Annotated in this window: 56 protein-coding genes and 2 tRNA genes (1 of these 58 only partly in view); 50 read left to right on the top strand and 8 right to left on the bottom strand. The window is 59.3% G+C overall.

Annotated features, from left to right (window positions below):
* From RY831_RS17835 to RY831_RS17740, 20 genes are all read left to right on the top strand, one after another.
* On the top strand, nt 1-297 hold the final stretch of the coding sequence (locus RY831_RS17835) for an NAD(P)H-quinone oxidoreductase (RefSeq protein ID WP_326507730.1). 684 nt of this gene lie to the left of the window's left edge; only the last 297 of its 981 coding nucleotides appear in the window; its start codon lies beyond the left edge, outside the window; it ends in the stop codon at nt 295-297.
* A 170-nt stretch (nt 298-467) separates the two neighbouring features.
* A complete protein-coding gene (gene tpiA, locus RY831_RS17830; RefSeq protein ID WP_326507729.1) occupies nt 468-1,214 on the top strand; it encodes a triose-phosphate isomerase in 747 nt (248 codons plus the stop codon).
* A 48-nt stretch (nt 1,215-1,262) separates the two neighbouring features.
* Nucleotides 1,263-1,652, top strand: coding sequence for a preprotein translocase subunit SecG (gene secG / locus RY831_RS17825; RefSeq protein WP_326507728.1), 390 nt, complete (start codon nt 1,263-1,265; stop codon nt 1,650-1,652).
* Between the two features lie 72 nt (nt 1,653-1,724).
* Nucleotides 1,725-1,809: transfer RNA gene (locus tag RY831_RS17820), tRNA-Leu, on the top strand.
* A gap of 100 nt (nt 1,810-1,909) precedes the next feature.
* Complete coding sequence (locus RY831_RS17815) at nt 1,910-2,269, top strand: NADH-quinone oxidoreductase subunit A (protein ID WP_326507727.1); 360 nt, start codon at nt 1,910-1,912, stop codon at nt 2,267-2,269.
* A gap of 3 nt (nt 2,270-2,272) precedes the next feature.
* The gene (locus RY831_RS17810; protein ID WP_326507726.1) at nt 2,273-2,749 is read left to right on the top strand and encodes a NuoB/complex I 20 kDa subunit family protein; all 477 of its coding nucleotides are present in this window, start codon (nt 2,273-2,275) and stop codon (nt 2,747-2,749) included.
* A gap of 19 nt (nt 2,750-2,768) precedes the next feature.
* Nucleotides 2,769-3,365 carry an NADH-quinone oxidoreductase subunit C gene (locus RY831_RS17805; RefSeq protein WP_326507725.1) on the top strand — a complete coding sequence of 199 codons (597 nt, stop codon included), beginning with the start codon at nt 2,769-2,771 and terminating at the stop codon, nt 3,363-3,365.
* Nucleotides 3,365-4,618, top strand: coding sequence for an NADH-quinone oxidoreductase subunit D (locus RY831_RS17800; protein ID WP_326507724.1), 1,254 nt, complete (start codon nt 3,365-3,367; stop codon nt 4,616-4,618). The genes RY831_RS17805 and RY831_RS17800 overlap by 1 nt, the downstream gene beginning before the upstream one ends.
* A 21-nt stretch (nt 4,619-4,639) precedes the next feature.
* Complete coding sequence (gene nuoE, locus RY831_RS17795; protein WP_326507723.1) at nt 4,640-5,131, top strand: NADH-quinone oxidoreductase subunit NuoE; 492 nt, start codon at nt 4,640-4,642, stop codon at nt 5,129-5,131.
* Nucleotides 5,128-6,423 carry an NADH-quinone oxidoreductase subunit NuoF gene (nuoF, locus tag RY831_RS17790; protein ID WP_326507722.1) on the top strand — a complete coding sequence of 432 codons (1,296 nt, stop codon included), beginning with the start codon at nt 5,128-5,130 and terminating at the stop codon, nt 6,421-6,423. Before nuoE ends, nuoF begins: the two co-directional genes overlap by 4 nt.
* A gap of 86 nt (nt 6,424-6,509) precedes the next feature.
* Entirely contained in the window at nt 6,510-8,846 is a 2,337-nt protein-coding gene (nuoG, locus tag RY831_RS17785) for an NADH-quinone oxidoreductase subunit NuoG (RefSeq protein WP_326507721.1), read from the top strand.
* Entirely contained in the window at nt 8,846-9,913 is a 1,068-nt protein-coding gene (nuoH, locus tag RY831_RS17780; RefSeq protein WP_326507720.1) for an NADH-quinone oxidoreductase subunit NuoH, read from the top strand. The genes nuoG and nuoH overlap by 1 nt, the downstream gene beginning before the upstream one ends.
* Nucleotides 9,914-9,931: 18 nt before the next feature.
* Nucleotides 9,932-10,420 (top strand): NADH-quinone oxidoreductase subunit NuoI, encoded by a 489-nt coding sequence (gene nuoI, locus RY831_RS17775; protein WP_194723534.1) that lies wholly within the window; start codon nt 9,932-9,934, stop codon nt 10,418-10,420.
* A 44-nt stretch (nt 10,421-10,464) separates the two neighbouring features.
* Complete coding sequence (locus RY831_RS17770) at nt 10,465-11,121, top strand: NADH-quinone oxidoreductase subunit J (protein WP_326507719.1); 657 nt, start codon at nt 10,465-10,467, stop codon at nt 11,119-11,121.
* Nucleotides 11,122-11,133: 12 nt separating this feature from the next.
* On the top strand, nt 11,134-11,442 hold the full coding sequence (gene nuoK, locus RY831_RS17765; protein WP_326507718.1) for an NADH-quinone oxidoreductase subunit NuoK: 309 nt from the start codon (nt 11,134-11,136) through the stop codon (nt 11,440-11,442).
* A 27-nt stretch (nt 11,443-11,469) separates the two neighbouring features.
* On the top strand, nt 11,470-13,545 hold the full coding sequence (gene nuoL / locus RY831_RS17760; protein WP_326507717.1) for an NADH-quinone oxidoreductase subunit L: 2,076 nt from the start codon (nt 11,470-11,472) through the stop codon (nt 13,543-13,545).
* 27 nt (nt 13,546-13,572) lie between these two features.
* Nucleotides 13,573-15,063: an NADH-quinone oxidoreductase subunit M gene (locus tag RY831_RS17755; protein WP_326507716.1), complete on the top strand. Its 1,491-nt coding sequence runs from the start codon at nt 13,573-13,575 to the stop codon at nt 15,061-15,063.
* Nucleotides 15,064-15,111: 48 nt separating this feature from the next.
* Nucleotides 15,112-16,593, top strand: a complete 1,482-nt coding sequence (gene nuoN / locus RY831_RS17750) for an NADH-quinone oxidoreductase subunit NuoN (RefSeq protein ID WP_326507715.1) — start codon at nt 15,112-15,114, stop codon at nt 16,591-16,593.
* Between the two features lie 14 nt (nt 16,594-16,607).
* A complete protein-coding gene (locus tag RY831_RS17745) occupies nt 16,608-16,913 on the top strand; it encodes a DUF2818 family protein (protein WP_326507714.1) in 306 nt (101 codons plus the stop codon).
* 67 nt (nt 16,914-16,980) lie between these two features.
* Complete coding sequence (locus tag RY831_RS17740) at nt 16,981-17,529, top strand: NUDIX domain-containing protein (RefSeq protein WP_326507713.1); 549 nt, start codon at nt 16,981-16,983, stop codon at nt 17,527-17,529.
* An 82-nt stretch (nt 17,530-17,611) separates the two neighbouring features.
* Here the strand turns inward: RY831_RS17740 and RY831_RS17735 are convergent, their stop codons facing one another.
* Nucleotides 17,612-19,288 (bottom strand): electron transfer flavoprotein-ubiquinone oxidoreductase, encoded by a 1,677-nt coding sequence (locus RY831_RS17735; RefSeq protein ID WP_326507712.1) that lies wholly within the window; start codon nt 19,286-19,288, stop codon nt 17,612-17,614.
* 160 nt (nt 19,289-19,448) lie between these two features.
* Between RY831_RS17735 and RY831_RS17730 the strand changes: the two genes are divergently transcribed.
* Both RY831_RS17730 and RY831_RS17725 read left to right on the top strand, forming a co-directional pair.
* Nucleotides 19,449-20,225, top strand: a complete 777-nt coding sequence (locus RY831_RS17730; RefSeq protein ID WP_326507711.1) for an SDR family oxidoreductase — start codon at nt 19,449-19,451, stop codon at nt 20,223-20,225.
* Between the two features lie 35 nt (nt 20,226-20,260).
* Nucleotides 20,261-20,674, top strand: coding sequence for an acyl-CoA thioesterase (locus tag RY831_RS17725; protein ID WP_326507710.1), 414 nt, complete (start codon nt 20,261-20,263; stop codon nt 20,672-20,674).
* 60 nt (nt 20,675-20,734) lie between these two features.
* On the opposite strand, the gene RY831_RS17720 is transcribed toward RY831_RS17725, so the two are convergent.
* The gene (locus tag RY831_RS17720; RefSeq protein ID WP_326507709.1) at nt 20,735-21,295 is read right to left on the bottom strand and encodes a LuxR C-terminal-related transcriptional regulator; all 561 of its coding nucleotides are present in this window, start codon (nt 21,293-21,295) and stop codon (nt 20,735-20,737) included.
* Between the two features lie 130 nt (nt 21,296-21,425).
* Between RY831_RS17720 and RY831_RS17715 the strand changes: the two genes are divergently transcribed.
* A complete protein-coding gene (locus tag RY831_RS17715) occupies nt 21,426-22,124 on the top strand; it encodes a CoA transferase subunit A (RefSeq protein WP_151634072.1) in 699 nt (232 codons plus the stop codon).
* A gap of 14 nt (nt 22,125-22,138) precedes the next feature.
* Nucleotides 22,139-22,792, top strand: coding sequence for a 3-oxoacid CoA-transferase subunit B (locus RY831_RS17710; RefSeq protein WP_326507708.1), 654 nt, complete (start codon nt 22,139-22,141; stop codon nt 22,790-22,792).
* 147 nt (nt 22,793-22,939) lie between these two features.
* On the opposite strand, the gene RY831_RS17705 is transcribed toward RY831_RS17710, so the two are convergent.
* Nucleotides 22,940-23,734, bottom strand: a complete 795-nt coding sequence (locus RY831_RS17705) for a 3-hydroxybutyrate dehydrogenase (RefSeq protein ID WP_326507707.1) — start codon at nt 23,732-23,734, stop codon at nt 22,940-22,942.
* A gap of 111 nt (nt 23,735-23,845) precedes the next feature.
* On the opposite strand from RY831_RS17705, the gene RY831_RS17700 reads away from it, so the two are divergent.
* From RY831_RS17700 to RY831_RS17690, 3 genes are read left to right on the top strand one after another with little or no spacing between them, the layout of a single operon-like run.
* A complete protein-coding gene (locus RY831_RS17700; protein ID WP_326507706.1) occupies nt 23,846-24,724 on the top strand; it encodes an alpha/beta fold hydrolase in 879 nt (292 codons plus the stop codon).
* 9 nt (nt 24,725-24,733) lie between these two features.
* Nucleotides 24,734-25,081 (top strand): RidA family protein, encoded by a 348-nt coding sequence (locus RY831_RS17695; protein ID WP_326507705.1) that lies wholly within the window; start codon nt 24,734-24,736, stop codon nt 25,079-25,081.
* Nucleotides 25,082-25,093: 12 nt separating this feature from the next.
* Nucleotides 25,094-27,355, top strand: a complete 2,262-nt coding sequence (locus RY831_RS17690; protein ID WP_326507704.1) for a RelA/SpoT family protein — start codon at nt 25,094-25,096, stop codon at nt 27,353-27,355.
* 56 nt (nt 27,356-27,411) lie between these two features.
* On the opposite strand, the gene RY831_RS17685 is transcribed toward RY831_RS17690, so the two are convergent.
* Nucleotides 27,412-28,362 (bottom strand): cation diffusion facilitator family transporter, encoded by a 951-nt coding sequence (locus tag RY831_RS17685; protein ID WP_326507703.1) that lies wholly within the window; start codon nt 28,360-28,362, stop codon nt 27,412-27,414.
* A gap of 157 nt (nt 28,363-28,519) precedes the next feature.
* Between RY831_RS17685 and RY831_RS17680 the strand changes: the two genes are divergently transcribed.
* The 17 genes from RY831_RS17680 to RY831_RS17600 all read left to right on the top strand — a co-directional run bounded on the left by RY831_RS17680 (nt 28,520) and on the right by RY831_RS17600 (nt 47,119).
* Nucleotides 28,520-28,596 (top strand) — tRNA-Val (locus RY831_RS17680).
* Between the two features lie 212 nt (nt 28,597-28,808).
* Nucleotides 28,809-30,716 carry a threonine--tRNA ligase gene (thrS, locus tag RY831_RS17675; RefSeq protein WP_326507702.1) on the top strand — a complete coding sequence of 636 codons (1,908 nt, stop codon included), beginning with the start codon at nt 28,809-28,811 and terminating at the stop codon, nt 30,714-30,716.
* A 59-nt stretch (nt 30,717-30,775) separates the two neighbouring features.
* Entirely contained in the window at nt 30,776-31,297 is a 522-nt protein-coding gene (infC, locus tag RY831_RS17670; protein WP_326507800.1) for a translation initiation factor IF-3, read from the top strand.
* A gap of 178 nt (nt 31,298-31,475) precedes the next feature.
* Entirely contained in the window at nt 31,476-31,673 is a 198-nt protein-coding gene (gene rpmI, locus RY831_RS17665) for a 50S ribosomal protein L35 (protein WP_119768735.1), read from the top strand.
* A gap of 22 nt (nt 31,674-31,695) precedes the next feature.
* Complete coding sequence (gene rplT, locus RY831_RS17660; RefSeq protein ID WP_119738834.1) at nt 31,696-32,055, top strand: 50S ribosomal protein L20; 360 nt, start codon at nt 31,696-31,698, stop codon at nt 32,053-32,055.
* Nucleotides 32,056-32,271: 216 nt separating this feature from the next.
* Nucleotides 32,272-33,288, top strand: a complete 1,017-nt coding sequence (gene pheS / locus RY831_RS17655) for a phenylalanine--tRNA ligase subunit alpha (protein ID WP_326507701.1) — start codon at nt 32,272-32,274, stop codon at nt 33,286-33,288.
* A 186-nt stretch (nt 33,289-33,474) separates the two neighbouring features.
* Nucleotides 33,475-35,901, top strand: coding sequence for a phenylalanine--tRNA ligase subunit beta (gene pheT / locus RY831_RS17650; protein ID WP_326507700.1), 2,427 nt, complete (start codon nt 33,475-33,477; stop codon nt 35,899-35,901).
* A 40-nt stretch (nt 35,902-35,941) separates the two neighbouring features.
* The gene (locus tag RY831_RS17645; RefSeq protein WP_326507699.1) at nt 35,942-36,355 is read left to right on the top strand and encodes an integration host factor subunit alpha; all 414 of its coding nucleotides are present in this window, start codon (nt 35,942-35,944) and stop codon (nt 36,353-36,355) included.
* Nucleotides 36,356-36,365: 10 nt separating this feature from the next.
* Nucleotides 36,366-36,818, top strand: coding sequence for a MerR family transcriptional regulator (locus RY831_RS17640; RefSeq protein WP_326507698.1), 453 nt, complete (start codon nt 36,366-36,368; stop codon nt 36,816-36,818).
* Between the two features lie 304 nt (nt 36,819-37,122).
* A complete protein-coding gene (locus RY831_RS17635) occupies nt 37,123-38,574 on the top strand; it encodes a sigma-54 interaction domain-containing protein (protein WP_326507697.1) in 1,452 nt (483 codons plus the stop codon).
* A gap of 266 nt (nt 38,575-38,840) precedes the next feature.
* A complete protein-coding gene (gene fabG, locus RY831_RS17630; protein ID WP_326507696.1) occupies nt 38,841-39,578 on the top strand; it encodes a 3-oxoacyl-ACP reductase FabG in 738 nt (245 codons plus the stop codon).
* Nucleotides 39,579-39,716: 138 nt separating this feature from the next.
* Nucleotides 39,717-41,846 (top strand): 3-hydroxybutyrate oligomer hydrolase family protein, encoded by a 2,130-nt coding sequence (locus RY831_RS17625; RefSeq protein ID WP_326507695.1) that lies wholly within the window; start codon nt 39,717-39,719, stop codon nt 41,844-41,846.
* A 232-nt stretch (nt 41,847-42,078) separates the two neighbouring features.
* Nucleotides 42,079-42,852: an ABC transporter ATP-binding protein gene (locus tag RY831_RS17620; RefSeq protein WP_326507694.1), complete on the top strand. Its 774-nt coding sequence runs from the start codon at nt 42,079-42,081 to the stop codon at nt 42,850-42,852.
* On the top strand, nt 42,852-43,562 hold the full coding sequence (locus tag RY831_RS17615; protein WP_326507693.1) for an ABC transporter ATP-binding protein: 711 nt from the start codon (nt 42,852-42,854) through the stop codon (nt 43,560-43,562). The genes RY831_RS17620 and RY831_RS17615 overlap by 1 nt, the downstream gene beginning before the upstream one ends.
* A 56-nt stretch (nt 43,563-43,618) precedes the next feature.
* Nucleotides 43,619-44,833 carry an ABC transporter substrate-binding protein gene (locus tag RY831_RS17610; RefSeq protein ID WP_326507692.1) on the top strand — a complete coding sequence of 405 codons (1,215 nt, stop codon included), beginning with the start codon at nt 43,619-43,621 and terminating at the stop codon, nt 44,831-44,833.
* A gap of 246 nt (nt 44,834-45,079) precedes the next feature.
* On the top strand, nt 45,080-45,964 hold the full coding sequence (locus RY831_RS17605; protein WP_326507799.1) for a branched-chain amino acid ABC transporter permease: 885 nt from the start codon (nt 45,080-45,082) through the stop codon (nt 45,962-45,964).
* A 141-nt stretch (nt 45,965-46,105) separates the two neighbouring features.
* On the top strand, nt 46,106-47,119 hold the full coding sequence (locus tag RY831_RS17600; protein WP_326507691.1) for a branched-chain amino acid ABC transporter permease: 1,014 nt from the start codon (nt 46,106-46,108) through the stop codon (nt 47,117-47,119).
* A 364-nt stretch (nt 47,120-47,483) separates the two neighbouring features.
* On the opposite strand, the gene RY831_RS17595 is transcribed toward RY831_RS17600, so the two are convergent.
* Nucleotides 47,484-48,866 (bottom strand): erythromycin esterase family protein, encoded by a 1,383-nt coding sequence (locus RY831_RS17595; protein ID WP_326507690.1) that lies wholly within the window; start codon nt 48,864-48,866, stop codon nt 47,484-47,486.
* 222 nt (nt 48,867-49,088) lie between these two features.
* On the opposite strand from RY831_RS17595, the gene RY831_RS17590 reads away from it, so the two are divergent.
* Nucleotides 49,089-49,526, top strand: a complete 438-nt coding sequence (locus tag RY831_RS17590; protein ID WP_326507689.1) for a CBS domain-containing protein — start codon at nt 49,089-49,091, stop codon at nt 49,524-49,526.
* A gap of 474 nt (nt 49,527-50,000) precedes the next feature.
* Complete coding sequence (locus RY831_RS17585; protein ID WP_326507688.1) at nt 50,001-52,268, top strand: putative bifunctional diguanylate cyclase/phosphodiesterase; 2,268 nt, start codon at nt 50,001-50,003, stop codon at nt 52,266-52,268.
* 52 nt (nt 52,269-52,320) lie between these two features.
* Here RY831_RS17585 and RY831_RS17580 read toward each other — a convergent pair whose 3' ends face one another.
* Nucleotides 52,321-52,995 carry an SOS response-associated peptidase gene (locus RY831_RS17580; RefSeq protein ID WP_326507687.1) on the bottom strand — a complete coding sequence of 225 codons (675 nt, stop codon included), beginning with the start codon at nt 52,993-52,995 and terminating at the stop codon, nt 52,321-52,323.
* 408 nt (nt 52,996-53,403) lie between these two features.
* Here RY831_RS17580 and RY831_RS17575 point away from each other — a divergent pair, with 408 nt between their 5' ends.
* The 3 genes from RY831_RS17575 (at nt 53,404) to RY831_RS17565 (ending at nt 54,883) form a co-directional block, all read left to right on the top strand.
* A complete protein-coding gene (locus tag RY831_RS17575) occupies nt 53,404-53,826 on the top strand; it encodes a T6SS effector amidase Tae4 family protein (RefSeq protein ID WP_326507686.1) in 423 nt (140 codons plus the stop codon).
* On the top strand, nt 53,823-54,044 hold the full coding sequence (locus tag RY831_RS17570; RefSeq protein ID WP_326507685.1) for a hypothetical protein: 222 nt from the start codon (nt 53,823-53,825) through the stop codon (nt 54,042-54,044). Before RY831_RS17575 ends, RY831_RS17570 begins: the two co-directional genes overlap by 4 nt.
* Before the next feature lie 368 nt (nt 54,045-54,412).
* Entirely contained in the window at nt 54,413-54,883 is a 471-nt protein-coding gene (locus RY831_RS17565) for a hypothetical protein (protein ID WP_326507684.1), read from the top strand.
* Between the two features lie 54 nt (nt 54,884-54,937).
* On the opposite strand, the gene RY831_RS17560 is transcribed toward RY831_RS17565, so the two are convergent.
* A complete protein-coding gene (locus RY831_RS17560) occupies nt 54,938-55,462 on the bottom strand; it encodes an ankyrin repeat domain-containing protein (RefSeq protein ID WP_326507683.1) in 525 nt (174 codons plus the stop codon).
* Nucleotides 55,463-55,479: 17 nt separating this feature from the next.
* Complete coding sequence (locus tag RY831_RS17555) at nt 55,480-55,947, bottom strand: hypothetical protein (protein WP_326507682.1); 468 nt, start codon at nt 55,945-55,947, stop codon at nt 55,480-55,482.
* Between the two features lie 239 nt (nt 55,948-56,186).
* On the opposite strand from RY831_RS17555, the gene RY831_RS17550 reads away from it, so the two are divergent.
* Complete coding sequence (locus RY831_RS17550; RefSeq protein WP_326507681.1) at nt 56,187-57,158, top strand: restriction endonuclease; 972 nt, start codon at nt 56,187-56,189, stop codon at nt 57,156-57,158.
* Nucleotides 57,159-57,255: the final 97 nt, after the last annotated feature.

The following is a 57,255-nucleotide window of genomic DNA, read 5'->3' as shown; positions in this document are numbered from 1 at the left end:
GCCGACGACGGCCGTATTGTCATCATTGCCCTGCTGGGCGGTGCCAAGGCGAATGTCGATCTGGCGCAGATACTGCGCCGTAGGCTCTCAATCACCGGTTCAACACTGCGTCCCCGCCCCATCGAATTCAAGGCCGCCATTGCAAACAAGCTTGTCGAGAATGTATGGCCGCTCATCGAGGCGGGCAAGATCAAGCCGGTAATTCATAGCGTCTTCCCACTTGATCAGGCCGCGCAAGCCCACACATTGATGGAAAGTAGTACCCATGTCGGCAAGATCGTTCTGAAAGTTGAATAATTGAACGGTTGATTCGTCGAGTAGGAGCAGGCTGGCGTAAAATTATTTATGCCAGCCGGGTACCCTTGAGGAACGTCAAGCGCTTGTCCATGGTCATAGATTGTTGCTTGGGTTTGACCGGGCATGTTGCGGCGCGCTAGAATCAAGGGTTATCGAATTTTTAGGCCCCTATGCGTCGCAAACTCATCGCCGGAAACTGGAAAATGAATGGCAGCCTCGCTGCCAATGCCGTCCTGCTCGACGGGATCAAAAGCGAACTTCCGCAAGCGTCATGTGACGTTGCGATATGCGCGCCGGCCCCGTATCTGGCGCAATGCAAATCGGTGCTTACGGGCACGCCTGTCAGCTGGGGTGCTCAGGATGTTTCCGAGCATGAGTCGGGCGCATACACCGGTGAAGTTGCCGCCGCAATGCTGACCGACTTCGGTTGTACCTATGTCATCGTTGGACATTCGGAGCGCCGTTCCTATCACGGCGAGACCAGCGAGCGGGTTGCAGCGAAGGCGGCGCGGGCCATCAAGTCGGGGCTGGTGCCGATCGTGTGCGTCGGCGAGTCTCTTGAGGAGCGGGAGGCAGGCAAGACGGATTCGGTCGTTGGCGCACAGCTGGATGCGGTATTGTCAGTGCTCGGCGCGGATGGCTGCGGCAAGATGGTGATCGCGTATGAGCCGGTATGGGCAATCGGTACCGGCAAGACCGCAACGCCGCAGATGGCGCAGGATGTCCACGCGGTATTGCGAGCGCGCGTCGCAGCACTGAATCCCGCTGCAGCGGAGACCGTTCAGATTCTGTACGGCGGCAGCATGAAGCCGGACAATGCAAGGGAACTGCTCGCAATGCAGGACATCGACGGCGGCCTGATCGGTGGTGCCGCCCTCAAGGCAGCCGACTTTCTGGCCATCATCCGGTCCGCATAAGCTCTGCGCAAGCAGAACAGGTTTTTATCAAGTATTGGAAAGCATGTAATGAACGTATTGTTCACATTGATTGTTGTGGTGCAAGTCATCTCCGCGCTGGTGATCATCGGCCTTGTGCTGGTGCAGCATGGAAAGGGCGCAGACATGGGGGCGGCTTTTGGTTCCGGCGCCTCCGGAAGCCTTTTCGGTGCAACCGGCTCCTCGAACTTCCTTTCGAAGTCGACAGGTGTTGCAGCTGTCATCTTTTTCTCTGCAACGCTTGCATTGGCCTTCATCGGCAGCAAGCGTGGCCCGGTAACGGGCGGCGTCATGGACAACCTGCCTGCTCCAGCTTCAAGCGTGCCGGCGCCGAATGCTCCTGCGGGTACCGTCAATCCTGCGCCAGCGGCGCCTGCCCCGGCAGGTAATGCAGGACAGGCAAACCAGATTCCGAAATAGTTTTATTGGGCTTGGTCGCCGGCAATTGTGCGTTGAACAAATGCGGTGAAACAGAGTAAAATAGCAGTCTCAGCCGACGTGGTGAAATTGGTAGACACGCTATCTTGAGGGGGTAGTGGCGAAAGCTGTGCGAGTTCGAGTCTCGCCGTCGGCACCAATAATCTAAAGCCAGCAAGGGGTATCCCGAGCTGGCTTTTTATCGAGGACATTTGGTTTGATTTGCCAATCATTCATTTAACCAACATCCACTTCCTATCGTGAACCTCGAAAATTATTTCCCCATACTTTTATTCATTCTTGTCGGCATTGGCGTCGGCGTAGTTCCACAGGTGCTGGGCCGAGTGCTGGCGCCGCACAAGCCGGACGCGGAAAAGCTGTCACCGTACGAGTGCGGCTTCGAGGCATTTGAAGATGCGCGCATGAAGTTCGATGTGCGCTACTACCTCGTCGCCATTCTTTTCATTTTGTTCGATCTGGAAACCGCATTTTTCTTCCCCTGGGGCGTCGCGATGCGCGACCTCGGATGGCAGGGCTTCCTGACGATGATGGTGTTCATCGCCGAATTCGTCGTGGGCTTCTGGTACATCTGGAAGAAGGGCGCACTGGATTGGGAGTAAGTCATGGCTATTGATGGTGTTTTGAACGAAGGTTTTGTTACGACGACGGCTGACAAGCTGATCAATTGGACGCGTACCGGTTCGCTGTGGCCGATGACGTTCGGTCTGGCCTGCTGTGCGGTCGAAATGATGCATGCCGGCGCCTCGCGCTACGATCTGGATCGCTTCGGCATCGTGTTCCGCCCGTCGCCGCGCCAGTCGGATGTGATGATTGTTGCAGGCACCCTGTGCAACAAAATGGCGCCCGCGCTGCGCAAGGTCTATGACCAGATGGCAGAGCCGCGCTGGGTCATCTCCATGGGCACCTGCGCCAACGGCGGCGGCTATTACCACTATTCGTATTCCGTCGTGCGCGGCTGCGATCGCATCGTGCCAGTGGATGTGTACGTGCCGGGCTGTCCGCCGACCGCCGAAGCACTCCTCTACGGCATTCTTCAGCTGCAGAACAAGATCAAGCGCACCAATACGATTGCGCGCTAACAGGTCGCGCTAAAGAGATATGACGACAAAAATTGAAACCCTTGAAGCTGCGGTGCGCAATGCGCTCGGCGGTCAGATCCAGGATCTCAAGGTGGCATTGGGAGAGGTGACGATCGTTGTCCCCGCCTCCGATTATCTATCCGCGATGCGCGTACTGCGCGATCATGCCGACCTGCGTTTCGAAGAGCTGATCGATCTGTGCGGCGTCGATTACTCAACATATGGCGACGGTGCATGGGACGGTCCGCGTTTCGCGGTGGTCTCGCACCTGCTTTCGGTCACCCATAACTGGCGCATTCGCGTCCGCGTGTTCGCGCCCGACGATGACATGCCCGTCCTGGCTTCGCTGGTCGACACCTGGTCGGCGGCGAACTGGTATGAGCGCGAGGCATTCGATTTCTTCGGCATCCTGTTCGAGGGTCATAACGACCTGCGCCGCATCCTAACCGACTACGGCTTCATCGGACATCCTTTCCGCAAGGATTTCCCGGTGTCCGGCTACGTCGAGATGCGCTACGACGCCGAGCAAAGACGAGTGATTTACCAACCCGTGACGATTGAACCGCGTGAAATCATTCCGCGTGTGATTCGCGAAGAGAAATACGGGATGAAATAATGGCTGAGATTAAGAATTACACACTGAACTTCGGTCCGCAGCATCCGGCGGCGCACGGCGTGCTGCGCCTCGTGCTCGAGCTCGACGGCGAAGTGATCCAGCGTGCCGACCCGCACATCGGCCTGCTGCACCGAGCGACCGAAAAACTCGCCGAGCAGAAGACCTTCCTCCAGTCTGTTCCCTACATGGATCGCCTGGACTACGTGTCGATGATGTGCAACGAGCACGGCTACGTTCTCGCAATCGAAAAACTGCTCGGCATCGATGTTCCGCTGCGCGCGCAGTACATCCGCGTGATGTTCGACGAGATCACACGCATTTTGAATCACCTGCTTTGGATCGGTGCGCACGGTCTCGACGTCGGCGCGATGGCAGTCTTCCTGTACGCTTTCCGCGAACGCGAAGACCTGATGGATTGCTACGAAGCGGTGTCCGGTGCGCGCATGCACGCAGCCTACTACCGTCCCGGCGGCGTCTATCGCGACCTGCCCGACACCATGCCCCAGTACAAGGCATCGGCTGTCCGCAACGAAAAGGCGATCCGGCAGCTGAATGAAAACCGCCAGGGTTCGCTGCTCGATTTCATCGAGGATTTCACGAACCGTTTCCCCGGCTATGTAGACGAGTATGAAACCCTGCTCACGGATAACCGTATCTGGAAGCAGCGCCTCGTCGGCATCGGCGTAGTCACACCCGAAAGGGCGAAGGCGATGGGCTTCACCGGCCCGATGCTGCGCGGTTCAGGTATCGCATGGGATCTGCGCAAGAAGCAGCCGTACGAAGTGTATGATCTGCTCGACTTCGACATCCCGGTCGGCGTCAACGGCGATTGCTACGACCGCTACCTGGTCCGCATTGAGGAGATGCGCCAGTCGAATCGCATCATCAAGCAATGCATCGAATGGCTGCGCAACAATCCAGGCCCGGTGATGACCGACAACCACAAGGTCGCCCCGCCGTCGCGCGTCAACATGAAGTCCAACATGGAAGAGCTGATTCACCACTTCAAGCTTTTCACCGAGGGTTTCCATGTACCGGAAGGCGAGGCCTATGCCGCCGTGGAGCATCCGAAAGGCGAGTTCGGCGTCTACTTGATTTCCGATGGAGCGAACAAACCTTATCGCTTGAAGATCCGCGCTCCGGGCTTTCCGCACCTGCAGGGACTGGACGAAATGGCCAAGGGCCATATGATTGCGGACGCAGTAACGATCATCGGCACGCAAGATATCGTGTTCGGTGAGATTGACCGATAACCGCGCAGAGACTGCGCACGGATGGCTGACGTTATGCTGTTAAGTCAAGAAGCTTACAAGAAAATTGATCGCGAACTCGCGAAATTCCCTGCTGATCAACGGCAGTCCGCCGTCATGGCGGCACTGGCCATTGCCCAGAGCGAAAAAGGCTGGTTGCCGCCTGAAGTGCTCATGGATGTAGCCAACTATATCGGCATGGCTCCGATCGCGGTACAGGAAGTAGCAACTTTTTACAATATGTACAATACCAAGCCGGTAGGCAAGTACAAGATCTCGGTCTGTACCAACCTGCCGTGCCAGCTGTCGGGTGGCGAGAAGGCTGCGCACTACCTGAAGGACAAGCTGGGTATCGATTACAAGGAAACGACCGCAGACGGCCAGTTCACTCTCGTTGAAGGCGAGTGCATGGGCGCGTGCGGCGATGCCCCCGTCATGCTGGTCAACAACAAGCGCATGTGCAGCTTCATGTCGAATGAAAAGATCGATGCGCTGGTAGAGGAATTGAAGAAATGACCAGCCTGCACAACCGACATATCAATCCGCTGATCCTCGCGGGGCTCGACGGCAATAACTGGCATCTGTCCGACTACGTGAAACGCGGCGGATACGAAGCGCTCAAGCGCATCCTCAACGAGAAGATCGCTCCCGAACAAGTCATCGCCGAACTGAAGGCATCGTCGCTGCGCGGCCGCGGCGGCGCCGGATTCCCGACCGGCCTGAAGTGGAGCTTCATGCCGCGCCAGTTTCCCGGCCAGAAGTACCTGGTCTGCAACACTGACGAGGGCGAGCCCGGCACGTTCAAGGATCGCGACATCATCCGCTTCAATCCCCATGCCCTGATCGAGGGAATGGCGATCGGTGCTTACGCGATGGGCATCACCGTGGGCTACAACTATATCCACGGCGAAGTCTGGGCCGAGTACGAGCGGTTCGAAGAGGCGCTGGAAGAGGCGCGCGCCGCCGGATTCCTGGGCAACAACATCATGGGCAGCGAATTCAGCTTCCAGCTGCATGCCTTCCATGGTTACGGCGCCTACATCTGCGGCGAAGAAACCGCGCTGCTCGAATCCCTGGAAGGAAAGAAGGGCCAGCCGCGCTTCAAGCCGCCGTTCCCCGCCAGCTTCGGCCTCTACGGCAAGCCGACTACGATCAATAACACCGAGACCTTCGCGGCCGTGCCCTTCATCATGGGCATGGGCGGCGAGGCGTACGCTGCGCTGGGCAAGCCTAATAACGGCGGCACCAAGATCTTCTCGATGTCCGGCGACGTTGCTCGTCCCGGTAATTACGAGGTCCCGCTCGGCACGCCGTTCGCGAAGCTGCTGGAGCTGGCCGGTGGAATGCGCGACGGCAAGAAGATCAAGGCGGTGATTCCTGGCGGTTCGTCCATGCCGGTGCTCACCGGCGACGTGATGATGGCAACCGACATGGATTACGACTCGATCGCAAAGGCGGGTTCGATGCTCGGCTCCGGCGCGGTCATCGTCATGGATGAAACACGCTGCATGGTCAAGTCGCTGCTACGCCTGTCGTATTTTTATTACGAAGAATCCTGCGGACAGTGCACGCCGTGCCGCGAAGGCACCGGCTGGCTGTACCGGATGGTGCATCGCATCGAGCACGGACAAGGACGCGCCGACGATCTCGACATGCTGAACACGATCGCGGACAACATCCAGGGGCGCACTATCTGCGCGCTCGGCGACGCAGCGGCAATGCCGGTGCGCGCGATGGTGAAGAACTTCCGCGAGGAGTTCGAATATCACATCGAGCACAAGCGCTGCATCGTTCCTGCCTATGTCTGAATCACGTGAAGGGCCGCATGGCCCTCACGGCAAAAGTTACCTGGCGCGCCCGGCGCGCCTTACCCATACTGAGGCAAAACTGAGCCATGGTTGAAATTGAAATCGACGGCAAAAAAGTAGAGGTGCAGGAAGGCAGCATGGTCATGGATGCCGCCAACAAGGTCGGCACCTACATACCGCATTTTTGCTATCACAAGAAATTGTCCATCGCGGCAAACTGCCGCATGTGCCTGGTCGAAGTCGAGAAGGCACCGAAGCCGCTTCCCGCATGCGCGACCCCGGTGACCAACGGCATGATCGTCCGCTCCAACAGCGACAAGGCGGTCAAGGCGCAGAAAAGCGTGATGGAGTTCCTGCTCATCAATCACCCGCTGGACTGCCCAATCTGTGACCAGGGCGGCGAGTGCCAGCTGCAGGATCTCGCGGTGGGCTATGGTCCGGCCGCTTCGCGCTACGAAGAAGAGAAGCGCGTCATCGATCCGAAGGACGCGGGTCCGCTGATTTCCATGCGTGAAATGGCGCGCTGCATCCACTGCACCCGCTGCGTCCGCTTCGGTCAGGAAATTGCTGGCGTCATGGAGTTCGGCATGCTCAACCGCGGCGAACATTCGGAGATCACGACCTTCGTCGGCAACAGCGTCGATTCCGAGCTGTCGGGCAACATGATCGACCTGTGCCCGGTCGGCGCGCTCACATCGAAGCCGTTCCGTTACACCGCGCGTACCTGGGAATTGTCGCGCCGCCGCTCCGTCAGTCCGCATGATGGCCTGGGCTCCAACCTGATGGTACAGGTCAAGGGCGGCAAGGTCATGCGCGTGCTGCCACTCGAGAACGAAGCGGTCAACGAATGCTGGCTGTCCGACAAGGACCGCTTCTCCTACGAGGGGCTGAACCACGAGGACCGCCTCACAGTGCCGATGATCAAGCAGGACGGCAAGTGGATCGAGACCGACTGGCAGACCGCGCTGGAATACGTCGCGCACGGCCTGCGTAACATCCGCCATGAACACGGTGCAGATTCCATCGCCGCATTGGCCGCACCGTATTCAACCCTGGAAGAGCTGAGCCTGCTGCAGAAGCTGGTGCGCGGCCTCGGATCCGACAACATCGATTTCCGCCTGCGCCAGTCCGACTTCGCGCTGGACGGCAAGGTCACTCCCTGGCTGGGCATGTCGATCGACGAATTCGGCCAGGTCAACCGCGCCTTCCTGATCGGCTCCTTCCTGCGCAAGGATCATCCGCTGCTCGCAGCGCGCCTGCGCCATGCCGCCAAGCGCGGCACCAAGGTCAGCACACTGAATGCAACCGATGACGACCACCTGCTGCCGATCGCGAACCGCCTGATCAAGGCACCGTCAGACTGGCTGTCCGCGCTGAGCGAAGTGGTGGTGGCGATTGCCGCCGCCAAGGGCATCGCAGCGCCCGCAGGCTTTGATGGCATCCAGGCCGGTGAAATCGCCAAGGCGATCGCCGACAGCCTGCTGTCTGGCGAGCGCAAGGCTGTCGTGCTCGGCAACTCCGCCGCACAGCATCCTCAGGCATCCCAGCTACACGCTGCGGCACAGTGGATCGCCCAGCAGACCGACGCCAAGTTCGGCTACCTGACCGAGGCAGCCAATACTGTCGGCGGCTATATCGCCAACGCCGTCCCGGGCAAGGGGGCCAATGCCATCCAGGCATTTGCCCAGCCGCGCAAGGCTTATGTGCTGATGCACGCCGAGCCGGAATACGACTGCTACGATCCGCAGGCCGCGCGCTCGGCCCTGCAGCAGGCGGAGATGGTGGTAGTCATGTCGCCGTACAAGCATGGAACCGAGTATGCCGACGTTCTGCTGCCGATCGCGCCGTTTTCCGAAACAGCCGGCACCTTCGTCAACTGCGAGGGCAGGGCGCAAGGCTTCAACGGCACCGTCAAGCCGCTCGGCGAAACCCGTCCGGCATGGAAGGTGCTGCGCGTTCTCGGCAACCTGCTCGACATCGGCGGTTTCAATTACGACACGTCGGAGCAGATCCGAATCGAAGTGCTCGGCACAAAACTGGCCGAGGAAGCCGACCTGTCTTCCAAGCTGAACAACATTGCTAGCGACGCGCCGCAGGCTGCCAGGCCGTCGGCAGACGGCCAGCTCGAGCGCATCGCCGATGTGCCTATCTACTTCAGCGACGCCATCGTTCGCCGTGCCGGTTCGCTGCAGCAGACCACCGATGCGAAGGCGCCGAAGGCGCACATCTCCGCATTGCTCGCGGAACAGCTCGGCATCGGTGAAGGCGCGCAGATCAAGGTGCTGCAGGGGCAGGGCACCGCAGTCGTTCCGGTTGCAATCGATGCGAAACTTCCGGCCAACGTCATCCGTGTCGCGGCTGCGCATCCCAGCACGATCGGCCTCGGCGGCATGTTCGGCCCCATCAGCGTGGAGAAAATCTAATGGATCAGGTGTTCATGACCATCAACAGCACCGGACAGAATGTGTTCGGCATGCTGTGGCCGCTGATCTGGAATGTTGTCAAGATCGTCGCCGTCGTACTTCCGTTGCTGGCGTGCGTTGCGTATCTCACATTGTGGGAACGCAAGATGATCGGCTGGATGCATATTCGCATCGGCCCGAACCGGACTGGTCCGGCCGGGTTGCTGCAACCGATCGCCGACGCCCTCAAGTTGCTGCTCAAGGAAATCGTCGTTCCAGCCAAGTCGAACAAGGCGCTGTTTGTCATCGCTCCGGTCATGACCATCATGCCGGCGCTGGCGGCATGGGCTGTCATTCCTTTTGGTCCGGAAACCGTGCTGGCCAATATCAATGCCGGTCTTCTCTTCGTGATGGCGATTACATCGCTGGAAGTCTACGGCGTGATCATTGCCGGCTGGGCATCCAATTCCAAGTATGCCTTCCTGGGCGCGATGCGCGCATCTGCCCAGATGGTGTCCTACGAAATCGCAATGGGCTTTTCGCTCGTCGTCGTGCTGCTTGTATCAGGCAGCTTGAACCTGACCGACATCGTGATGGGGCAGAACAAAGGATTTTTCGCCGAACAAGGGCTTCCGATCTTGTCGTGGAACTGGTTGCCGCTATTGCCGATTTTCGTGATTTATGTGATCTCCGGAATCGCAGAGCTTAACCGTCACCCTTTTGACGTAGTGGAAGGCGAGTCGGAAATCGTCGCGGGTCACATGGTCGAGTATTCAGGAATGTCGTTCGCGATGTTCTTCCTCGCGGAGTACGCGAACATGATTCTGATCTCGATGCTGACTGCGCTGCTGTTCCTTGGCGGCTGGGCGGCACCGGTTTCATTCCTCGATTTCATCCCCGGATGGATCTGGCTCGGCATCAAGACCTTCCTCGTCGTTTCGCTGTTCATCTGGGCACGCGCTTCGTTTCCGCGCTATCGCTATGACCAGATCATGCGCTTGGGCTGGAAAGTGTTCATCCCGCTGACCCTCGCTTACCTGGTGATCGTCGCCGCGTGGATGCAGACCCCCTGGAATATTTGGAAGTAAGGAAAAAGGCTCATTACCATGGAAGCCATCAAAGAATTTTTCGGCAGCCTGATGCTGCGAGAACTACTCAAGGGGCTCGCGCTTACGGGACGATATATGTTCGCCCGCAAGATCACTGTGCAGTTTCCCGAAGAGAAGACGCCATTGTCTCCGCGCTTCCGCGGCCTGCATGCGCTGCGCCGCTATCCGAACGGCGAAGAGCGTTGCATCGCCTGCAAGCTGTGCGAAGCGGTCTGTCCGGCAATGGCGATCACCATCGAATCGACCGAGCGTGACGACGGAACCCGCCGTACCACGCGCTACGACATCGACCTGACCAAATGCATCTTCTGCGGCTTTTGCGAGGAATCCTGCCCGGTCGACTCGATTGTCGAAACGAACATCCTTGAATATCACGGCGAAAAGCGCGGCGACCTGTACTTTACGAAGGAAATGTTGCTCGCGGTCGGCGACCGCTATGAAAAGGACATTGCCGCTGCCCGAGCAGCCGACGCCGCATATCGTTGATGCCGGCCGTTTGGCCTTCGTAAAGCTGACTCACTTGGTCGATTATGGAATTTAAAACTGCTTTGTTCTACGCGTTCTCGGCGATCCTGATATTGGCCGCCATTCGCGTCATCACCTCCCGCAACCCGGTGCACGCCGCATTGTTCCTGGTGCTTTCCTTCTTCTCGGCGGCAGGCATCTGGATGCTCCTGAAAGCCGAGTTCCTGGCCATCGTGCTGGTGCTTGTGTATGTGGGAGCGGTCATGGTGCTCTTCCTGTTTGTCGTGATGATGCTCGACGTAGATATCGGCAAGATGCGCGAAGGCTTCTGGAGCTACTTTCCGCTGGCCGCCGGCGTCGGCGTGCTCATCGTTCTCCAGATGGCGGCCGTGCTGTTCCATGGCTTCTGGGATCCGGCGGCGCAGGCGCCTGCAGCGGCTGCCAATATCGGCGATACGAAGGAGTTGGGCAAGCTGATCTATACCGAGTACATCTACGCATTCGAAATTGCTGCGGTGGTGCTGCTGGTTGCGATGGTGGCTGCCGTGGCGCTGACGCTGCGCCGGCGAAAGGATTCGAAGTACTTCGATCCTGCGGCTGCCGTCAAGGTCAAGCGCAACGACCGTATCCGCATGGTCAGCATGAAAGCTGAATCCGACCGCGCCGAACAGCGCGCGAACGGCGGTGCCGGCGCTGCGGCGTCCGCAACGGAAAAACAATAAGGGAATCGCACCGTGGCTCTATCACTTGCACACTATTTGATCCTTGGGGCGATCCTGTTCGCCATCTCGATCGTCGGCATCTTCCTCAACCGCAAGAACATCATCGTATTGCTGATGGCGATCGAACTGATGCTGCTGGCGGTGAACACGAACTTCATCGCCTTCTCGCATTATCTCGGCGATGCGGCGGGACAGATTTTCGTCTTCTTCATTCTGACGGTGGCTGCAGCGGAAGCCGCGATTGGTCTTGCCATCCTGGTGGTGCTGTTCCGTAACCTGGACACCATCAACGTGGAAGATCTCGACAGTCTCAAAGGTTAACCAGAAAAATAACGGATAAGGTCCATCATGGCGGGGCAACTCAACCCATATCTACTCTTGGCTGTGCCTCTGGCACCACTGGCAGGCTCTGCAATTGCAGGCCTGTTCGGAACCAAGTTTTTCGGCAACAAGATCGGTCGCACCGCATCGCATTCCGCGACCATCCTTGGTGTTTTGATCTCATTCATCATTTCAGTCCAGACGCTGCTGGCCGTCATGGACGGCGCCAGCTACAACGGCACTCTCTACAACTGGATGACCGTGATGGGACTGAAGCTGGAAATCGGCTTCCTCGTCGACAGCCTGACGGCAATGATGATGTGCGTGGTGACCTCCGTGTCGCTGATGGTGCATATCTACACCATCGGCTACATGGCCGATGACGAAGGCTACAACCGTTTCTTCTCTTACATCTCGCTGTTCACCTTCTCGATGCTGATGCTCGTCATGAGCAACAACTTCCTGCAGCTGTTCTTCGGCTGGGAAGCGGTAGGCCTGGTCTCCTACCTGCTCATCGGCTTCTGGTACACCCGTCCCACCGCGATCTACGCGAACATGAAGGCCTTCCTTGTCAACCGCGTGGGCGACTTCGGCTTCATCCTGGGCATCGGGCTGCTGCTTGCCTATGCCGGTTCGATGAACTACGGCGAAGTGTTTGCTAAGAAGAACGAACTTGCCGCCCTGACGCTGCCCGGTACCGACTGGATGCTGATCACCGTCGCCTGCATCTGCCTTTTCATCGGCGCCATGGGCAAGTCCGCGCAATTCCCGCTGCACGTCTGGCTGCCCGATTCAATGGAGGGTCCGACGCCGATTTCCGCGCTGATCCATGCCGCCACCATGGTGACGGCCGGCATCTTCATGGTGGCGCGCATGTCGCCGCTGTTCGAGCTGTCCGACACCGCGCTGTCCTTCGTGCTGGTGATCGGGTCGATTACAGCGCTGTTCATGGGATTCCTCGGCATCATCCAGAATGACATCAAGCGGGTGGTTGCCTATTCGACCCTCTCGCAGCTGGGTTACATGACAGTTGCCCTCGGCGCGTCGGCATACTCGGTGGCCGTATTCCACCTGATGACCCACGCCTTCTTCAAGGCCTTGCTTTTCCTCGGCGCGGGCGCCGTCATCATCGGCATGCACCACGACCAGGACATCCGCAACATGGGCGGCCTGCGCAAGTACATGCCGATCACCTGGATCACCTCGCTGCTCGGTTCGCTGGCGCTGATTGGCACGCCGTTCTTCTCCGGCTTCTACTCGAAGGACAGCATCATCGAAGCGGTGCACGAGAGCCAAATCTGGGGTTCGGGCTTCGCCAATTTCGCGGTACTGGCGGGTGTCTTCGTCACGGCTTTCTATTCCTTCCGCATGTACTTCCTCGTGTTCCATGGCGAAGAGCGTTTCGGCAAGGCGCACGACCATCACGGCCACAGTGCACACGATGCGCATGATGCCCATGAAGAGCATGATAATGCGCACGACGCGCACCATCACCATGGCCTCGCACCGGGCGAGAAGCCGCATGAGGCGCCATTCGTAGTCACGCTGCCACTGATCCTGCTTGCGATTCCGTCGGTGATCATCGGCTTCATCGCGATCGGCCCGATGCTGCACGGCGACTTCTTCAGGGATGTGATCTTCGTCGGCGAATCGCACAAGGCATTGCAGATCCTGACCGAGAAATTCCATGGCGCCGCCGCGATGGGCATGCACGCATTCTCCACCGCGCCGTTCTACCTGGCGCTGGCTGGAGTCGCAGCCGCCTATTACTGCTACATGGTCAATCCAAGGGTTCCGGCGTGGTTCTACAGCAAGTTCCGCGGCATTCACACGATCCTGGAAAACAAGTACTACCTGGACAAGTTCAATGAAGTGGTGTTCGGCGCCGGCGCACGCGTCCTTGGAGGCGGGCTTTGGAGGATCGGCGACCGCGCCCTGATCGACGGGTTGATCGTCAACGGCAGTGCCAAGGCGGTGGGATGGTTCTCCACAGTGATCCGCCACCTGCAGTCCGGTTACATCTACCACTACGCCTTCGTGATGATCATCGGCGTGCTGGGCTTCCTGATCTATTTCATGCCGTTCCCGACGTTTGCCAAATAAGTTGGCGATGTAAAGCAAATAAAAACCATGATGCAGTCAACTTTTCCTCTTCTGAGCCTTGCGATCTGGTGCCCGATCGCATTCGGCGTGTTCGTCCTGCTGTTCGGCAGGGATGACAAACCCGGCCTGGTGCGCGGAATCTCGCTGATCGGTTCGATCGTCAGCTTCCTCGTCACCCTGCCGCTGATCAACCAGTTCGACAAGGCTGCGCACGGCATGCAGTTCGTCGAGAGGGCATCCTGGATCGAGCGGTTCAACGTCCAGTACCTGCTCGGCGTCGACGGCATCTCTGTGTGGTTCGTCCTGCTGACGGCCTTCATCACGGTGATCGTCGTCATTGCCGGCTGGGAGGTGATCGAAAAGCGCGTCGCCCAGTACATGGGCGCGTTCCTGATCCTGTCCGGCCTGATGATCGGCGTGTTCTGCGCGCTCGACGGCCTGCTGTTCTACGTATTCTTCGAAGCGACCCTGATCCCGATGTTCATCATCATCGGCGTCTGGGGCGGCGCCAACCGGGTCTACGCGGCGATCAAGTTCTTCCTTTATACCTTGCTTGGCTCCCTGCTGACTCTGGTGGCGCTGCTGTACCTGTACTTCAAGTCGGGCGGCAGCTTCGAGATCCTGACCTGGCACAAGCTGCCGCTGCCGCTCGATGCGCAGATCCTGATCTTCCTTGCCTTCCTGATGGCTTTCGCGGTCAAGGTGCCGATGTGGCCGGTGCATACCTGGCTGCCCGACGCGCACGTCGAAGCGCCGACCGGCGGTTCGGTCGTGCTGGCCGCGATCATGCTGAAACTCGGCGCCTACGGCTTCCTGCGGTTCTCGCTGCCGATCGCGCCCGATGCCAGCCAGTACCTGTCGGGCTTCATCATCACGCTGTCCCTGATCGCGGTGATCTATATCGGCCTGGTTGCACTGGTGCAGGCGGATATGAAGAAACTGGTGGCCTATTCGTCGATTGCACACATGGGATTCGTCACGCTCGGCTTCTTCATGTTCAATGACATGGCGGTGCAGGGCGGCATCGTGCAGATGATTTCCCACGGTTTCGTGTCAGGCGCCATGTTCCTTTGCATCGGCGTGCTGTATGACCGCATGCATTCGCGCCAGATCGCCGACTACGGCGGCGTGATCAATACCATGCCCCGTTTCGCCGCATTCTTCGTGCTGTTCTCGCTGGCCAACTGCGGCCTTCCGGCCACCTCCGGATTCGTCGGCGAATTCATGGTGATCCTGGGTGCGGTGCAATACAACTTCTGGATTGGCATGCTCGCCGCGACGGCGCTGATCTTCGGCGCAGCGTACTCGCTGTGGCTGGTCAAGCGGGTGGTATTCGGCGATATCGGCAACAAGCACGTTGCGGAACTGACCGACCTCAACGGCCGCGAATTCTTCATGCTGAGCGTGCTGGCTATCGCCGTGATCGCGATGGGCGTCTATCCGGCACCGTTTACCGATGTCATGCAGATCTCCGTCGATGACCTTCTCAAGCATGTCGCAATCTCCAAGCTGCAATGACCGGCATCCGGCTGAATGCATGAATGAACGCACAATAGCGACGACAAGATGAACACTGTAAATTTCGCACCGGTCTATCCGGAAATCTTCCTGGTGATAGCGACGTCGGCCATCCTTCTGATCGACATGTTCCTGAAGGACAGCAAGCGCAATATCACCTACGCGCTGGCCCTCGTCACGCTGCTGGTTTGTATCGCGCTCAATGCGTCCGATTACGGCAAGCCGACGGTATACACCTTCAACAACATGTTCGTGTCCGATGCGATGTCGAACTTCCTGAAGGTCTGCTCGTATATTGCGATGGGCGTGACTCTAATCTATTCGCGCCAGTACGCGACCGAGCGCGGCATGCTCGGCGGCGCCCTTGGCGGTGAGTTCTATGTCCTCGCGCTGTTCTCCCTGCTGGGACAGATGGTCATGATCTCGGGAAACAACTTCCTGATCATCTATCTCGGTGTTGAACTGATGTCCTTGGCTACCTATGCGCTGGTCGCCCTCCGTCGCGGCAATGCGGTATCGACCGAAGCGGCGATGAAGTACTTCATCCTGGGTGCGCTGTCCTCCGGTTTCCTGCTGTACGGCATGTCAATGCTGTATGGCGCCACCGGTTCGCTCGACCTTACCGAAGTGGCCAAGGCAACTGCCTCCGGCAGTGTCAACAAGACGGTGCTGGTGTTCGGCCTCGTATTCGTCGTCTCCGGATTGGCGTTCAAGCTGGGCGTGGTGCCATTCCACATGTGGGTTCCCGACGTTTACCAGGGTGCTCCGACCGCGGTCACGCTGCTGCTCGGCGGTGCGCCCAAGCTGGCCGGCTTTGCGATCTGCATCCGCCTGCTGGTGGAAGGACTGTTCCCGCTTGCGATTGACTGGCAGCAGATGCTGACGGTACTGGCTGTGCTTTCGATGGCCGTCGGCAACATTACGGCAATCGTGCAGACCAACCTGAAGCGGATGCTGGCTTACTCCACCATCGGCCAGATGGGCTTCATGCTGCTCGGCATGCTGGCCGGCGTGGTCAACGGTAACGTCGCATCTGCAGCGAATGCCTACAGCTCGGCAATGTTCTACTCGGTCGCCTACGTGCTGACCACGCTCGGTACCTTCGGCCTGATCATGCTGCTGGCGCGCGCCGGCTTCGAGGCGGAAAGCATCGACGATTTCAAGGGACTGAACCAGCGCAGCCCGCTGTTCGCCCTGATCATGCTGATCCTGATGTTCTCGCTGACTGGCATTCCGCCGACCGTTGGCTTCTACGCGAAGCTGGCCGTGCTGCAGGCGGTGCTGAGCACCGGCCAGGTCTGGCTGGCGGTGGTCTCGGTGCTGCTGTCGCTGATCGGTGCCTTCTACTACCTGCGCGTGGTGAAGGTCATGTACTTCGATGAGCCCGTCGATAACAGCAAAATCGAAGTGCCCGGCGACATGCGCATCACGCTCACAGCCAATGGACTGGCAGTGCTGGCCCTGGGTATCCTGCCTGGTCCGCTGATGGCGCTTTGCGCAACGGCGATGGTCAGAACTTTGTCTTCCTGAAGCGAAGCTGCACAGTGGATGTTTCGCTTTCAAGCTGGTTCGTGATCCTGTTGGCGGCGGTCGCCGCCAACCTTCCGTTTCTTAACGAACGCCTGCTGGGCGCGATTTCCCTGAAACGCCCGGCCAAATCCCTCTGGCTGCGACTGTTCGAACTCATCATCCTGTACTTCATCGTCGGCGGCATTGCCTACCTGATCGAATCGCGGATAGGCAATGCATTTCCGCAGCGATGGGAGTTCTACGCCATCACCGCCTGTCTCTTCCTCGTCCTGGCTTTTCCGGGTTTCGTTTTCCGCTACCTGCGCAAGCACCATGCTTGATTTGCTCTAAGGCCAGCCGGGCGCCTGCGCCTACAATGGTGGCTTTGATTTGTTGGAGTGGGCAGGCATGGATTTGAAAGAAACTCAGGTCGACACCGAAGTCGCCTATGACGGGCATTTCCTGAAGGTGCAGCGGGACACCATCCGCCTACCGGACGGCAAGCTGACCAAGCGCGAATACATTACGCATCCCGGTGCGGTCGTCATCCTTCCCCTGCTGGACGACGGAACGGTGTTGCTGGAGCGGCAGTTCCGCTATCCGATGCATGACGTTTTCATTGAATTTCCAGCCGGGAAGATTGATCCGAACGAAGATCCGCTCGAGTGCGCAAAGCGCGAACTGAAGGAAGAAACCGGCTACACGGCTGTGGACTGGCATTTCCTTTGCACGATTCACAATGCCATTGCCTACTCGGATGAACATCTCGACATCTTCCTTGCACGCGGACTGACCGCGGGCGAGCGGGAGCTGGACGACGGCGAATTTCTGGAGACTTTCACCGCGACCGTGCCCGAAATGCTGGAATGGGTCAGAACCGGAAAGATCACGGATGTAAAAACCGTGATCGGCAGCTTCTGGCTGGAGAGAATCATCAACGGCCAGTGGAAGCCTTGACCAGGAATCAGGTTGGTAAAGTAGAGAAGGAAGAAAAAGAGCCGCTTGCGCGGCCCTTTTCATATGATTCACCTGGTTTGCATTACATGTTCGGATAGTTCGGTCCGCCACCGCCTTCAGGCGTAACCCAGACGATGTTCTGCGTCGGGTCCTTGATGTCGCAGGTCTTGCAATGCACGCAGTTCTGCGCATTGATCTGCAGGCGGTCCTCGCCGGCATCGTTCTGCACATACTCGTACACGCCTGCAGGACAGTAGCGCGATTCCGGACCTGCATACTTGGCCAGGTTGATATTGACCGGCACGCTGGCGTCCTTCAGCGTCAGGTGTACCGGCTGTTCTTCGGCATGATTCGTATTCGAGATGAATACCGAGCTCAGCTTGTCGAAGGTCAGCTTGCCGTCGGGCTTAGGATAAACGATGGGCTTGAATTCCGATGCCGGACGCAGGCATTCATGGTCGGCATGCTTGTGACGCAGTGTCCACGGCGCCTTCCCACGGAACAGGACCTGGTCGATGCCCACCATCAGGGTGCCCTTGTACAGGCCCTGGGTCATGAACGGCTTGAAGTTGCGGCCCTTGTACAGTTCCTCATGCAGCCATGATTTCTTGAACGCTTCCGGGAAGGCCGTCAGTTCATCCTGCGCGCGGCCCGCGCCCAGCGCCTCGAATGCCGCTTCGGCAGCCATCATGCCGGTCTTCATCGCCGCATGGCTACCCTTGATGCGGGACGCATTCAGGAAGCCCGCATCGCAGCCGATCAGCACGCCGCCCGGGAAAGTCAGCTTGGGCAGGGACTGCAGGCCTCCAGCGACCAATGCGCGCGCGCCATAGGAAATGCGCTTGCCGCCCTCGAAGTACTTGCGGATTTCCGGATGCGTCTTGTAGCGCTGGAATTCCTCATACGGCGCGAGATACGGGTTCTGGTAAGCCAGGCCGATTACATAGCCGACGGCAACCTGATTGTTTTCCAGGTGGTAGAGGAAGGAGCCGCCGTAGGTGTCGGCGTCGAGGGGCCAGCCGGCAGTGTGGATCACCAGGCCCGGCTTGTGCATCTTGGGATCGATTTCCCACAATTCCTTGATGCCGATAGCATAGGTCTGCGGATCGGCGTCCTTGTTGAGCTGGTACTTGGTCATCAGCTGCCTGCCGAGGTGGCCGCGCGCGCCTTCGGCGAAGAAGGTGTATTTCGCATGCAGTTCCATGCCGAGCTGGAAGGCATCGGTCGGATTGCCTTCGCGGTCCACGCCCATGTTGCCGGTCGCCACGCCCTTGACGGAGCCGTCGTCGTTGTACAGCACTTCGGCCGCAGGGAAGCCGGGGAAAATTTCCACGCCCAGCGATTCAGCCTGCTGGCCGAGCCAGCGCACCACGTTGGCCAGCGAGATCACATAGTTGCCGTGATTCTGGAAGCATGCAGGGAGTGCCCAGCCGGGAGTCTTGGTGGCTTTCTTCTCGGTGAGGAACAGGAACTGGTCCTCGGTGACGGGCGTATTGAGCGGCGCGCCGAGTTCCTTCCAGTTGGGAAACAACTCGTTCATGGCGATCGGATCCATGACGGCGCCGGAGAGAATATGGGCGCCGACCTCGGAACCCTTTTCCAGCACGCAGACCGACACTTCCCGGCCTTGTTCGGCGGCCAGCTGCTTCAGGCGGATAGCGGCTGACAGGCCGGCCGGGCCACCGCCAACGATGACGACATCGTATTCCATCGCCTCGCGCGGGCCGTATTGTTCTATCAGGTTTTGGGTCTGCGTCATGGTCTCACCAAGGTAGTTTAAAATTATCGAACGAACGTGCTAATTGTCGTGGATTTTGCGTTTGAACGCTAGACGCCTCGCTCTAATTGCCGCTCTTTCATGTAATGATAGCGTCAGGAACCAGTGAAGCTGAATCCGGAATCAATAAAAGGAGAAACTTGTGGGGATAGAAGTCAACTTTGAAGGCAAGATTGCCTTGGTCACCGGCGCCTCCAGCGGTCTCGGCGCGCGTTTTGCCAAGGTTCTCGCGCAAGCGGGCGCGCAAGTCGTACTTGCCTCGCGTCGCCTGGAACGCCTCAAGGAACTGCGTGCCGAAATCGAAGCGGACGGCGGCGCGGCACATGTGGTCTCGCTGGATGTCACCGACTATGCCAGCATCAAATCCGCGATCGCCCATGCCGAAACCGAAGCCGGCCCCATCGACATCCTGGTCAACAACTCCGGCGTGTCGACCACCCAGCGCCTGGTAGACGTTACGCCGGAAGACTATGCCTTTGTAATGGACACCAACCAGCGAGGGGCGTTCTTCGTCGCGCAGGAAACCGCCAAGCGCATGATCGCGCGCGCCAAGGGTGATCCCAGGAAACAGCACCGCATCATCAACATCGCCTCGGTGGCCGGACTGCGAGTCCTGCCCCAGATCGGCATCTATTGCATGAGCAAGGCGGCGGTCGTGCATATGACCAAATCGATGGCGGTCGAGTGGGGGCGCTTCGGCATCAACGTCAATGCCATCTGCCCCGGCTACATCAGCACCGAGATCAATGAAGACTACTTCGCGACCGAGCATGGCCACCAGCTGATCGACATGCTGCCACGCAAGCGGCTGGGTCGGCCGGAGGACCTCGACGGCCTGCTTCTGCTGCTAGCCGGAGAAGAGTCGCGCTTCATGAACGGCGCCATCGTAACGGCCGACGACGGCATGGCCGTGTACTGAAATCTAAATTCACTACCGAACTCCGATTGACTCCGATGACAAGTAAAAAGCTCGTCCATACGCTGCGCATGCCCATCCGCTGGGGTGACATGGATGCGATGGGACACGTCAACAACACGGTCTACTTCCGCTACCTTGAGCAGGCGCGCATATCCTGGTTCGTAGAAGCCGGCTGCCAGCCCGACCCGGGCGGGGAGGGGCCAGTGATCGTCAATGCGCGATGCACCTTCATCAAGCAGCTGAAGTATCCGGGCGACATCGAAATCCGGACCTATGTCGGCGAGCCAGGGCGGTCCAGCTTCGAAAGCTACCAGGAAATCCGCCGGCTCGACGAGCCGGACGTGATCGCCGCCGAAGGCGGCGCGAAGATCGTGTGGGTCGACTTTCCCAAGGAAAAATCGGCGCCGCTGCCGGACCGCATCCGCGCGCTGCTGGCGACGCCGGAATAGGGCGCTGATCGACTACGGTCGGGACGGGCTGCGCCGGGCTTGCTTGCGGCCCGGCTCCGTTCAGCCGGTCACGCCCACCAGGCGATGCACCAGTTCGCTCGAAGTCGCGGCCGAGAACTTGCGCATCAGCTTGGCGCGGTGCATTTCGACCGTGCGCGGGCTGAGCCCGACCTGGCGGGCAATCAGCTTGCTGGTCTTGCCTTCGACCAGCAGCGCGGCGATTTCACGTTCGCGCGGCGTCAGCTCCGCGGTGACCGGCCGTTTGGCGCTCAGGTCCTCGAAAGTCCAGATGCCGGCCGCATGCGGGTCGTCATGGATCAATGAACGTCCGCTCACATGGCACCAGAATAACTCCTGGTTCGCCCGTTTCATGATGCGCTCATCGGAGTAATGGCCTTTGGCGCTCATGATTGGCACAATGCGTGCGCCGGTGCGCTCGAACTCATCGAGGGTGGGATACAGTACCAGGAAGGACTTCCCCACCAGGTCGGCCGAGGGGTAGCCGAACATGCGCGCGAGCGTGTCGTTGCAGGCCTGGATTACCCTATTGTGGGAAACGCACATGCCGACCGGGGCATGACGGAAGATTGTCTCGTAATCTATAGTTGGAAATGCGCTCATTCTTCCTCGGGGCGCTTGCTTAAGGCGGAAAATTCGTATTTTTACGGTATTGCACGGCCAAGTCCACCATCTTATGCTGGCGGACACATTAGAACAGCCTACGGGCACTTTATACAAGAAGAGGGTCGGTATGAATAAAGTTTATCCGGATGCCGCCAGCGCGCTGGCCGGCATCGTCAAGGACGGGCAGACCATCGCCGTGGGCGGCTTCGGCCTGTGCGGCATTCCCGAAGCGCTGATCGCGGCGCTGCGTGACTCCGGTGTGCAGAACCTGACAGCGATCTCCAATAACGCCGGCGTCGACGGCTTCGGTCTCGGCCAGCTGCTGACGACACGTCAGATCAAGAAGATGATCGCCTCCTACGTCGGCGAGAACAAGGAATTCGAGCGCCAGTACCTGGCGGGCGAACTCGAGCTGGAATTCACTCCGCAGGGCACGCTGGCAGAAAAGTTGCGCGCCGGCGGCTCCGGTATCCCGGCCTTCTTCACCAAGACCGGCGTTGGCACCATCGTCGCCGACGGCAAGGAAGTGCGCGAGTTCGACGGTGAAAAATACGTGATGGAGCGCTCGCTGGTGGCCGACGTGTCGCTGGTCAAGGCCTACATGGCCGACAAGGTCGGCAACCTGGTGTTCCGCAAGACCGCGCGCAACTTCAACCCGAACGTCGCCATGGCCGGCAAGATCACCGTGGTCGAGGTGGAGAAGCTCGTGGAGACCGGCGAACTCGATCCGGACCAGATCCATACTCCAGGCATTTTCGTGCACCGCATCGTGGTCAATGCGACGCCCGAAAAACGTATCGAACAACGCACAGTGCGTGCAAAGTAATCTGGAGAACGAACATGGCATGGACTCGTGATGAAATGGCTGCACGCGCAGCGAAGGAACTGCAGGACGGTTTCTATGTGAACCTTGGCATCGGCTTGCCGACGCTGGTGGCGAACTATGTTCCGAATGATATGGAAGTCTGGCTGCAGTCTGAAAACGGACTGCTCGGCATCGGTCCCTTCCCGACGGACGACGCAGTCGATCCCGACCTGATCAACGCCGGCAAGCAGACGGTGACATCGCTGCGCGGCTCGTCCTTCTTCAGTTCCGCGGACTCGTTCGCGATGATCCGTGGCGGCAAGATCAATATCGCCATCCTGGGTGCGATGCAGGTGAGCGAGCAGGGCGACCTGGCCAACTGGATGATCCCGGGCAAGATGGTCAAGGGCATGGGCGGCGCGATGGACCTGGTCGCGGGCGTGGGCCGCGTGGTGGTGCTGATGGAACATGTGGCCAAGGCCAAGGACGGCACGACATCGCACAAGATCCTGAAGAAGTGCGACCTTCCTTTGACGGGCGTCGGCGTGGTCGACCGCATCATCACCGACCTCGGCGTCATCGACGTGACCGACAAGGGTCTTAAGGTGGTCGAACTCGCACCGGGCGTGACTAAGGAAGAGCTGGTCGAGAAGACCGGCGCCGAACTGGACGTCAGCGCTGTTTCCTGATTGTTTCCAGGAACGCTTCCCTATAAAAAACGGTGCCTGCTTGTCGCAGGCACCGTTTTTTCATTGTGCTCTCGAAAGTGAGAGCGCATGTGGGAAGTGGAGGTGCCTGCCCTTGCACGATGCGCGGGCAGGCATTCGAAGCCGTTGTTACTGGGCGACCCAGCCGCCGTCCATGTTCCATGCCACGCCGCGCACTTGCGACGCCGCATCGCTGCAAAGAAACAGTGCAAGTTCACCCAGCTGCTCGGGCGTAACGAAATCGCCCGACGGCTGCTTCTCCGACAGCAGGGCTTTCTTCGCCTCGTCATTCGACAGGCTCTGCTGCGCGGCGCGCGCATCCACCTGTTTCTGCACCAGGGGCGTCAATACCCATCCGGGACAGATCGCATTGCATGTCACGCCGCCTTGCGCATTCTCCAGCGCGGTGACCTTGGTCAGGCCGACGATGCCGTGCTTGGCGGCGACATAGGCCGACTTCTGCGCCGAGCCGACCAGGCCGTGCACCGACGCGATATTGAGGATGCGGCCCCAGTTTTTGGCTTTCATCGCCGGCAGGGCAAGCCGCGTGGTATGAAAGGCCGAGCTCAGGTTGATCGCAATGATCGCATCCCATTTTTCGACGGGGAAATCTTCGACGTTCGCGACATGCTGGATGCCGGCATTGTTGACGAGTATGTCGACGCCCCCGAACTTCTCGGCGGCAAATCTCATCATCGCTTCGATCTCGGCCGGTTTCGACATGTCCGCTCCGTGATAAGCGGTCTGGACGCCGAATTCGCTTCTTACCTGGGTTTGCAGCGCTTCGATTTCACCCGCGTCGCCGAAGCCGTTGAATACGATGTTCGCTCCCTGCTCGGCAAATTTCCTGGCGATGCCCAATCCGATCCCTGACGTGGAGCCAGTGACAAGCGCCGTCTTACCCTGATGCATAGTGCCCTGCATGATTTCTCCTGCGAATGAAATTTGGTTCTGAGCCGAAGTTAAATAGAATTTTAAGCGGAACGCCCATTAAAATGTGAGAATGGCAATCAGATTCCCTGATTCGACACAAATATGAGCCAAGCCCAGATTAAATCGGTGCAATGCCTGTCGCCAGGCGGCCTGCACCAGATGACGTACAAGGAGTGGGGCGATCCCGCAAATCGCAAGGTGCTGGTCTGCGTGCATGGCGTGACGCGGGTGTCAGACGATTTCGACCGCCTTGCAATGGCGCTGTGCGACGAGTACCGCGTCGTATGCCCGGACGTGGTCGGTCGCGGACGTTCCGGGCGATTGAAGAATCCGCTGCATTACCAGGTGCCGCAATACGTGGCGGACATGGTGACGCTGCTGGCAAGGCTCGACGCGTCAACGGTGCATTGGGTTGGCACTTCCATGGGCGGCCTGATCGGAATGAGCCTGGCATCGATCACGGACAGTCCGATCCGGAGATTGGTGCTCAATGACGTCGGCCCGAGCCTGAATCCGGAAGCGATCGCCAGGATCGGGCAGTACATCGGGCAGGACATGAGGTTCGCGAGCTTCGAGGAGGGCGCGCGCTACATACGCGAAATCTCGTTGCCGTTCGGCCCGCACGACGAGGACGAATGGCGCAAGCTTGCGGCGGATGTTCTGCGCCAGAATGAACAGGGCCAATGGGTCCGGCACTGCGATCTCGGACTGGCCGAGCCGTTCAAGGCCGCCACTCCGGAGTCGGCGAAGCAGGGCGAGGCAATGCTGTGGATGGCCTATGACGCCATTGCCTGTCCAACGCTGCTGCTGCGGGGAGAACAGTCCGACCTGGTTTCGCACGAGACGGCGCTTGCCATGGCTGCGCGCGGTCCGAAAGCCAGACTGGTGGAACTGCCGGGAGTGGGACATGCTCCGACCCTGATGAAGGAGCAGCAGATCCGGATCGTCCGGGATTTCCTGCTTGAACAAAACGTTTCTTGAAATGGACATATGGAAATACAACGTCTCCATGTCGGCAAGACTCTTTCCGAGGTTGCCATTCATAACGGCACGGTCTATCTCGCGGGACAGATTGCGGAAGATCTGACCCAGAACATCGAAGGCCAGACGCGCGAAGTGCTTGGGCACATCGACCGCCTGCTTGCGGAAGCAGGCAGCGACAAGTCGCGCATCCTGATGTGCCAGATCTACATTGCCGACATCAAGGATTTCGCCGGCATGAATGCGGTCTGGAACGAGTGGGTCGCGCAGGGCAATTCGCCGCCGCGCGCCACCGTGCAAGCCAAGCTCGCCAAGCCGGAATGGCTGGTGGAAATGGTGGTCACGGCCGCGCAATAAGTCTCGATCTCCATGGTTTCAATCGTCGCGTCGCCCAGCGAAACGCATGTGCAGCTCACTGCCGGCCTGAATGCCGACGACGGGGCCCGCGTGCTGGATGCGCTCGCCTTCGTCGAGCCGATCTACCGCGGTCATGCCATGGTGACGGGGCAAGATGCGCTTGCCTTTTCGCAAGGCGTGGCAACGACGCTGGCGCTGCTCAACACTGATACCGATTCGCGCATCGCCGGCCTTGTTTTCGAACTGGCGGAATTCGATCCTGCAGCCTACGAATCCATCGAGGCGCGCTTTGGCAAGGAAACCTTCGACCTGGTCAGCGGCATCCGCACGCTGATGAAGCTGCATGGGCAGACATTCGGCCAGAAGGAACCGGCGCGCGGCAAGAATGCATCGCTGCAGGCCGCCGAACAGCTCGAAACGCTGCGCAAGATGCTGCTCGCGATGGCGACCGACATGCGCGCGGTGCTGGTGCGTCTGGCATCGCGGGTGACCACGCTGCGCTACTTCGCCGAAATCAAGCTGGAAGACGAGAAGACGCACAGCTATGCGTGCGAGACGCTTGATCTTTATGCCCCGCTGGCGAATCGTCTCGGCATCTGGCAGCTGAAGTGGGAGCTGGAAGATCTGGCCTTCCGTTTCATCGAGCCCGCCACCTACAAGCGCATCGCGAAGATGCTCGAAGAGAAGCGGCTCGAGCGCGAAAGCTTCGTCGAGAACGCAATCAACCGGCTCAGGTCTGAACTGGCGGCGGCCGATATCAAGGCCGAGGTGTTCGGGCGGCCGAAGCACATCTACAGCATCTGGAACAAGATGCGCGGCAAGTCGCTCGACTTCTCGGAACTCTACGACGTGCGCGCCTTCCGCGTGATCGTGGACGACATCAAGACCTGCTATGCGGTGCTCGGCCTGGTGCACAACATCTGGGCGCCGATTCCGGCTGAATTCGACGACTATATTTCCCGCCCCAAGTCGAACGGCTACCAGTCCCTGCACACGGTCGTCGTGGGCGAGGACGGCAAGGCGCTGGAAGTGCAGATCCGCACGCACGAGATGCACCGTTTTGCCGAGTACGGCGTCGCCGCCCACTGGCGCTACAAGGAAAGCGGCGGCTCCGGATTCGCGGCCCAGAAGTACGACGAGAAAATCGCATGGCTGCGCCAGCTCCTTGCATGGAAAAGCGAGATCGCCGACGCGGTGGTGGAGCAGGAAGACATCCAGCGCGAATGGGTCGAGAAACTGAAGTCCGCTGCCCTCGACGACCGCATCTATGTCCTCACGCCGCAGGCGCGCGTGATCGAATTGCCGTCCGGCGCCACGCCCATCGACTTCGCATACCACCTGCATACCGATGTCGGACACCGCTGCCGCGGCGCCCGCGTCGACGGCGCGATGGTTCCGCTCAATACGCCGCTTAAGAACGGGCAGACCGTGGAAATCATCACCGCACGCGGCGCCAATGTGCCGCACGGCCCCTCGCGCGACTGGCTCAGTCCCGGCTACGTGGTCAGCCCGCGCACCCGCTCGAAGGTGCGCGCATGGTTCAATGCAATCGATCAGCAGGAAACCCTTTCCCATGGCCGTGCCATGGTTGAGAAGACATTGCAGCGCGAAGGGCGCACCGCGATCAACCATGAAGAGCTGGCCCACAAGCTGGGCTTCGCGAAGAGCGAGGAACTGTTTCTCGCGGTGGGCAAGGAAGAGTTCAGCCTGCGCAATATCGAACTGCTGCTGCATGCGGATGACCCGCACAAGCATCAGCCCAAGCATGTGCCGGATGTCGACGCCGTCATCCCCAACAAGAGCCGCGCGTCGAGCGTTTCGCAGGGCGCCCGTTCGGGCGTTCTCGTGGTCGGCACCGATGGCTTGCTGACCCAGCTTGCGCGCTGCTGCAAGCCGGCGCCGCCGGATGAAATCGTCGGATTCATCACACGCGGCAAGGGCGTGTCGATCCATCGGGCCAACTGCAAGAACCTGGCGCAGATCCGCAAGAATGCCCTGGAGCGAGTAATTCAGACCACCTGGGGCGAGCCGGGGAGGGAGACCGTCTACCCGGTCGACATCTTTATCCTGGCAAGCGATCGCCAGGGCTTGCTGCGCGATATTTCCGAGATTTTTTCACGCGAAAAAATCAATGTCATCGGCGTCAGCACCCAGAGCTCCAAAGGACAGGCGCGCATGTCGTTCACAGCGGAGATTTCGGCGACGGCGCAATTGCAGAAAGCACTCGGCATCATTCGCGAAGTCACCGGCGTACTTGAAGTGCAGCGGCAGTAGATCGGCACAGGGTGCGGCAGCAAGTCTTCAGCAAGCGCGGCACAGGCTACTGCCGATCACTGGCCCTCGACCATCCTGGTCAATTCCGGCTGCAGCGTCACGTGGTCGATATGGTGACGTGTCAGCAGAACGTGACGGATGTCCCGCAGGATGTCCGGCCAACGCTCCAGATGGACAATTTCCACATGCCCGATCAGGGCCGGTTCTCCCGGCGTCATTTCCCACACATGCAGATCATGCACGGAACGCACGCCGTCGATGGCGGCAAGGTCGGCCCCGACCTGCAGGTAGTCGATATGCCTCGGCACGCCTTCCATGAGAAAGTGATACGACTCGCGCAATATGCCGACCGTCGATTTCAACAGGAGCAGGCTGACGGCGATCGACAGCAACGGGTCGATCGGCAGCCAGCCGGTGAAATAGATGATCACGCCTGCGGCGATTGCCGCGATCGATCCGAGCAGGTCGCCGATGACGTGGATGAGGGCGGCGCGGGTATTGACGCTGTTGCGGTCGCGTGACAGCAGCCAGGCCATGGCCAGGTTGATCAGCAGGCCGATCGCGGCCACCGTGAATACGGTTTCTCCCTGTACTGGCAGCGGCGCCCGGAAACGTGAAATGGCTTCGACAGCGATCCATCCGATCAGGACCAGCATGGCCAATGCGTTGATGAACGCGGCAAGCGATTCGGCGCGCCCAAGGCCGAACGAGTTGTTCGGCGACGGCGGCCTGCGTGCAACGAATTGCGCAAGCAGCGCGAAGACGAGCGATGCGCTGTCGGTCAGCATGTGGCCCGCATCGGAGATCAGGGCCAGGGAATTCGAAAGCAGGCCCGCGAAAGCTTCCACTGCCGCGAAGATCAGGGTCAGCGCCGCGCCGACGGCAAGCACTTTCGGGTTGCGGCCGGTCAGCTCGTGGCGATGCGCGGCGTCGCCGGCACGATGGGCATGCAGTTCGCTGGCACGGTGAACGCCGGATACTTCCGGCATGTCAGGCTGTTCGCGCATATCAGGATCATAACGGATTCATCCGGCATTGCCCGCTCCGGCAGATGGGGTCCCATGCGCCATGCCGAACGCATCAGGGCAGAAATTGCATTTGACAAGCGGGAATTGAACTACGGCTAGCAAAATAAAAAAATTGCCGCTATAATTTCGCTTCTTTAGGCTCGTAGCTCAGCTGGTTAGAGCACTACCTTGACATGGTAGGGGTCGTTGGTTCGAGTCCAATCGAGCCTACCAACGAACAGCAGTACATTTGTAAGAGTGAGAAAGGCATCCCGGTTATGACACCGCGAACTACAACCGTAAAGGTTTTAGTGCGACGCTAGTCGGGATCTTTTTCGTCTCTGCAAATTTGAAAAAGCGCGGCTAGTCCGCGTTTTTTTTCGTCCGCAGTTTTTAACACTAAGTCTAGCGTCAGTAGCAATGTCTTCGCTGGCATGGAGAGCAAAATGGTATCAGTCCGACTTCCAGATGGTTCGCAACGGCAATTCGAGTCCGCAGTCACTGTCGCGCAAGTTGCCGCAAGCATCGGCACCGGTCTTGCAAAAGCCGCGCTGGCAGGCAAGGTGGACGGCAAGCTGGTCGACACCTCCTACCTGATCGAGCGCGATGCCGATCTGGCAATCGTCACCGACAAGGATCCTGACGGACTGGAAGTCATCCGCCATTCGACCGCGCACTTGCTTGCCCATGCCGTCAAGGAATTGTTTCCCGAGGCGCAGGTCACCATCGGCCCCGTGATCGACAACGGCTTCTATTACGACTTCTCTTACAAGCGCCCGTTTACGCCGGAAGACCTGCAGGCCATCGAAAAGAAAATGGCCGAGCTGGCCAAAAAGGACGAGCCAGTCACCCGCAAGGTACTGCCGCGTGACGAGGCGGTGGCGTACTTCAAGTCGATCGGCGAAGCCTACAAGGCCGAGATCATCGAGTCCATTCCCCAGGGCGAGGATGTCTCGCTGTACTCGGAAGGCTCGTTCACCGATCTGTGCCGCGGCCCGCACGTGCCATCGACCGGCAAGCTCAAGGTGTTCAAGCTGATGAAGTTGGCCGGCGCCTACTGGCGCGGCGACTCGAAGAACGAGATGCTGCAGCGGGTCTATGGAACCGCCTGGGCCAAGAAGGAAGACCAGGAAGCCTATCTCCACATGCTGGAAGAGGCCGAGAAGCGCGATCACCGCAAGCTGGGCAAGGCTCTCGACCTGTTCCACTTCCAGGACGAGGCTCCCGGCCTGGTGTTCTGGCATCCCAAGGGCTGGACCGTATGGCAGCAGGTCGAGCAGTACATGCGCCGCGTCTATCAGGAAAGCGGCTACCAGGAAGTCAAGGCGCCGCAGATTCTCGACCGCTCCCTTTGGGAAAAGACCGGCCACTGGCAGAACTACCGCGAGAACATGTTCGTCACCGAGTCGGAAAACCGCAACTATGCGCTCAAGCCGATGAACTGCCCGGGCCATGTCCAGATTTACAACTCCGACCTGCGCAGTTACCGCGACCTGCCGCTGCGCTACGGCGAGTTCGGCCAGTGCCACCGCAACGAGCCCTCCGGCGCGCTGCACGGCATCATGCGGGTGCGAGGGTTCACCCAGGATGACGGTCACATCTTCTGTACCGAGGAGCAGATCCAGGGCGAAGTGACCGCCTTCCACGAGCAGGCCATGGCCGTCTACAAGGATTTCGGCTTCTCCGAGATCTCGATCAAGATCGCCTTGCGTCCGGACAGCCGCATCGGCTCCGACGAGACCTGGGACCGCGCCGAGGATACCTTGCGCTCGGCGCTGCGCGCCTGCGGCGTAAGCTGGGAAGAATTGCCGGGCGAGGGCGCGTTCTACGGACCGAAGATCGAATACCACCTGAAGGATTCTCTCGGACGCCCCTGGCAGGTCGGCACGATGCAGGTCGACTTCTCGATGCCGGGCCGCCTCGGCGCCGAATATGTCGCCGATGACAACACCCGCAAGGTGCCCGTCATGCTGCACAGGGCTATCGTCGGCTCGATGGAGCGCTTTGTCGGCATCCTGATCGAAAACCATGCCGGCGCGCTTCCGCTGTGGCTGGCGCCCGTTCAGATCGCGGTACTCAATATTTCCGATGCCCAGTCTGATTATGCTCAAGGCGTTGCACAAAACCTGAAAAAACAAGGGTTTAGGGTACATCTCGATTTGCGTAACGAGAAAATAACCTATAAAATACGCGAGCATTCTGTTAAAAAGCTGCCTTACATCGTCGTCATAGGCGACAAGGAGCGGGATGCCAATACAGTGGCCGTGCGTGCGCGGGGCAACGTCGATCTGGGTGTCATGCCTGTCGATGCACTGGTGGATCGCCTGAAACACGAGGTGGACACCAAAGCCTGAGGAGCTTCTCCTGAGCGCTAGAGCACGGCTTAGTCATTTGATTTTTAAAGGAAACTGCAATAGCTACTGACAAGTCGCATCGCATCAACGGCGAAATCACTGTGCCGCAACTGCGTTTAACTGGTGTGGACAACGAGCCTCTGGGCATCGTTAGTCTTGCTGATGCCTTCCGTCTCGCCGAAGAGGCGAACGTTGATCTGGTGGAAATTGCGCCTACCGCGCAACCCCCGGTCTGCCGTCTGATGGACTACGGCAAGTTCAAATACCAGGAGCAGAAGAAGGCACACGAGGCAAAGCTCAAGCAGAAGGTTATCCAGGTCAAGGAAGTCAAGTTCCGCCCGGGTACCGATGATGGCGATTACACCATCAAGCTGCGTAATCTGACCAAGTTCCTTGAAGAAGGAGACAAGACCAAGATTACCTTGCGCTTCCGCGGTCGTGAAATGGCGCACCAGGATATCGGCATGCGTATGCTGGAGCGATTGAAGTCGGACCTGGAGCCGTACGGCCAGGTCGAGCAGTTTCCCAAGATGGAAGGTCGCCAGATGGTAATGGTGCTGGCGCCGAAGAAGAAAAAATAAATACAGAATTCGCATCGGCTGCCGAATCCCGACGGAGTTTGGCGGGATTGGCGGTCGAAGCTGAAAGCAGGAGGTAAACCTCCATGCAAAACAAGTGAAAGCAGGCATCCAAGTGCAATGAAGTATTGCCACCTGCAATCATGTCAAAAACGGAGCTGTCCGTAAGGACAGATTTGCTATGCCTAAAATGAAGACGAAGAGCAGCGCGAAAAAGCGCTTTCGCGTACGTCCGGGCGGTACCGTCAAGCGCGGTCAAGCCTTCAAGCGTCACATCCTGACCAAGAAAACCACCAAGAACAAACGCCAGCTGCGCGGTGCCGTGGACGTTCATGACACAAACATGAACTCCGTGCGCGCAATGATGCCGTTCGCCTAACCACACATAAGAAGGAGCTACCATGCCTCGAGTAAAACGTGGGGTTACCGCACGGGCCCGTCATAAGAAAGTCCTCGATCAAGCCAAAGGCTATCGCGGCCGTCGCAGTACCGTTTTCCGTATCGCCAAGCAGGCGGTCATGCGTGCAGGCCAGTATGCCTACCGCGATCGCCGCAACAAGAAGCGCGTATTCCGCGCACTGTGGATCACCCGTATCAACGCGGCATCGCGTGAGCACGGCGTTACCTACAGCGTGTTCATGAACGGTCTCAAGAAAGCCAATATCGAACTCGACCGCAAGGTCCTGGCTGATATGGCCGTGATGGACAAGCCGGCGTTTGCCGCGATTGTCAACCAGGTGAAGGCCAACATCGCTGCTTGAACGTTGTAAAGGCAGGCGCCGCCCTGGTGGCGGTGCCGCACCGAAAAGCGGGGCAAAGGTCAACCACCTGTGCTCCGTTTTTTTTTGAGCTGCCGCTCCTGGCATGGCAAAGTGCCAATGCATGTACTGCAGTTCCGCGTATAGCCTTATCCGGCGCCGACATCGATCCGATACCGACCGATACCCACCGATATCTTTTCACAGGCAAATAGCCGCATGACTTCCCTAGAACAAATTGTCGCCCAGGCGCAAACCGATTTTGCCGCAGCCGATGACGCGGCCGCGCTTGAGAATGCAAAAGCAAAATACCTTGGCAAGACAGGACAAATCACAGAACACATGAAGGGGCTGGGCAAGCTGGCGCCGGAAGAGCGGAAAGTCCAGGGCGCCGTCATCAATGCCGCCAAGGAGCAAATCGAGGCAGCGCTCAATGCGCGCCGCGATGCACTGGCGAATGCCCAGATGGAAGCCCGCCTGAATGCCGAAGCCATCGATGTCACGCTGCCTGGCCGCGGGCGCGGCAAGGGCGGCATTCATCCGGTCATGCGGACCTGGGAGCGTATCGAACAGATTTTCGGCTCCATCGGTTTCGACGTGGCGGACGGCCCGGAAATAGAAAACGACTGGACCAACTTCACCGCCCTGAACAGCCCGGAAAACCATCCGGCCCGCTCGATGCAGGACACTTTCTATATCGACGGCAAGGATACCCAGGGCAAACCGCTGCTGCTGCGCACGCATACCAGCCCGATGCAGGTGCGCTACGCGCGCATGAGCAAACCGCCGATCAAGGTCATCGCGCCCGGGCGCACCTACCGTGTCGACAGCGACGCGACGCACTCGCCGATGTTCCATCAGGTCGAGGGACTCTGGATCGATGAAAACATCAGTTTCGCCGACCTCAAGGGCGTGTACCTGAACTTCGTGAAGGCCTTCTTCGAAACGGACGATTTGCAGGTGCGTTTCCGCCCGTCTTATTTCCCGTTCACCGAGCCTTCCGCGGAAATCGACATCGCCTTCGGCAGCGGACCGCTCAAGGGACGCTGGCTGGAAGTGTCCGGCGCAGGGCAGGTGCATCCGACCGTGGTGCGCAACATGGGGCTCGATCCTGACCGCTACATCGGCTTTGCATTCGGCTCGGGCATCGAACGCCTGACCATGCTGCGCTACGGAATCAACGATCTCCGCCTGTTCTACGAAGGCGATTTGCGCTTCCTGAAGCAGTTCAACTAGTCCGGCAGCCCGACTGGTTCAAACAAAAAAGAATACCGAAGCGCTTCTTTTTCCATATCGGCTCGATACCGGCCGCAAGGCTGCAGCAGAGCCGGGGTCGCGATGGCGACGTCGCCATGATCGCGCCGGGGAAAGAGAAGGGCGGAAGTGACGTGTACCGTAATTCAGAATATCTGAAGGCATACCATGCAATTTTCCGAGAGCTGGCTCCGTACCCTGGTCGATCCGAAGATGACGTCGGACGAATTGTCCCATCTGCTGACCATGTCCGGTCTTGAAGTGGAAGAGGTGGAGTCCGTCGCGCCTCCCTTTTCCAATGTCGTCGTCGGCAGGGTTGTCGAAGTGGCCAAGCATCCAAATGCGGATCGCCTCAATGTCTGCCAGGTCGATGCCGGCACCGGCACCCTGCTCAATATCGTCTGCGGTGCGCCGAACGTGCGCGCCGGCTTGAAGGTCGCCTGCGCAATGGCCGGCGCCAAGCTGCCGCCGGGCGACGACGGCAAGCCCTTCGAAATCAAGGTCGGCCAGCTGCGCGGCGTCGAGTCGCAGGGCATGCTCTGCTCGGCACGCGAACTCAAGCTGTCCGAAGAAAATGCCGGCCTGCTCGAATTGCCCGACGACGCCCCGGTCGGACAGAATTTCCGCGACTACTACCAGTTGAACGACCTGAAATTCACGATCAAGCTCACGCCGAACAAGGCCGACTGCCTGTCCGTGCTCGGCGTGGCGCGCGAAGTCTCCGCGCTGACGGGCGCACCGCTGCGGGCGCCGACCTACAAGGCGGTGCCCGTCACCACCCAGGAAAAACTGCCGGTCAAGGTATCGGCGCCCGACCTGTGCGGACGCTTTTCCGGCCGCATCATCCGTGGCCTCGATGCCCGGGCCCAGACGCCCGACTGGATGAAGCGCCGGCTGGAACGCAGCGGCCAGCGTCCGATCTCCGCGCTGGTGGACATCTCCAACTATGTGATGCTCGAGCTGGGACGTCCGAGCCACGTATTCGACCTGCACAAGATCCATGGCGGCCTCGACGTGCGCTGGGGCAAGGCCGGAGAATCGCTCAAGCTCCTGAACGGCAATACCGTCGAAGTCGACGGCTGGGTCGGCGTCATCGCCGACGACAAGGAAATCGAATCGCTGGCCGGCATCATGGGCGGCGACTCCACCGCCGTGACGCTCGATACCACCGATATCTACCTCGAAGCCGCGTTCTGGTGGCCGCAGTCCATCCAGGGCCGTGCGCGCCGCTACAACTTTTCGACCGATGCCGCGCACCGCTTCGAACGCGGTGTGGATTATGCGACGACCGTCGAGCACATCGAGCGCATCACCGCGCTGATCGTGGAAATCTGCGGCGGCAAGGATACCCAGGTCGGGCCGGTCGACGACCATGTCGTCAATCTGCCGGAGCGCAAGCCGGTCTCGGTGCGCACCGCGCGCGCGGCCAAGGTGATCGGCGTGCCGGTTGGCGACGAGCAGATCGCCGACATCTTCACCCGCCTCGGCCTGCAGTTCACCCAGGAGCAGGGCGTGTTCACCGTGACGCCGCCGTCGTATCGCTTCGACATCGAGATAGAGGAAGACCTGATAGAGGAAATTGCGCGCGTCTACGGTTTCGAGAACATTCCGGCGCTCGCGCCGGTGGCGGCCAATACCATGCGCATTGCACCGGAAAACTCGCGCTCGCTATTCGCCATCCGCCGCCAGATTGCAGATGCCGACTACCAGGAAGTGGTGAACTTCAGCTTCGTCGAAGAGAGCTGGGAAGCCGATTTCGCTGGCAACGGCAATCCGATCCGGCTGCTCAATCCGATCGCCAGCCAGATGAGCGTCATGCGTTCCACCCTGGTGGCGAGCCTGGTGGCCAATGTTCGCTACAACCTCAACCGCAAGCTCAACCGCGTGCGCGCATTCGAGATCGGCGCCGTCTACCTCCGCGCCGATACGACGCAGGATGGCGCGCTATCGGTGGCTGGCTATGAGCAGCCCAAGCGCGTCGCCGCGATCGCCTATGGCCCGGTGGCGGACGAGCAGTGGGGACTGCCGTCCCGCAATGTCGACTACTTTGATGTAAAGGCCGACCTTGAAGCCCTGTTCGCGCCGCGCGAACTGCGCTTCGTCAAGGCCGAGCATCCCGCGCTGCATCCTGGTCGTTCGGCCAATGTCCTGCTGGGCGAACGCGTGGTCGGCTTCATCGGCGAGCTTCATCCCCGCTGGCAGCAGAAATACGATCTGCCGCTGGCGCCGGTCGTGTTCGAGGTGGATGCCAATGCGCTTCAGGAAAGAGATTTGCCTGTCTACCAGGAAATTTCCAAGTTCCCTGCAGTCACGCGCGACATCGCGGTCGTTGTCAAGCAATCGGTAGCGGCGCAATCCCTGCTTGATTCCTTTATTGCGGAGCGTCAAGCCAATCCTGCCTGTGCTATCATGCAAGCCATTGTTTTATTTGATGAATATCGTGGCAAAGGCTTGGGAAGCGACGAAAAAAGTCTTGCTTTCCGATTCACCTTGCAAGATACTCAAACTACCCTGCAAGACGAAAAAGTCGATGCTGCAATGGCCGCTTTCATTGCGTCGGCCGAGAAGAATCATGACGCAAAATTGCGAGCATGAATGGTAGTCAACTCAGCAGGGCAGGGACGACAAAACCACTATGAATGACGTGAACTCAGCCGAATTTCAATCCGTCCTGGCCGCCGACCTCAATCGTGCCATGCAGGAGGCAAAAGCCCGCACTCAGGCTGAAAAGGAATTACCCACGCTGACCAAGGCCGAACTGGCGGAACTCCTGTTCGAACAGGTCGGCCTCAACAAGCGCGAAGCAAAGGACATGGTCGAAACCTTCTTCGATGAAATTCGCAACGCGCTCGAACGTGGGGAGGCGGTCAAGCTGTCCGGTTTCGGCAATTTCCAGCTGCGCGACAAACCGCAAAGGCCTGGTCGCAACCCGAAGACCGGTGAGGAAATTCCCATCACCGCGCGCCGGGTGGTCACCTTCCACGCCAGCCAGAAGCTCAAGGGCATGGTGGAAGAATCCAGCCACAAGCCACTTGCGCGCGTCGCCTGAACGCTGATCCATGAACGAACGCGCCAGTAAGTCCGATGCCGTGGTGCTGCCGCCGATTCCGGCGAAGCGTTACTTCACCATCGGCGAAGTCAGCGATCTGTGCGGCGTGAAGCCGCATGTATTGCGTTATTGGGAGCAGGAGTTCACTCAGCTCAAGCCCGTCAAGCGCCGGGGAAACCGGCGCTATTACCAGCATCACGAGGTATTGCTGATCCGCCGTATCCGCGAGCTGCTGTACGAGCAGGGCTTCACCATCAGTGGCGCGCGCAACAAGCTAGATTCCCGCATGAGCAGCGCGAGCGCTGCTGCCGCTGCTGCCGCTGCTGCTGCCAATGGTGCTTCCCTTCATGCAAATGGACACGCGGAAGACGGCGTTTCCGGGATCGAGGGTCCTGCCGTGGGCATGAGCGTGGTCGCGATCAGGAATGAACTGTTCGCGATCCTCAATCTGCTCAAGCGCTAGTCAACCGGGCCTCAACCACCAAGAGCCGCAGTCGCGGCTCTTTTTCTTTGCGTCGCAATATTGACTCCCGCATTTCCTTGATGCGGATTCCTGGGCCTATCCATGGAATGCAAGCCTCCCTACCTAGTAGAACTGCGTAGTCAAAATTGTCTTCCACACCTCTATAATCGGGTACGTTTTTGTACCGCGACTGCACCGAGACCGACATGCGCTCGCATGGATCTGAATTCAACTGAGTCCGATCCGCATGCAAGCGCATCACAAGCTGAACCGCTTTATCCATACAGGATATCCAGGAGGGGAAATGAAAACATCTATTGCGGCTTCCTGGGATGTCGATGGCATTCTCCGGGTCGGGATGGAGTCCCTGCTCGATCTGTTCGACGACTCCTGCGAAGGCACCATGGCCGTCGACGACCATGGGCGCATCGCGTGGATGAACGAAAAGTATGCATCCTTCCTCGGCCTGAAAGGCCCGGAGGAAGCCTTGGGCAAGGCGGTCGAGGAAATCCTGCCGAACAGCCGCATGCGTGAAGTGGTCCAGACCGGCAAGCCCATCCTGCTCGATATCATGATGATTCGCGATCAGCCGCTGGTCGTGATGCGCATCCCGCTCAAGGATGATTCCGGCAAGGTCATCGGCGCCCTCGGCTTTGCGCTGTACGACCGGCTGCAGCGTCTCAAGCCGCTGGTGTCGAAGTTCTCCGAGCTGCAATGGGCGCTGGCCAATACCCAGAAGGAACTGGCTCAGCTGCGGCATACGAAGTATTCGATATCGAGCTTCGTCGGCGTCAGCCCCGTGTCGCTGGAACTCAAGCACCGTGCCCGGCGCGCCGCGCAACTCGATACCACTGTCCTGCTGCTGGGTGAAACCGGCACCGGCAAGGAATTGCTTGCGCACGGCATCCATGCCGCATCCGGCCGGGCGGGGCGGCCATTTGTCGGCATCAATATCGCGGCCGTGCCGGATACGCTGCTGGAATCCGAGTTCTTCGGCGTCTCGCCGGGTGCCTACACGGGTGCCGACCGCAAAGGCCGGGACGGCAAGTTCAAGATTGCCGACGGCGGCACGCTGTTCCTCGATGAAGTGGGCGACATGCCGCTGCAGGTGCAGGCCAAGCTGCTGCGCGTGCTGCAGGAACAGGAGATCGAGCCGCTAGGCTCCAATACGGTGACCAAGGTGGATGTGCGCGTCATCGCCGCGACCAGCCATGACTTGAAGCAACTGGTCGCCGAAGGCAAATTCCGCTCCGACCTGTATTACCGGCTCAATGTGCTCCCCATCGTGCTGCCGCCCCTGCGCGACAGGGTCGCGGACCTGGATGCCTTGTGCGAACACCTGCTTGAGCAGATCGCCACCCGCACCGGCATGCCGCAGCGCGAACTCACGCCATCCGCAAGGGCGCTTCTCGCTTCCTATAACTGGCCGGGCAACGTGCGTGAATTGCGCAACGCGCTGGAGCAGGCCGGCATGCTCACCGACAGCCTTGCGCTGTCGGCGGAAGACTTCGCCAATATCCTCAGCAGCAGCGATGCACCGGCCGCCGCGGCGGAACCCGCGTTGAAACCGGAGGGAAAAGCGCCCCTGGAAGAAGTGCGGCCGCTCGCCGAAAGCATCGCCGAACTCGAGCGCAAGTCCATCAAAGCCGCCCTGGACCAGACCCACGGCAACAAGGCGCTGGCGGCACGGATGCTCGGAATTTCACGCGCCACCCTCTACCAGAAGATCGTCGATCATAAAATAGTGTCTGATTAACAGACACATGTATGGAAACTAGACACCTTGAAAAAGCTGTTATTTTTCAAGGACATAACGAGATATAAATTAGATGTGTACAGCGGCTAAACACAAATTCTTAACGGAAATATGAGAAATGGCCGATTTTTTATGATGCATTAGAGAAAAAATCAATGTAATCAAATACTTGTCTCACCTGGCACAGCCCTTGCGATAGTGCGTCGCAATAAGACAAAACGCAAACCCGAACAATGCGTTGCGGTTGAAGCCAACAAGGAGACAAGGTGCGGCTAGCAAACAAAGTGGCTCTGATTACCGGAGCCGGCCGAGGAATCGGCAAGGCGACTGCCCTCAAATTCGCCAAAGAGGGTGCGAGGCTGGTGGTATGCGACCTCGACGACGCAGTCGCCGAAACGGTCGCCCAGATCCGCCTGCAGGGCGGCACCGCCATCGGCTATACCGTCGATGTCACCAAGCCGGGAAGCATCGAAGCCATGGTGGTCGGCGCGCTGTCCACTTACGGCCAGATCGACGTGCTGGTCAACAATGCCGGCATCGTCGCCGATGCGCAGCTCAAGAAGATGACCGACGACCAGTTCGACCGCGTCATCGATGTCAATCTCAAGGGTACCTACAACTGCACCAAGGCCGTCATCGACGCCATGGTCGAGCGCAAGGGCGGGGTGGTCCTCAACGCCTCTTCCATCGTCGGCATCTACGGCAATTTCGGCCAGACCAATTATGCGGCCAGCAAGTTCGGCGTGATCGGCATGGCCAAGACCTGGGCACGCGAACTCGGCAAGCACAACATCCGCGTCAACGCTGTCTGTCCAGGCTTCATCGAGACCAGCATCCTGAAGTCGATGCCGGAAAAAGTGATCCGTTCGCTGGAGGAGCGAGTGCCGCTCGGACGCCTCGGCAAGCCGGAGGAAATCGCCAATACCTTCGCCTTCCTCGCGTCCGACGAGGCCAGCTATATCAACGGCGCGGTGATCGAGGTCTGCGGGGGGATGACGCTGTAAGCAAGTCATCGCGAGGAAAATTCGAAAGTGTTAAAGCAAGTTCGGCGATACGTAGGGTAAGTAGCGTAAGTAGTTCCATCAAGAAGAACCACAATGAAATCGGCCAATGGCGGCCGATGACTTCAAGGAGCGAGACACATGGCAATACGTAACAGAATCGGTTTTACCTCGGTCGTCGCGGCCGGGCTCCTCGCCGGATGCGGCGGTTCGGACAGCCCCGAAAACCTGAGCGCGAAGCCCAGCTTTCTTGGCACGGTGCAGAAGAGCAGCTATGACGGTGTAAGCAACGACCTGCTGACCGCAGGCCTGGGCCGCGCCGGACTGGCAGGCGCGGCGCCCACCTATGCCGACCCGGCCAACCCCACGCCGGCCGAACTGCGCCGTGCCGCCATTTATTCGAACTACCGCGCACTGATAGACCCGAGCGCCAACGGCGGCTACGGCACGCTCTACGGTCCCAATGTCGACAATGCCGGCAATGCCACGCTGGGCGACGGCAAGATCGCCGGCGATGAATACATCGCCTATGCCGACGACGGCATCGGCAACGTCAATGTCACGATGATGGTGCAGATCCCGGCCAACTTCGACAAGGCCAATCCCTGCATCGTGACCGCCACCTCGTCCGGCTCGCGCGGCGTGTACGGCGCCATCGGCACGGCCGGCGACTGGGGCCTCAAGCAGAAATGCGCAGTCGCCTATACCGACAAGGGCAGCGGCATGGGCTTCCACAATCTGCAGGCCAATACCGTCAACCTGATGAACGGCACGCGCGCAACCGCGGCGGCGGCAGGCAGGAACTCCAACTTCACAGCCAACCTTACCGCGGCGGAACTGGCCGCCTTCAACGCGGCGACGCCCAACCGCTTTGCGCTGAAGCAGGCCCATTCCCAGCAGAACTCCGAGAAGGACTGGGGCAAGTACACACTGCAGGCCGTCGAGTTCGCGTTCTATGCATTGAACGACAAATTCGGCGACCTTGCCCGGGACGGCAGCAGCCGCCTCAACACCATCACGCCGGCCAATACGCTGGTGATCGCGTCGAGCGCTTCTAACGGCGGCGGCGCAGCCATCCTCGCGGCCGAGCAGGATACCCGCGGCCTGATCGACGGCGTCGCGGTTTCCGAGCCGGTCACCGAAGTCGCGCTCAACCCGGCGCTCACTATCCGCCGCGGCAATACGCCGGTGGCGCGCGCCGGCCTCGGGCTGTACGACACCATCACCATCGGCAACCTGTACCAGCCTTGCGCGGCGCTGTCGTCGTCGCTCACCGCGTCGCCATTACTGACTCTCGTCAGCCCGACGCTCGCCGCCAACCGCTGCGCATCGCTGCGCGCCAAGGGGCTGCTGAGCGCCACCACGCTCGCGGCGCAGGCCGACGAGTCGCTGCAGAAGCTGCGTGAAGCCGGCTTCGAAAGTGAATCCGACCTGCTGCAGGCCAGCCACTACGGCACTTACGCCATCCTCGCGCCTTACTACGCCAACATGTACGGCAAGTTCAGCGTCAGGGACAACGTCTGCGGCTACAGCTTCGCGCCGACCGTTGCCGCCACCGGCGCACTGACCACGCTGACGGCGGCGCAGGAAGCCCAGCTGTTCGCCACTGGCAACGGCACGCCGAGCGGCGGTATCAACCTCGTCAACAACAATGCGGTCGGCGGTCCGATCGGCGACGCCTTCTCGGTATCGCCCTCGACCAGCGTCGCGGACTACAACATCGACGGCGCGATCTGCCTGCGCAACCTCGCCACCGGCACCGACATCACCACCGGCCAGCCGCTCACCGGCCAGGCGCTGGCGAACTCACAGCGTGTACGCGCCGGCATGCAGGAAGTCCTGCGCAGCGGCAATCTGCGCGCGAAGCCGGCCATCATTGTCCATGGCCGCAACGATGCGCTGATCCCGGTCAACCACAACTCGCGTGCCTACTTCGCCGCCAACAAGGCAGCCGAGGGCGCGGCAAGCAAGCTGTCGTACATCGAGATCACCAACGCCAACCACTTCGATGCCTTCCTCGGTTTCCCGGGCTATGACACTCGCCTGGTCCCGATCCATCGCTATCACATCCAGGCGATGAACATGATGTATGCGCATCTGAAGAACGGCGCGGCGCTGCCGCCGAGCCAGGTGGTGCGTACCGTTCCGCGCGGCGGCACAGCGGGCGCGGCGCCGGCGATCACGGCAGCCAACGTGCCGCCGATCCAGACGACGCCGGTTGCTGCGAACCAGATCAGCTTCGCCAACAACACGGTGACGATCCCGGATTGAGATTGATTGGTAGTCGGAGTTGGTCAAGACCTTCGATACTCCTCCCCCTTCAACGGGGGAGGCGGGGAGGGGGATGGGTCGCAGTTGCAGTCTATGCGAAGTTTCATACCCATCCCCACCCCAGCCCTCCCCTTGAAGGGGAGGGAGCGACGAGTGCGTCGACAAGATTCAAGCAAATCAGAGCACAGCAAGAGTAACGCCACAGATTCAGCAGCAACACTGGAGAAATAGCATGGCAAGCGAAGTCATACTCGAAACGCGGAACCTGACTAAGGGTTTCAAGGGTTTCATCGCGGTAAACGACGTCAACCTGACGGTCAAGCGCGGATCGATCCACGCGCTGATCGGCCCGAATGGCGCGGGGAAGACCACCTTCTTCAACCTGCTGACGAAATTCCTGACGCCGACCGCGGGCAAGATCCTGTACAACGGCGACGACATCACTTCGCTGGCGCCGGAACAGATCGCCCACCGCGGCGTGATCCGCTCGTTCCAGATATCCGCCGTGTTCCCGCACCTGACCGTGATGGAAAACGTGCGTATCGGCCTGCAGCGCGGCCTCGGCACGTCCTTCCATTTCTGGAAGAGCGAAAAAACGCTGAACCGTCTCAACGACCGCGCCATGCAACTGCTGGCAGAAGTGGACCTGGAAAGCTTCGCGGATACCGTCACGGTGGATCTACCGTACGGCCGCAAGCGCGCGCTCGAAATTGCCACCACGCTTGGCATGGAACCGGAACTGATGCTGCTCGACGAGCCAACCCAGGGCATGGGGCATGAGGACGTGCATCGCGTTACCGATCTGATCAAGAAGGTCTCGGCCGGCCGCACCATCCTGATGGTCGAGCACAACATGAGCGTGGTGTCGGGCATCTGCGACAAGATCTCGGTGCTGCAGCGCGGCGCGCTGCTGGCCGAAGGCACTTACCAGGAAGTTTCAAGCAATCCACAGGTGATGGAAGCCTACATGGGCACCACATCCGGCCAACTCGAAGGAGCACATTGATGGCTGCAGCAGCACTCGAAATCCGCAATCTCAAGGCCTGGTACGGCGAGTCGCACATCCTGCACGACGTCAATCTCGAGGTGAAGCAGGGCGAGGTGGTCACGCTACTCGGCCGCAACGGCGCTGGCCGCACCACCACGCTGCGCGCGATCATGGGCCTGACCGGCGCGCGCAAGGGTTCGATCAAGATCAACGGCACCGAATCCATCGGCCTGCCGACGCACAAGGTGGCGCACCTCGGCCTGGGCTACTGCCCGGAGGAGCGCGGCATCTTCTCGTCGCTGTCGGCGGAGGAAAACCTGCTGCTGCCGCCGCTGGTTTCGAAGTCGAGCAAGGGCATGTCGGTGCAGGAAATCTACGAAATCTTCCCCAACCTGGAAGAGCGCCGCAACAGCCAGGGCACCCGCCTGTCCGGCGGCGAACAGCAGATGCTGGCGGTGGCGCGCATCCTGCGCACCGGCGCCAAGCTGCTGCTGCTCGATGAAATTTCCGAAGGACTGGCGCCGGTCATCGTGCAGGCGCTGGCGCGCATGATCACCATGCTCAAGGCCAAGGGCTACACCATCGTGATGGTGGAACAGAATTTCCGATTCGCCGCACCGCTGGCGGACCGGTTTTACGTGATGGAGCATGGACACATTGTCGAGTCCTTCGCTGCATCCGAGCTGGAATCGAAAATGCCGGTGCTCAACGAGCTGCTCGGCGTCTGATCGACAACCGAATTACCAACGCGTTACCTGATACGACCTACAACAGAGGAGAAGTTATGAAACTCAAAGCCAAATTGATGACGCTCGCAGTCGCAACCGCATTTTCCGCAGGCTTCGCTACCAGCGCATCCGCGCAGGTATCCGGCGACGTGATCAAGATCGGCCTGCTGACCGACATGTCCGGCGTGTATGCCGACGTCGACGGCCCGGCAGGCGCCGAAGCGATCAAGATGGCGATCGCCGACGCCGGCGGCAACATCAACGGCAAGAAGGTCGAGCTGGTTGTGGCCGACCACCAGAACAAGGCCGACATCGCCGCTTCCAAGGCCCGCGAATGGTTCGACCAGCAGGGCGTGGACATGCTGATCGGCGGCACCAACTCCGGCGCCAACCTGGCGATGGCCAAGATCGCCGCCGAAAAGAAGAAGGTGTTCTTCTCGGTCGGCGCAGGCACGGCCCGCCTGACCAATGAAGACTGCTCGCCGTACACCGTGCACTATGCGTACGACACCATCGCGCTGGCGCGCGGCACCGGTTCCGCGCTGGTCAAGCAGGGCGGCAAGGACTGGTACTTCCTGACCGCGGACTATGCGTTCGGCGCATCGCTGGAGAAGGATACGGCCGACGTGGTCAAGGCTTCCGGCGGCAAGGTGCTGGGCGCGGTCAAGCATCCGCTGTCGGCTTCCGACTTCTCGTCTTTCCTGCTGCAGGCGCAGTCCTCGAAGGCACAGATCGTCGGTCTGGCCAACGCCGGCGGCGACACCATCAATGCGATCAAGGCGGCCAATGAATTCGGCATCACCAAGTCCGCCAAGCTGGCCGGCCTCTTGATGTTCATCACCGACGTGCATTCGCTCGGCCTCGATCTGACCCAGGGCATGTACCTGACAGACGGCTGGTACTGGGACCAGAATGCCGATACCCGCGCCTGGTCGAAGAAGTTCTTCGAAAAGGTCAAGCGCATGCCGACCATGCTGCACGCCGCCGATTACTCGGTCACCTCGCAGTACCTGAACGCGGTCAAGGCGACAGGCACCGACGACGCCGACAAGGTCATGGCGCACCTGAAGGGCACCAAGATCAACGACATGTTTGCCAAGAACGGCGTGATCCGTCCCGACGGCCGCATGGTGCACGACATGTACCTGATGCAGGTGAAGACAAAGGCGGAATCGAAGTATCCGTGGGATTACTACAAGGTGGTGCAGACCATCCCCGGCGACCAGGCTTATGCCACCAAGGCCGAGTCCAAGTGCTCGCTGTGGAAGTAAGTTCCTGAAGTTGTGTAGCCCGGCGCATGCGCGCATGGCATCCCGCCATGCAGCGCCGGGTCGTGTTTCACGCTCGATGCAGTCGTGAATGACGGTTTCCTCTCGCAGGGGAAGGCTGGCATGTCGGACAGGGGGCCGAACCTTCCTGAGCCGATTGTATGGATCTTCTGTCTCCATGCCAGCCATCCCCTGCACCAAGAGGAAATGGAACAAGTCGCCCGGCATCGGCATCATTTTTTATCGACTATGGATATCTTCGGCATCCCCCTGCAGGCAATGTTGAGCCAGCTTCTGCTCGGCCTCGTCAACGGCTCGTTCTACGCGATGCTGTCGCTCGGTCTGGCCGTCATCTTCGGCCTGCTCAACGTGATCAACTTCGCACACGGCGCGCTGTACATGATGGGCGCATTCCTGGCCTGGATGGGCCTCAACTACCTGGGCATCAATTACTGGGTGATGCTGATCGCCGCACCGATCCTGGTCGGCCTGTTCGGCATCGTGATCGAAAAGACCATGCTGCGCTGGCTGTACAAGCTGGACCATTTATATGGCCTGCTGCTGACCTTCGGCATCACGCTCATGCTCGAAGGCCTGTTCCGTTCCTTCTACGGCGTCTCCGGGCAGCCGTATTCGGTGCCCAGCGCATTGATGGGCGCCACCAACCTCGGCTTCATGATTTTGCCGAACTACCGCGCATGGGTGGTGGTGGCCTCGATCGTGGTCTGCCTCGCGACCTGGTTCGTGATCGAGAAGACCAAGCTCGGCGCCTACCTGCGCGCCGGCACCGAGAACCCCAAGCTGGTGGAAGCCTTCGGCATCAACGTGCCGCTGATGGTGACCCTGACCTACGGCTTCGGCGTGGCGCTGGCGGCATTTGCCGGCGTGCTGGCCGCTCCGGTGATCCAGGTCTCGCCGCTGATGGGCTCCAACCTGATCATCGTGGTGTTCGCGGTGGTGGTGATCGGCGGCATGGGCTCCATCATGGGTTCCATCGTCACCGGCCTCGGCCTCGGTATCGTCGAAGGCCTGACGCGGGTGTTCTACCCGGAGCTGTCGGCCACGGTGGTGTTCATCATCATGGCCATCGTGCTGATGATTCGTCCGGCCGGCCTGTTCGGCAAGGAGAAGTAAGCCGCCTGCTGCAAATGCCACCGGCTGCGCTGCGCTGTCATTCCGAACGCGGCGCAGGGCGCAGCCGGGCATGGGCAAGTTCTTGCTGAGCATGCAGTACCCCATCGTTCGGAGTGACAGGTTTCAACAAAGGTAGTGATTATGAACAAGAAAGTCGGATACGCGATTGCGCTGGCAGCGGCCCTGGTAGCCCCCTTCGTCGTCTACCCGGTATTCCTGATGAAGGTGCTGTGCTTTGCATTGTTTGCCTGCGCCTTCAACCTGCTGATCGGCTTCACCGGTCTGCTGTCCTTCGGCCATGCGGCCTTCTTCGGCATGGCCGGCTATGTGGCGGGTCATTCGATCAAGGTGATGGGCCTGCCGTTCGAGCTCGGCCTGGCGGCCGGGGTCGCCGTGGCGGCATTGATCGGCGTGGTGATGGGCGGCCTGGCGATCCGCCGCCAGGGCATCTACTTCACGATGATCACGCTGGCGCTGGCGCAGATGCTGTACTTCGTCTGCCTGCAGGCGCCGTTCACCGGCGGCGAGGACGGCTTGCAGGGCGTGCCGCGCGGCAGCCTGCTCGGCATGATCGACCTCTCCAGCGACATGACGATGTATTTCGTGGTGCTGGCGATCTTCATCGCCGGCTTCGCGCTGATCACCCGCACCGTGCATTCGCCGTTCGGCCAGGTGCTAAAGGCGATCAAGGAAAACGAGCCGCGCGCGATCTCGCTCGGCTATGACGTCGATAAGTACAAGCTGCTGGCTTTCGTGCTCTCCGGCGCCTTGGCGGGCCTGGCCGGCGCGACCAAGACCGTGGTGCTCGGCTTCGAAACGCTGACCGACGTGCACTGGTCGATGTCGGGACTGGTGGTGCTGATGACGCTGGTCGGCGGCCTTGGCACCCTGAGCGGCCCGATCGTCGGCGCGATCCTGATCATTGCGCTGGAAAACAAGCTGGGCGATTTTGGCAACTTCCTGGCCTCGGTCAGCGGCATCGAATGGTTCCGCTCGATCGGCGAATCGGTGACCATCGTGACCGGCTTGATCTTCATCGTCTGCGTGCTGGCCTTCCGCCGCGGCATCGTTGGCGAACTGATCGAGTTCACCAAGCGACGCAAGCCGGCGACGGCGACCATGCGTGCTCCGGTGATCAAGACCGCGGAGGGATAACGCCGGAAGAAGGTGATCCGGGCCCTGGAAACGCTGGATGCCTACGATACCGGTGGTTTCACGGTGAAATTTTCGCCGACCAATCGCATCGGGTCGCGTTTCGTGGAAATCACGATAATCGGGCGGGAAGGGCGGTTGTTGCAGTGTGTGAATTTCGCGCCGTGCAGGGCACTGTACCGGCAATGTCTTCGGACTGGCGTCGCGGGTGCAGGCCTCCGTGCCTGCACCTTTCCCCGTAGTCCGAAGACCGAGAGTTTTTGCAGCAGGCAGTAGAAGTAGATGGAGTGGTTGTAATCTTCCCCAGCAGTTAAGGGTTACGTTCGCGTAACCCTTTTTTTCGTCCCGCGTTTTCCCGGCAGCGGTGTCAGATACCGGTCGGATAGGTTTCCGGCGCTTCGTCGTGATGCGGATGCACCACCGATTCCAGCGGGCGCAGTGCCTGCGTGGTGTCGACGTGTATCACCGCATCGAACTGCTGAGCCAGCGACGCATAGAAGTAATGGCTCATGCGTTCACTCTCCGGCAGATAAATGACGCCGATGGCCCGCTCAAGCCGCCTTTCCCGCAGCAGTTCGGACAGGTAGCGCCGATCGCGCATCCGCAGGAAAAACTGCTTCAGCCCGGTGTCGTGCAGCAGCCTTTCATAGCTGTTGGCAAGCGAGGGCCGCACCGTCTTTTTCTCGGCCGGTCCATCCCACTCCGACGCCGCAGTGACCGTGCCGTCGTGCGTGGTAAAGCCCAGCAGGAAAGTGTCGGCGATGCCGTGCCGCTCGCGCACCAGCTGCCCGAGATTGAGCTGTCCGTGGTCGCCCATTTCCGTCGCGCGAGCGTCGCCGATGTGCGAGTTGTGCGCCCATATCACCACCTTGGCCCTGCCGCCCTTGCGCTGCGCGATATGCGCACGCAGCGCATCAAGGGTATCGGCCATGTGTTCATCGCGCAGATTCCACGACGCATTGCTGCCCAGGAACATGCTGCGATAGTAGGCTTCCGCATTTTGCGCGACGCGGGCGTTCTGCTGCGCGTAGAACAGTTCATCCGCCGCGTCCCCGCCATCGGCCGAAGCATAACGCTGCGCCTCGGTCGTCATGGCTACCAGTTGCCGGATGACTTCCTCCTCGCAATCCTTGCGCATGCCGAAGGTAGCGGCATAGCCATAGCGTTGCGGATCTTCGGCGAGGTGGTCGAAGCAGGCGTAGCGGGCACGCGCCTGGCGCGCCGCTTCCGGGTCCACCGTCGACAGGTAGCGCACCACCGCTTCCATGGAATTGCGCAGGCTGTACAGGTCCAGCCCGTAAAAGCCGATGCCGTCAGCCTGGCCGCGGGCAGAGCGCTGCTCGTTATGCTGGCGCAGCCAAGCCACCAGTTCAACAATCTCGGTGTTGCGCCACATCCACTGCGGAAATCGTTCGAAGCCCTGCAATGCCTGCTGCGGTTCGGCCGCAAGCTGCGCGGCAGGATCGACGACGGCGGCAAGAGACGAAGCCGACGCGCGCGCGTAGCGGCTCACGCGCAAGGCATCCGGCCAGTCGGCTTCGACCGCGATGGCATCGAAGCCCTTGTCGGCGATCAGGCGCTTCGTGATTTCCGCGCGGAGTCGGTAAAACTCGCGGCTGCCGTGCGTGGCTTCGCCGAGCAGCACGATGGACGCGTCGCCGATCTGGTCGACGACCCGGCCCAGCTGTTCGAGTTCATTCAGGGGGAGCGCTTCGCGTTGCAGCGCTTCAATGGTGGACTGGTCCGACATGATACGACCTCACTGGTGTCAGTGGCTTCGGTTGCATCGCTACGCGATAGTTCCGCTTTGCTCCAATGGGAAAAACAGCAGGCACGGCGTTTGCTGTCTCTCGGGCCAGGACAACCGCGAAGCGCCGCCGGCTTCATCTCCATGCTGTCCCGCCTGTTGTTCAGGTGCGATTGCAGTGCAAATGCGGTGCGGCCTTCATCACTTTTTTCAAAGGAGTCATTCATGCAAATCATTTCCGACATCATGACGCGCGAAGTACGCAGCGTGTCCCCGCAGGAAACCATCATGCGCGCCGCCCAGCTCATGGACGAACTCAACGTGGGTTCGCTTCCCGTCTGCGACGGCAACAAGCTGATCGGCATGGTGACCGATCGCGACATCACCGTCCGCGCGACCGCCGCCGGCATCGCACCCGACCAGGCCAACGTGCAGGATGTCATGTCGCAACAGGTGCGCTGGTGCTTTGATAATCAATCTGTCGATGAAGTCATGGAGCAGATGTCCGACTCGCAGATCCGGCGCGTGCCGGTGCTCGACCATGAAAATCACCAGCTGATCGGCATCGTTTCGCTAGGCGATCTTGCGACCAAGCATTCGGCGCAGGTGGACCGGACTCTGGAAAATATTTCCGTGCCTTCGCAGCCTGACCTGTCGCATTGACTGGGCAGTAGCAAAGGCGCACAGGAAAGACGGGGCACCCGGTTCGCCGGATGCTCATAGCGTTTCAAGACTGCGGGCGCGGTACATCGCAAGGTGTATCGCGCCCGCAGTCATTGTTTTGCTGTTTTTGCGTAATCGAGTGCCCTTCTAAAGCGAGGTGTCGCTGATTCAACTCTTAAAGCCAAGAACACGGCATTTGTGCAGTGCGGTGAAGCTTCAAATATTGCGTTTTCGCAAGTGACTGAAGGAAAGTCGTCGGCTACAATCTTTCCTAATGGAAAAGATGCAATATTGAACATAAATACAATAATGAAGCGCTTGAGACCGCGATGCTCAGGCAAGAATGGGAGGGGCCATGCAAACCGCCGAAGCAGGGAAATTTCCAGCCAGCGCCATCCGCACCCTACTGGCTGAGCAGTCAGGGCATGCCTCCGGCCTCTCAATAACCTGATCGACAGATACCGCCGAACATTCATGGCCTCTCATTCCGGCAAGTCCGAGACAAGCGCAGAAGACGAGCGTGCAGGCGAAAGGCAGCAGCTGCGCCTGCGCCGCTTCTCGATGGCGGCGCTGTCCGCCGTCGTCACCTTCCTGATGCTCGTCACGCTTTACCTGAACGGCATGATGGACGGCCGCACCATACTGGCCGGTGCTTCCGCCATGGGCATCGGTCTGGTCGGATTCTTCATCGCCTTCAAGCGCGGCTGGAACCTGAAAGCCAAGGACCCCAGCCTGACCGGGCCGATGATGATGCTGTCGGCCGCCGTGGTTTTCCTGATCATGTTCGATTCGGCCACCGCGCGCGCCATCATGGGGGCCTACCTTTGCGTGATCATGCTGTTCGGGGTGTTCCGCTATCCGACCCGGGTGCTGATGAACACGGCCATCATTTTCCTCGGCGTCTATGCCTGCATGCTGGCCGTGCTCTGGCTGCGCGGCGCGCAGGCGGCGGACATGGCCATGGATATCGGCCGCCTGATCGTGATGGCCTGCGTGCTGCCGCTCGTAGCTTGGGTCGGCGGCCATATCAACAACCTGCGCAACACGCTGCATGACCGCAAGGTCTTCTTCCAGACCATCTGGGATACCTGCAAGGAAGTGGTCGTGGTGATGGATGCCGACGGCATCATCCGCTACACCAACCCGGCGATGAAGGCCGTCTTCGACCGCGACCCGGCGGCCATGATCGGCATGCATGCAAGCAGTCTGCAGCCGGCGCACGTCGATGTCACCCACCGCCTGCAGCATGCGGTGCGGACGCTCGAAGGCCCCGGTGCCAAGGCCTGCTTCGAAACCGAAGGCGTGCGCGCGGACGGCACGCGGCTGCCACTGGAAATCACGCTCAGCCGGGCCTACCTCGACAGCGCGGACATGGTGGTGGTATTCCTGTCCGACATTACCAAGAGAAAAATGGCGGAAGACCAGATCAAGCACCTGGCCCAGCATGATCCGCTCACCGGCCTGCCGAACCGCATGATGATGCATGAGCGCCTGGCCCATGCGCTTGCGCTGGCAACGCGGCAGGAGAGCGCGGTGTGGGTGCTGTTCCTCGACTTCGACCGCTTCAAGCTGATCAACGACAGCCTCGGCCACAAGGTCGGCGACATCGTGCTGACCACGCTGGCGGCGCGCATGGTCGAGGTCTGCCGCGAAACCGATACCGTAGCCCGCCTCGGCGGCGATGAATTCGTGATGGTGCTGTCGGAAACGCGGGGCGGCAAGCTCTCGGAGAGCATCATCGAAAGGCTGATGGACAAGCTGGCCAAGCCCATCCATGTGAACGGCCATGAACTGCAGCTGACGGCAAGCATCGGCATTTCGGTGTTCCCGGAGGACGGCACCACGGTCGACAGCCTGGTCGAGCATGCGGATGTGGCCATGTACCGCGCCAAGCAGAACGGCCGCAACAACTTCTGCTTCTACACCGCCTCGATGAACGATGCGGCCATCGCAAGGCTCGAGCTTGAAAGCGACCTGCGCAGCGCGCTGCAGCGCGGCGAATTCCGCCTGCATTACCAGCCGCAGGTCGACGTGGCCTCGGGCGAGACGGTCGGCGCGGAAGCGCTGCTGCGCTGGCAGCATCCGACCAAAGGACTGATCCCGCCCGCGGCCTTCATTCCTCTGGCCGAAGAGACCGGCCTCATCGTGCCCATCGGCGCCTGGGTCATCCGCGCCGCCTGCGAACAACAGCGCAAATGGATGAGCGCCGGCCTGTCGCCGATGCGCATCTCGGTCAACCTGTCGCCGCGCCAGTTCGCCGAGGACGACCTGGTGGAAACCATCCAGTCGATACTGATCGAAACCCGCATCGAGCCGGGCTACCTGGAGCTCGAGCTGACCGAAGGCATGCTGATGAGCGATGTCGACCTGGCCGAGAAGCGCCTTGCCGAACTCAAGCAGCTCGGCGTGCACCTGTCCATCGACGACTTCGGCACCGGCTATTCCAGCCTCGCCTACCTGAAGCGCTTCCCGATCGACGTGCTGAAGATTGACCGCTCCTTCGTCAAGGATCTGTCGAACGAAGACAACAGCAAGGCCATCGTGATGGCCATCATCACGCTGGCCAAGGCGATGAAGCTGCACGTGGTGGCCGAAGGCGTGGAACTGCTGGAACAGGAAGAATACCTGCGCAATGCTTGCTGCGACCGCATACAGGGCTACCTGGTCAGCGCGCCGCTGCCGGCACCGGAATTCGAGGAAAACTTCCTGGAGAAGGGCGCATTGCAGGTCGAAGCTGCATGAGCTTGCCTTAGCTTGTCTTATGTTGCCTTAGCTTGCCTGCAGGCACCGGGATTCAGAACAGCGATTGCTGCGGAACCGGCTTGCTAGCCTTCGGATCGGCCGGATGCGCGACCAGCCTCTCCGCCGGATAGCGCTCGAAGAACTGTTCCGCTTCCTCCACGGGACAATGCAGCCACTTGTCATACTGGTCCGGCCGCAGGATCACGAGCATGCGCTTTTCATCATCGGGCTTGTGAAACCGCTGCATCAGCGGATGACCGTCGGCATTGATGGTCAGCATGGAAAAGGACAGCAGCTCCAGCCCGTCCGGCCCTGCCTGCTTGTGCTCCCAGATGCCGGCGATCCCCAAAGGCGTGCCATCCACATTCATGATCTCCCAGCGCTCCGACTTTCCGGTTTCATACGAGGGCTCGAACACCGCCGCCGCCGGAATGATGCAGAACTGGCCATGCTTGAATGCATGGCGGAAACTCGGCTTGCTCGCCACCGTTTCCGTGCGCGCATTGTAGGTCTGCCGCGCCAGCTTTGACTCCGCCCAGTGCGGCACCATGCCGAACATCCCCAACGCGCAGGCCCGGTCGCCGACGGCTGCATCGGTACGCGGCAGCCGGATCAGCGGCGACATGTAACCTGGATAGGACTCGGCGACATAGTCGGAATCAGGCGGCGCCACCTGGAAATGCTGGCGCAGCTGGTCGTGAGTGGAGGGGATGTAGTTAGCGCACATGGGGGGATTGTAATGCGGTTCGGCAAAGTGGGATGTCGGGCTATATCAAATGAGATGGCAAATGAGATGGAAGGAAACTTGGGGTTCAGCAGAGCCGCTTCCGGGAGCTAAATCAAAAACTTCGGGCATTTGCATTTGACAAATCATGCATCGAAGTAAGAAACTCCCTCTCCCGCTGACGGGAGAGGGCTGGGGTGAGGGCGGCAGCAAGAGCAAACGTCCTCCCAGCGTTAATCTTCATCCTCAGCCATAACCTCACTTTGAAAAGACTCACGTCGATCCAAACAAGCAAAATACCGACACCTTCACCATCCCCTCCAGCAACTCAACCAAGCATCTACTCCCTGTCGGTTTGTTGCCACTATTCGCCACCCTCGTCTTTGACCACATTCCATTCCTTGCATTAAATTGCATTTCAAGCAACTGAACGAGAGGATATCCAGTGCCATCAATCTATATGCTGCACTGTCACGTTCAGGATTCAACATGAGGACGTTCACCGGAACGCTCTCATGGCAGAAAGACAGGCCAAAATACGCAATTCGCGCACAGGAAATGGCCAATTGGTTTGCAAGGCCCGGCATCCTCCAAGCAAGCGTGCAGAAATTATCTGGCAAGGAGGCGTTCGGCAACATGGCAGCTAAAACAGGAATCGTTTTTTTCCAAAACTACTGGGGACCAAACGAGCAGGGCGACCATATCGATTTATGGAACGGATCACGCCTGGCGGATTGGACCTCATGGATCCGGAATCAGTCGGGTATCAATATTCCGGGAGTATGGTCCGATTACAACAAGGCCAAGGCAGTCTGGATTTGGGCCATGACATGATGGCGCGCGTCTTAATCATCATAGCCGGCATGCTACTCGGTGGCCTCGGTGCGTATGGCCTTTTCTGGATCGCCGGCATGACATTCGGTCCGCTCTATGCAAGCGAAGAAGACATGTCTCGAAATATCAAGCTGTTCATGATTAATGCCGCAGTATGGATGGCCACCGGTGGATGGGTAGGGCATCGGATATTCAAGCGTTATTTGAAGCCCGAATAACAGGGAAAACATTAAGAATCCACACGCAAGTTCGGAGAGTTACGAATCCCGACTCCCTGTATCTCCAGCGGCTTCACAAGCGTCCGACTAACCTCCTGCGCGCATGCATTGAACGATGACCACCCAATCCGGTTATCTCCGGTAACCGCTCAAGGCCCGCAGTGGTTGACCCCCGGTTCAATATTCACCTTCCGTTCCACAGGATCAAGTCTGTGCACCAGCATCACAGGAACCATTCCTAAACCGGCGCCACTCACCGAGTAAGAAGTTAAAGTTATTTCAATATCGGTGTGTCAACCAAAAGATGATTGGCATGAGTTCGCCACCCAGCGTGGCATTCCTAGTTCGTTTCACTATCGGGGAATCCTATGACTTCATCCGTAACCAGCAATGGTTCTATAACTAAGTACGATAGTTTTCCAGCGAGTTACAACCTTCCTGATCCGAACATACCTGCGCTTGACGAAAAACTAATGACTAACCTGATCGGCAATTTTGATCCGGGCGTCTTCAGCATGCTCGCAAAAATCGGCGCAGGTTCGGCGTGGGAGAAAGATTACAACGACCTTATTTCAAAAGGTGATGGTAACGCCGCCGTTGCTCATATCATTAAAGGTCTCAAAGAGGGAAAGATTTCAAAGGAAGATGCAATAGAATTTGCCAAACAAGTGCAACAAGGTGCGAATGCCAATGGCGGCGGAAAAATCAATGGCGGAATGCGTGATGCCTTGAAGGAGGCCCTCGGCACGGACATCGATCACATCGCCAAGGGAAAGACAAGAGCCACGATAGGCTTTGAAAAATTCTTGAAAGGCCTCTTGAGCATCATTGGTCTGTGACGCATCCTGCTTCCCTCGCTTAACTCCTAGCTGAACGGATCGTCGTGCCTATTTTCACGAGCCAGACTTGAACTGGGCCTTTTCAAGAAGGCGGGTGGTTTCTGCAGCTCTGGAATTATCCGGCTGCTTTTCCTGCGCCAGCCGCGCAAGGTCCAGCGGCGTTTTTCCATCCGCATCGCGGATATCAATTTTTGCACCGAGCTTGAGTAGCAATGCGGTCTCTCCTGGCTCGCCGGATATGGCCGCCGCATGCAATGCAGTCCATCTTTTCAGCCGCTCATCGGGTGCATTGATATCGACCCCCTTGGCCAGGAAGAGGACAAGCATTTCCTCCGCCTTTTGCGCATCGGCGATTGATACAGGCAACCGCGCGCCTGCCGACCGATTCAACTCATTCAGCTCGCCCTTCGAAAAAGAGGCATGACGAAGCACTTGCTCGCACGTCCAGGCACTCCAGCGGACATTGACCTCCATGCAGGAAATCAAGTGCGAAGGACTGGAACGAGCCGTCGAGTAAAGATAAGCCGCGTAGAAGGTCAATACGGCAATGACAGCGAAGATTGAAAACCAGTACGCCAACGACCTTGTCCTGCGATTCACGCCCATAGTATGTCTACCCTGGAGTTCGTTGCATAGAACGGTGCATTCCTGCTCTTGAGAGAAATGCCTTGCACGACAAACTCGAAACGAGACCTCAGATTCCGTGCGATGCTGCTACGCACCGACTCATAGACCTTAGCGTCTTCAAGATCCCGCTGCGTAGCATGTATCCACCAATGCTTGATGAATCGTTGCGCAAGCTTCTTCGTCAATGGCTTGATGCCGGAGCCAGGACGTGCGATGGATTCACCGAGCGCCTGTATGAATCCCATTGCGTAGGATCCATCTATCGCGGTAACCAGCGCGGACTGGGCTAATCGGCGCGTATCGTTATTGATACTCAGGCTGTTGATCTTTTCCGAGCTATGAGGCCAGAAGAACTTCAGGATCTGTCTTGATTCCTTATCGTTGTAGATAAGCTCGCTGTCCAGAAAGTCTGGAACGTCGATGAGAATGCTACCCATGCAAGTTACTTTCTTTCGTTAAGGTGATTAGGGGCCAAGGAGATTGCATTCTCAGTCGTGCATTGCAAGTATGTCAATTATTTATATGATGAGTGTCGCGCCTCGTCCCCACGCTTGGTCTCTTAACAAAGTGCGGTTTGTGATCCCTGTCGGCTAATCGTTATGTTTTGCCTATTCAGGATTGAGGTCGCCATGCCATTAAACTTTTAACGTTAGCTCGCCACAGCCGAACAACGATCTTGTCGCAATTCATATCTGGTTATTTGCTGATTCATAGTAACCATGACTACAACTGCAATCTGCTGCTGAAAAGCATCACTCGAAAGCGTACTGGAGAACTGCTCCGTAAGCTGTTTGAAATCCTTAAAGGAGCACCAGAGGGATTGCAAGCGCGTGAAGCGCTTAATGCATTGGAAAGCCAGGTTACGCTGAGTGCATACGAGAGCGGCAACTACGAATCACCTGGCGAACGCCGTTTCGAAAAAATCGTTCGATTCGCCACCGTCGATTGTGTAAAAGCCGGATGGCTGTTGAAGCACAAGGGCACATGGACATTGACGCCGACTGGCTTGGCGGCGTACGACCTGTATGCAGACCCAGAGTCATTCTACAAAGAGGCGGTCAAGCTCTACAACGCCTGGAAAGCCAGCCAGCCAGGACCAAATGCCGCACCCTCGTCTGATACACCGTCTCTCGAGCAAGAAGAAAGTGAAAAAGAGTCCAGTATCATTTTCGAGCAGGCCGAAGAGCAAGCGTGGACGAAAATCGAGCAGTACTTGCAAGCGATGAATCCGTACGAGTTTCAAGACTTGGTCGCTTATCTGCTCAAGGCAATGGGCTACCACGTCGCATGGATTTCTCCTCCTGGAAAAGACGGCGGCGTCGATATACTTGCTTACAACGATCCCTTGGGTACACGACCTCCGCGCATTAAAGTGCAAGTTAAGCGCGTCAGCCAGAAAGTCACTGTAGAAGGTCTACGATCGTTTGTTTCGCTAATAGGCAATGGCGATGTTGGGCTGTTTGTCTCGACTGGCGGCTTTACCAAGGATGCGGAGGAATTCGTGCGAGCGCAGGAAAGCCGGAAGGTCACATTGATTTCAGCCGATAAGCTGGTGGACTTGAGGATCGCACATTACGGAAAATTGGATGATATGGCGCGACGACGCTTGCCGCTGACCCCGATTTATTTTCTGACGCCGCAAACATAGCGCCATTTCGACGCATCACTAGAGCGTGTTATGAACTAAGGAAGTAGCGTTCAGTCAATGTTGGGGATGAATGCACGCAAACCCTACCCAACTGATG

Origin of the sequence: Noviherbaspirillum album (assembly GCF_035916955.1) — a bacterium.
Classification (GTDB): Bacteria; Pseudomonadota; Gammaproteobacteria; order Burkholderiales; family Burkholderiaceae_D; genus Noviherbaspirillum; species Noviherbaspirillum album.
The sequence above is the reverse complement of the archived record's forward strand: the minus strand, read 5'-3'. Positions and strand labels throughout refer to the sequence as shown.

Excerpts from the sequence above, each read along its gene's own strand:
- tpiA (WP_326507729.1), top strand. The coding sequence starts at position 468 with ATGCGTCGCAAACTCATCGCCGGAAACTGGAAAATGAATGGCAGCCTC.
- secG (WP_326507728.1), top strand. The coding sequence starts at position 1,263 with ATGAACGTATTGTTCACATTGATTGTTGTGGTGCAAGTCATCTCCGCG.
- RY831_RS17810 (WP_326507726.1), top strand. The coding sequence starts at position 2,273 with ATGGCTATTGATGGTGTTTTGAACGAAGGTTTTGTTACGACGACGGCT.
- RY831_RS17805 (WP_326507725.1), top strand. The coding sequence starts at position 2,769 with ATGACGACAAAAATTGAAACCCTTGAAGCTGCGGTGCGCAATGCGCTC.
- RY831_RS17800 (WP_326507724.1), top strand. The coding sequence starts at position 3,365 with ATGGCTGAGATTAAGAATTACACACTGAACTTCGGTCCGCAGCATCCG.
- nuoE (WP_326507723.1), top strand. The coding sequence starts at position 4,640 with ATGGCTGACGTTATGCTGTTAAGTCAAGAAGCTTACAAGAAAATTGAT.
- nuoF (WP_326507722.1), top strand. The coding sequence starts at position 5,128 with ATGACCAGCCTGCACAACCGACATATCAATCCGCTGATCCTCGCGGGG.
- nuoG (WP_326507721.1), top strand. The coding sequence starts at position 6,510 with ATGGTTGAAATTGAAATCGACGGCAAAAAAGTAGAGGTGCAGGAAGGC.
- nuoH (WP_326507720.1), top strand. The coding sequence starts at position 8,846 with ATGGATCAGGTGTTCATGACCATCAACAGCACCGGACAGAATGTGTTC.
- nuoI (WP_194723534.1), top strand. The coding sequence starts at position 9,932 with ATGGAAGCCATCAAAGAATTTTTCGGCAGCCTGATGCTGCGAGAACTA.
- RY831_RS17770 (WP_326507719.1), top strand. The coding sequence starts at position 10,465 with ATGGAATTTAAAACTGCTTTGTTCTACGCGTTCTCGGCGATCCTGATA.
- nuoL (WP_326507717.1), top strand. The coding sequence starts at position 11,470 with ATGGCGGGGCAACTCAACCCATATCTACTCTTGGCTGTGCCTCTGGCA.
- RY831_RS17755 (WP_326507716.1), top strand. The coding sequence starts at position 13,573 with ATGATGCAGTCAACTTTTCCTCTTCTGAGCCTTGCGATCTGGTGCCCG.
- nuoN (WP_326507715.1), top strand. The coding sequence starts at position 15,112 with ATGAACACTGTAAATTTCGCACCGGTCTATCCGGAAATCTTCCTGGTG.
- RY831_RS17740 (WP_326507713.1), top strand. The coding sequence starts at position 16,981 with ATGGATTTGAAAGAAACTCAGGTCGACACCGAAGTCGCCTATGACGGG.
- RY831_RS17735 (WP_326507712.1), bottom strand. The coding sequence starts at position 19,288 with ATGACGCAGACCCAAAACCTGATAGAACAATACGGCCCGCGCGAGGCG.
- RY831_RS17725 (WP_326507710.1), top strand. The coding sequence starts at position 20,261 with ATGACAAGTAAAAAGCTCGTCCATACGCTGCGCATGCCCATCCGCTGG.
- RY831_RS17720 (WP_326507709.1), bottom strand. The coding sequence starts at position 21,295 with ATGAGCGCATTTCCAACTATAGATTACGAGACAATCTTCCGTCATGCC.
- RY831_RS17715 (WP_151634072.1), top strand. The coding sequence starts at position 21,426 with ATGAATAAAGTTTATCCGGATGCCGCCAGCGCGCTGGCCGGCATCGTC.
- RY831_RS17710 (WP_326507708.1), top strand. The coding sequence starts at position 22,139 with ATGGCATGGACTCGTGATGAAATGGCTGCACGCGCAGCGAAGGAACTG.
- RY831_RS17705 (WP_326507707.1), bottom strand. The coding sequence starts at position 23,734 with ATGCAGGGCACTATGCATCAGGGTAAGACGGCGCTTGTCACTGGCTCC.
- RY831_RS17700 (WP_326507706.1), top strand. The coding sequence starts at position 23,846 with ATGAGCCAAGCCCAGATTAAATCGGTGCAATGCCTGTCGCCAGGCGGC.
- RY831_RS17695 (WP_326507705.1), top strand. The coding sequence starts at position 24,734 with ATGGAAATACAACGTCTCCATGTCGGCAAGACTCTTTCCGAGGTTGCC.
- RY831_RS17690 (WP_326507704.1), top strand. The coding sequence starts at position 25,094 with ATGGTTTCAATCGTCGCGTCGCCCAGCGAAACGCATGTGCAGCTCACT.
- RY831_RS17685 (WP_326507703.1), bottom strand. The coding sequence starts at position 28,362 with ATGCGCGAACAGCCTGACATGCCGGAAGTATCCGGCGTTCACCGTGCC.
- thrS (WP_326507702.1), top strand. The coding sequence starts at position 28,809 with ATGGTATCAGTCCGACTTCCAGATGGTTCGCAACGGCAATTCGAGTCC.
- rpmI (WP_119768735.1), top strand. The coding sequence starts at position 31,476 with ATGCCTAAAATGAAGACGAAGAGCAGCGCGAAAAAGCGCTTTCGCGTA.
- rplT (WP_119738834.1), top strand. The coding sequence starts at position 31,696 with ATGCCTCGAGTAAAACGTGGGGTTACCGCACGGGCCCGTCATAAGAAA.
- pheS (WP_326507701.1), top strand. The coding sequence starts at position 32,272 with ATGACTTCCCTAGAACAAATTGTCGCCCAGGCGCAAACCGATTTTGCC.
- pheT (WP_326507700.1), top strand. The coding sequence starts at position 33,475 with ATGCAATTTTCCGAGAGCTGGCTCCGTACCCTGGTCGATCCGAAGATG.
- RY831_RS17645 (WP_326507699.1), top strand. The coding sequence starts at position 35,942 with ATGAATGACGTGAACTCAGCCGAATTTCAATCCGTCCTGGCCGCCGAC.
- RY831_RS17640 (WP_326507698.1), top strand. The coding sequence starts at position 36,366 with ATGAACGAACGCGCCAGTAAGTCCGATGCCGTGGTGCTGCCGCCGATT.
- RY831_RS17635 (WP_326507697.1), top strand. The coding sequence starts at position 37,123 with ATGAAAACATCTATTGCGGCTTCCTGGGATGTCGATGGCATTCTCCGG.
- RY831_RS17625 (WP_326507695.1), top strand. The coding sequence starts at position 39,717 with ATGGCAATACGTAACAGAATCGGTTTTACCTCGGTCGTCGCGGCCGGG.
- RY831_RS17620 (WP_326507694.1), top strand. The coding sequence starts at position 42,079 with ATGGCAAGCGAAGTCATACTCGAAACGCGGAACCTGACTAAGGGTTTC.
- RY831_RS17615 (WP_326507693.1), top strand. The coding sequence starts at position 42,852 with ATGGCTGCAGCAGCACTCGAAATCCGCAATCTCAAGGCCTGGTACGGC.
- RY831_RS17610 (WP_326507692.1), top strand. The coding sequence starts at position 43,619 with ATGAAACTCAAAGCCAAATTGATGACGCTCGCAGTCGCAACCGCATTT.
- RY831_RS17605 (WP_326507799.1), top strand. The coding sequence starts at position 45,080 with ATGGATATCTTCGGCATCCCCCTGCAGGCAATGTTGAGCCAGCTTCTG.
- RY831_RS17600 (WP_326507691.1), top strand. The coding sequence starts at position 46,106 with ATGAACAAGAAAGTCGGATACGCGATTGCGCTGGCAGCGGCCCTGGTA.
- RY831_RS17595 (WP_326507690.1), bottom strand. The coding sequence starts at position 48,866 with ATGTCGGACCAGTCCACCATTGAAGCGCTGCAACGCGAAGCGCTCCCC.
- RY831_RS17590 (WP_326507689.1), top strand. The coding sequence starts at position 49,089 with ATGCAAATCATTTCCGACATCATGACGCGCGAAGTACGCAGCGTGTCC.
- RY831_RS17585 (WP_326507688.1), top strand. The coding sequence starts at position 50,001 with ATGGCCTCTCATTCCGGCAAGTCCGAGACAAGCGCAGAAGACGAGCGT.
- RY831_RS17580 (WP_326507687.1), bottom strand. The coding sequence starts at position 52,995 with ATGTGCGCTAACTACATCCCCTCCACTCACGACCAGCTGCGCCAGCAT.
- RY831_RS17570 (WP_326507685.1), top strand. The coding sequence starts at position 53,823 with ATGATGGCGCGCGTCTTAATCATCATAGCCGGCATGCTACTCGGTGGC.
- RY831_RS17565 (WP_326507684.1), top strand. The coding sequence starts at position 54,413 with ATGACTTCATCCGTAACCAGCAATGGTTCTATAACTAAGTACGATAGT.
- RY831_RS17555 (WP_326507682.1), bottom strand. The coding sequence starts at position 55,947 with ATGGGTAGCATTCTCATCGACGTTCCAGACTTTCTGGACAGCGAGCTT.